This is a genomic window from Paenibacillus farraposensis (genome assembly GCF_020736845.1).
GTDB classification, from domain to species: domain Bacteria; phylum Bacillota; class Bacilli; order Paenibacillales; family Paenibacillaceae; genus Paenibacillus; species Paenibacillus farraposensis.
The window spans coordinates 34,159-91,829 of record NZ_JAFFQR010000011.1 but is presented as its reverse complement, the minus strand read 5'-3'; the positions used below and the strand labels follow the sequence as shown (position 1 = coordinate 91,829).

Genomic DNA, 57,671 nt, shown 5'->3' with positions numbered 1-57,671 from the left:
TGACCTGAGCCAGGCCGAGGGGGTCATTGACCTCATTCGCTCGAAGTCGGATAAAGCTTTTTCGGTAGCTTTAAAGCAGGTAGATGGGCAGCTGTCACAAAATATTCGCCGTCTGCGCAATGTTTTGGTCGAGACCCTCGCCCATATCGAAGTGAACATTGATTACCCCGAGCATGATGTCGAATCCTTTACGTCTGAGTTAATTAAGGATAAAAGCAGTCAGGTCATGGCGGAAATTGACCGGCTGCTGCATACGGCAGAGCAGGGGAAAATTCTGCGTGAGGGGTTGACCACGGCGATTGTCGGAAGACCGAATGTGGGTAAATCTTCACTAATGAATACACTGGCTCATGGCGAACGGGCGATTGTGACCGATATTCCGGGCACAACCCGTGATGTGATCGAGGAATATGTAACGATTAATAACATTCCGCTCAAGCTGCTGGACACGGCCGGCATTCGTGAAACGATGGATGTAGTGGAACGGATCGGAGTAGAGCGCTCAAAAACAGCGTTCAGCGAAGCCGATCTGCTGCTTGTTGTGATTAACGCCAACGAACCACTGCATGAGGATGAAATGGCATTACTGGAACAAATCCGCGGTAGACAAGCAATTGTCATTATGAATAAAATGGACTTACCGGCCCAGGTTGACCGGGATTTGCTGCTGCGCTATGTACCTGAGGAGCTTATCGTACCGATGTCTGTAAAGGAAAACGAGGGAGCAGACCGACTGGAGCAGGCGATATCGAATTTATTCTTCAGCGGTAAGCTGGAATCAGCTGATATGACATATGTCAGCAATGTACGTCATATTGCTTTGTTGAAGAAGGCCCGCCAATCGCTGGTAGATGCCTATGAAGCTGCCGATCAGTTTGTACCGATTGACATGATTCAGATTGATGTAAGGCTGGCATGGGAGCATCTGGGCGAGATTGTCGGCGATACGGCGCATGATGCGCTAATCGATCAGATATTTTCACAATTTTGTCTTGGCAAATAGGACATTCAGGCATGGCTGGTAAAAGCCCTGCTCGTTATAGATATAACAAGAGCATATTCGGCGTAAAGACCGGAGTGTATAAGGAGGTAAGAGAGGTATGGGATACCAAGGAGGCGACTATGACGTAATTGTCGTAGGCGCAGGCCATGCGGGTGTAGAATCCGCCTTGGCAGCAGCCCGGATGGGCTGTCGTACGTTGATGATTACGATTAATCTGGATATGATCGCGTTTATGCCCTGCAACCCATCGATTGGCGGTCCGGCCAAAGGCCATGTGGTGCGGGAAATTGACGCTCTGGGTGGCGAAATGGGTCGAAATATCGACAAGACATTTATCCAGATGCGCATGCTGAATACAGGCAAAGGACCAGCCGTTCACGCATTACGTGCACAGGCCGACAAGTTCTCTTATCAGCATACAATGAAGGAAACGATGGAGAAGGAACCCAATCTGACTCTACGCCAAGGTATGGTGGAGGAGCTGATTATAGAAGACGGTCATTGCGTAGGTGTGATTACGAAGACGGGCACAGCGTACCGAAGCAAAGCAGTTGTGCTGACTACAGGCACCTATTTGCGTGGAAAAATCATTATGGGTGAGCTGATGTATGAGAGTGGCCCCAACAATCAGCAGCCTTCGGTAAGATTGTCGGAACATTTGCGAGAGCTGGGCTTCGATCTCGTTCGATTCAAGACAGGCACGCCGCCACGAGTGCATAAGGATACGATTGATTTTAGTAAAACGGAAATTCAGCCGGGTGATGACAAACCCCAGTTTTTTTCCTATGAGACGAAGTCTTCGGATAATGAACAGCTTCCTTGCTGGCTGACGTATACTTCCGTGGAAACACATCAGATTATTAATGATAATTTGCATCGTGCGCCGATGTTCTCCGGTCTGATTGAAGGAACAGGGCCGCGTTATTGCCCATCTATTGAGGATAAAGTGGTGCGTTTCAGTGATAAGCCGAAGCACCAAATCTTTTTGGAGCCTGAGGGTAAAAATACATCTGAGTACTATGTACAGGGGTTGTCGACCAGCTTGCCAGAGGATGTGCAACTAGCAATGCTGCGTACCATTCCGGGCTTGGAAAAGGTAGAAATGATGCGTAACGGCTACGCTATTGAGTATGATGCGATGGTGCCTACGCAATTGTGGCCTACTTTGGAAACGAAAAAAATTCCTGGCTTGTTCACCGCAGGTCAGATTAACGGCACCTCAGGTTACGAGGAAGCTGCAGGCCAAGGCATTATGGCAGGAATCAATGCGGCCCGCAAGGTGCAGGGCATGGAGCCTGTTATACTCGATCGCTCCCAAGGTTATATCGGGGTTCTGATCGACGATCTGGTGACCAAGGGTACGAATGAGCCTTACCGTCTGTTGACGTCCCGTGCGGAATATCGCTTGTTGTTGCGCCATGATAATGCAGATCTGCGGCTGACGCCGATTGGACATGAGATTGGCTTGATAACGGATGAACGGTATGAGCGCTTTTTAGATAAAAAACAGAAGGTAGAGCAGGAGATTGAGCGTCTACGCTTGGCGAAGGTTCGTCCGGTTGATGTGAATGAAATGCTGGAGCAAAGCGGTTCCGCACCGGTACAAGATGGAACGACTTTGTTGACGGTGCTGCGTCGACCAGAAATCAGCTACGCACAGGTGGCACAAATCTCGCCTTCACCTGTAGCTCTGACTGAGGAAGAGCAGGAGCAGGTAGAAATCCAAATCAAGTATGCTGGCTACATTGAAAAGCAATTAATGCACGTAGAACGTCTGCAAAAGATGGAGAAAAAGAAGCTTCCAGAGGATATTACCTACAATGAGGTTCAAGGTCTGGCTATTGAAGCGAAGCAGAAGCTTGAAAAAATCCGTCCGATGTCGATTGGTCAGGCATCCCGTATATCCGGTGTGACCCCAGCGGATATTTCCATTTTGCTGGTGTATCTGGAGCATTATAACCGCGTAACGGCAGCAAGGGGGTCATAATGGACGCCATACAACAGCAATTTAAGCAGCGGCTGGCGGAGCATAGCATTGTGATTCAGGACAGCCAGTTAGAGCAGTTTGAAACGTATTACCGTCTGCTGGTAGAGTGGAATGAGAAAATGAATCTGACAGGCATTACAGAGCGTGATGCAGTGTATACGAAGCATTTTTACGATTCTCTTTCACTGGCCTTTTATGTACCGTTAAAGGATGTGGGAAGCTTGGCTGACATTGGATCAGGGGCAGGTTTCCCAGGCATTCCTTTAAAAATATGTTTTCCGCATATTCAATTAACCATTGTGGATTCGTTAAATAAACGAATACAGTTTTTGGCGCATGTGGTAGAGCAGTTAGGCTTGGAAAATGTGGAACTGATTCATAGCAGGGCTGAGGAATTAGGACGTAAAGCAGGATACCGTGATAACTATGATCTGGTTACAGCCAGAGCTGTTGCCCGTCTAGCGGTCCTGAATGAATTTTGTTTGCCTTTTGTCCGTGAAGGAGGCTATTTTGCCGCAATGAAGGGCAGTGATCCAACGGAGGAGATCAAGGAGGCTTCCTACAGCTTGAAGGAGTTAAAAGGGAGAATCAAACATGTTCAAGCCTTTCATCTACCTGTTGAAGATGCAGTTAGACATATGATTATTATTGAAAAAAGAGCAGCTACACCACGGAAATATCCGCGCAAGCCGGGTACTCCTTTGAAATCACCGTTGGTATAAAGGTTAAAAAAAGTGAGTGTTTCACGTGAAACATTCACTTTTTTTATGGATGAATACAATTTTTACATAGAAATTTTGTAGATACAGTAGCCAGTTTCTTGTAGTGAAAAGGAAAATGCGGATTAGCTAGCTGCTGACCGAGGGGACAATTTATTATCTGATCCTTCCGAAAAGCTGGTAGAGACGATAGGATTATGGCTGGAAAAGTGATAGAATAGAGATAATCGTTTGAATGTAAGTTGACTGCTTCCCGTACCCGATTATCCAGATATACATATAGGGAAGTGGGACAACAAGGTCAGAAGAATGGGTGGAGTGTATCCACTTGCGGCGTTGTCTCATATATAAAGAGTCCAAGATCCGCGTAAGGAACTGTTTTTCACGAAGCGCTGTTAGTGATGGTGCTATTATGAAATTAGGTGGTATTATACGGAATGAAAGAACAATTTTCCAAGCTATTTGGTTTGACGGAGCGATCCACTGGGGACGAATTAAAACAACTTCCTGTAGGGAACATTGTCAGCAGTCCTTATCAGCCCCGTACCATATTTGACGACGAGAAGATTGATGAGCTATGCCAGACCATTAAGACGCATGGTGTGATTCAGCCGATTGTCGTTCGTTCCCGTAATGGATATTATGAAATTATAGCAGGGGAACGCCGTTGGAGAGCTGTTACCAAGCTGGGGATGGACACGATTCCAGCCATTATTCGTGAATTTAATGATTCACAAGCTGCATCCATCGCGTTGATTGAGAACCTTCAGCGGGAAGGGCTGACTGCGATAGAAGAAGCAGTGGCTTACCAGAAGCTGATTGATCTGCATCAACTCACACAGGAGAGTCTTGCTCAGCGGCTAGGCAAAAGCCAATCCACCATTGCTAACAAGATACGACTGCTTCATTTGCCAGAGCGAGTGAAAGAGGCTCTAATGGAACGGAAGGTATCCGAACGCCATGCTCGTGCGTTATTGTCATTAGAGACCGAGGAGCTACAGATAAAGGTTCTAGATGAAGTCATTTCCAAGGAGCTCAATGTAAAGCAGACTGAGGCGAGAGTTGCTTTTTATAAACAAGTGTCAACGATTAAGAAATCCAAGCGGATTTCCTTTACCAAGGATGTCCGGCTTGCGCTGAATACGATTCGTCAATCCATTGATATGGTGTCTGGCTCAGGCCTGGATATCAAAACCAAGGAATCCGATCACGAGGATCACTATGAGATTGTCATCCAAATCCCCAAACGTAAGTAGGGAGATGCAGCGTATAGGCGGCAGCAATTGCCGCTTTTTCTGTCTAACGCCCAATACAACCGCAGCATTACTCGTATTCTATTGTATAAAATTGCCGTTATCCGTAAGTTAAGGATTAAGTAACGTCTCCGTAGAGCATTTTGCATCATGGAATGTAGCAGAACTCCGATTAAATTATGAGGTGAATGAAGTGTCAAAAATAATAGCCGTAGCCAATCAAAAGGGCGGAGTAGGTAAAACAACTACTTCCGTGAATTTGGGCGCCGGGCTTGCTTCCCTCGGCAAAAGGGTATTGCTCGTGGATATCGACCCGCAAGGCAATACAACCAGCGGTGTAGGTATCAATAAGGCGGATGTGGCAAATTGCGTTTATGATGTACTCATTAACGAGGTTGATCCTGGTGAGGTGATTGTTAGCACACAGATTGAGGGCCTGGATATTATTCCGGCAACGATTCAGCTGGCAGGTGCGGAGATCGAACTGGTGCCGACCATATCTCGAGAGCTAAGATTAAAAAGGTCACTTCAGCTCGTGAAGCATAATTACGATTATATATTAATTGATTGCCCTCCATCGTTGGGGATTTTGACGCTCAATTCGTTGACGGCTTCCGATTCGGTCATTATTCCGATTCAATGTGAATATTACGCATTAGAAGGATTAAGTCAGCTATTAAATACTGTACGATTAGTACAGAAGCACTTAAACACCTCATTACAAATTGAAGGTGTGTTGTTAACGATGTTTGATGCTCGCACGAATCTGGGGATTCAAGTAATTGAAGAAGTGAAGAAGTATTTTCAAAGCAAGGTGTATCAGACGATTATTCCACGCAATATAAGACTTAGCGAAGCCCCATCGCATGGCCAGTCCATTATTACGTATGATCCCCGCTCTCGTGGGGCAGAGGTATATATTGAGTTGGCAAAGGAAGTGGTATCTTATGAGTAAACGGTTGGGAAAAGGACTGGATGCACTCATTCCCTCCCTTACAGTCAATGAAGAGGATAAGGTTGTTGACGTTCCGCTTAGCCAGTTGCGTGCGAACCCGTACCAGCCTCGAAAGACATTTGATGATGAATCTATCAAAGAGTTAGCCGAATCCATTCGTCAGCACGGTGTGATCCAACCCATTATTGTACGCAGTGTATTGAGAGGATATGAGATTATAGCAGGGGAAAGGCGTTTTCGAGCGTCCCAGTTTTGCGGCAATCCAACGATACCTGTAGTTGTTCGCAATTTTACAGATCAGCAGGTAATGGAAATTGCCTTGATTGAAAACCTGCAACGTGAAAATTTAAATGCGATGGAAGTGGCAGTAGCTTATCAGGGGCTAATGGACCAGTTTTCCTTAACACAGGAAGAATTGTCCATGAAAGTGGGGAAATCACGCTCACATATTGCCAATTTTCTCCGCTTACTCGCTTTACCGGAGGAAGTTAAGGAGCATGTTTCACGTGGAACATTATCTATGGGACATGCCAGAGCCATTGTCGGACTCAAAGATCCAAGCATAGTGAAGCAGCTAGCACTGCAATGTATTGAGCAGCAGTGGAGTGTGCGCGAACTGGAGGAAGCCGTACAGCGATTGGACCACAGACCTGGGGATGCGAAGACCAAAACCAAGGTGCGAAAAAAGGACCCCTTTATTGATCACATGGAGGAGTTCCTGCGTGAGCGTTTTAAAACGACCGTGAAGATTAAGCACAATAAAGATAAAGGCAAAATCGAATTGAATTATTACAGCCAGCAGGATTTGGAAAGATTACTGGAGCTATTGCAGTAGTCTGTGACAATATGGACATGTCTCCTTGAGCAGAATAGAAAGTGAGATATGTCTTTGCTTTGTCTGGAGTTGTAGAAATCAGAATGCTATTGATGGATATACTAATAGCCTCCTGTTATTTGTTTCGCTGTTCTCAAACGTATAAAATATAAGATATGGCAGTAACATGATTTTTGAGGTAGAGGGGTAGAAACAAGCATATGGTTGAATTGAATGGACTAATTATGGAACAGCTTGCAGGAATCGTTGCAGGGATCATCATCATTTTGCTTTTCCTGTTGATTGTTATTATTGTGCAGGGTGCAAAGTTGAAGAAAATGCGGCGAAAGTATGAGACCATGATGGCAGGCAGCGGTGTTGAAAATTTGGAAACGCTGCTGATTGATTTGAAAGTACAGATGGATACGATTGAGGATGAGCAGGCAGCCCATCGTGCAAGCATGAAATCTCTACGCAGCAAATTGACTGGCCTAAAGGGACATGTAGGCATCAAGCGTTATAATGCTTTTGGCGAAAGGGGAAGCGATCTGAGCTTTTCTATGGCTATTGTAGATGACAATCAGGATGGCATCGTGTTAACCGGTATATACAACCGGGATGGTTCTTATGTGTATGCCAAGCCGCTGGAAGCGGCACAATCATCCTACTCCTTATCACCTGAAGAGAAAGAAGCTGTTACTCTTGCGCTGCAAGCAGGACGGAACGGTAATGCCACTCCTTAATCGCGGAGTATAAGCTGCTAGCAATGATATCTGATAATTTCATTACCAGATTTAGTCTTGTATTTTGCAACACGAAATATTCCATGAAGCCGCCGACGTTAACGATACCTGTCAAATGGATATCGCCGACCGGCGGTAATTCTTTATTTACGCCTGCTCCGGGCTTAAGGGGACCCTGCGCGACCTGGATGCACCCCACACTGGAGGTTTGTCCAAGACAAGCATCGATGCCGATCATGTAAGGCTGTTCATACCGGGCATATATGTCGTTGAGCGTCGTTTGCAGATTCATTGCGTGCACAGGCTCATCCAATGTTCCATAAAGGTTGAACAAGGGACTCTTATAACGTGATAAATTTGTACCCACAAGCGGTCCCAGGCAATCTCCAGTAGAACGGTCGGTGCCGATACAGATGATGACGATATTTTGCAAGCTCGGTGCCTGATGCAGATGGAACAGCAAACGATGGATGATGGCTGATTGGATCCCGGGATCGGTGTGTGATACTTTTAGGCTAAGGGGTTCTTGTCCTGGAATGAAGTCAGATGGATGAGTCATATTATCTTCCTTTCGCTCTGTAATGGAGTGTGTGGAGGTAGCTTTTATTCTTTAGATAGTAGTAGTAGCTAGTATATGGATAAGTTTGTGTTTTTATACTTGGGAAAGTAGATTATTCATAGTCGTATGAATAACAACAGCTGATGAGCTTATAGTAGGAAATAAATACGGGAAGCAGGAAGGGAAGTTTCCTGGTTGAAGGAGGAAACAGCATGACCTTTATGCAGTTGCTGGAGGGCGATGCAGGCACAGACGAGGTAGTAAAGGGTGCAATCCACATGAAGGATGTTGCATGGAAATTTATTGCAAACGGGGACATGTGGTCGACCTTTTTGTTTGTTATTTTGAAAATCGCTGTTATCTTCATCATTACACGTATCTTTATTCGGATTATTAATAAAATTATAGATAAGTCCATGCAGCAAAAGGGAGATAGCGGCAGGTTCCGATTAAATACAAGGCGATTAACGACTGTTGGGGAGCTTCTAAAGAATGTAACCAATATTGTTTTCAATTTCATTTTGATAATGCTGGTATTATCGCAAATGGGAATTAACCTCGGACCGCTGATTGCCGGAGCTGGAGTACTTGGCCTAGCTGTTGGTTTTGGGGCACAGAGCTTGGTCAAGGATGTAATTACCGGATTTTTCATTATTTTTGAAGATCAGTTTGCCGTAGGAGACGTCATTCAGACAGGAACCTTCAAAGGAACGGTAGAGATGATTGGGCTGCGTACAACCAGGCTGGTGAGTTGGAAAGGAGAGGTCTACATTTTGCCCAACGGCTCAATTACGACGGTTACGAACTTTTCCATGTCCAACGCATTGGCCGTTGTCGATGTACCGATGAAGGCGGAGCGCAGCCTGGAAGAAGCGGTTAGCCTGGTCAAACAAGCAATCCGGGGAATTGAGGAGTCTAATGCACAGGTGCTGAATATACCGGATGTACTGGGAGTTCAGTCCATGACAACATCGGAGTATATTGTTCGTGTTGTGGCGGAGTGTATGCCGAATACAGCGGCTGTAGTGGAACGTGATATTCAGAACAGTATCAAGAAGAGTTTGGAGGATGAGGAGCATCGTTCTCGTCAGGCTAAGTTAGAGACGGCAGTAACCTTTGAGAAAGAAGATAACCAGGAAGATAAAGGAGGAGAGAAGAGTGGAGCGTAAGTCGTTTGAACTGGGGGATATTGTGCAGATGAAAAAGCCGCATCCCTGCGGAACAAATGAAATGGAAATTATTCGTATGGGGATGGATATTCGAATCAAATGTGTCGGTTGTCAGCACAGTGTGCTGATTCCACGCGCCAAGTTCGAGAAGAATATGAAGAAGGTGCTGCGCTCAAAATCCAATGCTGACGATCAGAATTTGGAAACCATGTGAGTGGATACGGTGAATCATGATGGACAAGAATCAGCTTGCATTATGGTTGCAATGATGATATAATAATTATTGCTGCGGAAAGGTACCCAAGAGGTCCAAGGGGGCTGACTCGAAATCAGTTAGGCGTCGCGAGGCGTGCGTGGGTTCGAATCCCACTCTTTCCGCCACTAACTTCATTAGATAATTGAACTATCTCTTATGCTTGTGGGCATAAGAGATTTTTGTTTTTTTGGAATTGTATACACCAAAAAACTCCTGATAGCAGAAAAGATCAGTGCTGCCAGAAGTTTTTTTGATGGTTAAAGCTGGTTCGGAGGATAATGATAGCGTTTTGTTTTTTTCGAACCGGAGATCATTAGAAGGATCGCTGCAATTAAATGGAGAACCCAGCCGATGATGGGAATCCAGGCAAGCAATGAAGTGAGTATCCCCCATACAGAGCCATAGATCGCCTCCTGATTGCGTAAAGACAGGATGAGTGTCACTGCATGCAGGATTAACATGAAGCCCAGAGCTGAATAACCTGTCCCTATGACAATGGCCCCTCCCACAATCGGTACAGCAAACACCAATTCGAATATGCCTGATATCCATTTTAAAATTCGGGAATAACTCATTTTTAAACCTCCGTTATTGTAAGTCTCTGTACTTGGATATATTCTAGCAGAAGGAGCAGAATTAATATGAATTTTACCAGTATATGCAAAAAGTCTGATAATACAACAAAGGAGGACCTCAAAGGCCCTCCATCGTAGGCGGTACATTTTTAACAGGATACGATCTGTCCAATCACATCACGAAACTCGGTGTATTTACAAGCAATACCAGTGTTGAAAAGACAGTGTCCTTTTTACACAAACCTAACGCTTCTAATGCTTTGAATGGATCTCCTAACAGTTTGTCCGGCTACGTTGTCCAACGGAACCACACCTCTCTGTTGTACCGCCTAATCATAATATGGCCCAGATTCCGAAGAAATATACATTAATGAACGCGGGCTTTCGTTTTTTTCTTCCACTTGCGGTTATGGTTGGTGGTTTCCGGAAAAAAGTCGCCTCTTTCCAGCGTTACCTGCTGCGGGTTTTGAATTTCCGTATGAAAGCTTTTCTCGCCCACTTCCATATACACACCGTCGTTAGGTACTTTGTCGCCTGGCTCAAATTCGGTTTTTTCACCCATGAGAAATTCCCTCCTTATATATGTTGATCTGAATTGCAACCCTTAGTGTGCGCTGTTGCATGCAGAATCATGTGTCGTGTTTCTATCGGATGGTGGCGGTAAGGTGACAGCGGCTGCGCATCCCATTATGACAGTTATTATGCGCGAATGTGTGGCTCATTTCCTGCTCGGCTTGACCCACAAAGCCACGCCAAATAAGGAAACCTATTCAGATATAACAGTGTTTCCTAGGCGGACAAACGGTAATGGTGGTTTATCTCGAAAGGCAGATTGATACTGTAATATTGTTGTGAAAATAAAATTGCGGGTTGCATCCAGTCGCTCAATTTGGTAGACTTATTTAGTGCGAGTTTAGGCTCGTTCCTTGCTCTCAACTGGATTGAGGGCCTTATGTCCATAAGGAGGTGTAAAGAATGCGTAAATACGAAGTAATGTACATTATTCGTCCTGACATTGACCAGGAAGCTGTTCAAGCGACAGTCGAAAAATTCCAAGGTATCATCTCTAACGGCGGTGGCGAAATTACGAATCACGATGTTACTAAACGCCGTCTTGCGTATGAGATCAAGAAATTCCGTGATGGTTCTTTCGTTTTGGTAAACTTTACAGCAGAACCTGCTGTTGTTACTGAGCTTGAGCGTATCATGAAAATTTCTGACGAAGTAATTCGTTATCTCATTACGAACGACGTAGCTTAATTATTGTACGTGATTATGTAATGAACAACGCTCAAAGGAGGGGATTGGATTGTTGAACCGTGTCATTCTGATCGGTCGTTTGACCAAAGATCCGGAACTGCGTTATACACCGTCTGGTGTAGCGGTAACCCAGTTTACCCTGGCTGTAGACCGTCCGTTTACAAGTCAAGGCGGCGAACGGGAAGCGGATTTTTTACCGATCGTAACCTGGCGTCAGCTTGCTGAAACGTGCGCTAACTATCTTCGCAAAGGTCGTTTGACGGCTGTTGAAGGCCGTATCCAAGTACGCAACTATGAGAACAATGAAGGTAAACGTGTGTACGTAACTGAAATTGTGGCTGATAATGTTCGTTTCTTGGAATCTAGCCGCGATAGCGGCAATGGTGGCGGCAATAGCGGTGGAGGTATGCGTGAGGAGTCTCCTTTCGGAGGCGGTAGCAGCAATAATGGACGTGGGTCTAATAACTCGCGAAACAATCAGGATCCTTTTTCCGATGACGGAAAACCGATCGATATTTCAGATGATGATCTACCATTTTAATTAGGAAAGGACTGACAAAGAATGGGCTTCAGACAAAGAGAAGGCGGCGACGATAACAAAAGACCAGCTCGTCGTGGTGGTCGCAACAAACGTCGTAAAGTATGTTTCTTCACTGTGAACAAAATTACTCACATTGACTATAAAGATACTGATTTGCTTAAAAAATTCATCAGCGAGCGTGGAAAAATCCTTCCTCGTCGTGTAACTGGAACAAGCGCGAAATATCAACGTATGTTGACAATCGCGATTAAACGTTCCCGTCAAATCGCATTGCTTCCTTACACTACTGAATAGTAGCAGGAAGAGAAAGGACATTCCCGGAACCGGGAATGTCTTTTTTTGTGTCTTTTTATATTGACAACAAGTGCCATCTATTGTAACTTACTAATAATACAATCCATGTTTAACCATTAGTCATAATCATGATTGTATAATCAAATTCTTAATCATACGCTTCTTAACTCCCCAGAGTAAACATTCCTAGATTTTTCATGTTAAATTATATTACATATAATTTAAACTCACAGTCAATTTTTCATCATTATAATTTATGGAATTTGCAAAAATAGACGGTTTTCGTTTTTAGGTTACATAAAAAAGATATTGACGTGATGTTATTTTACACTTAAGATAAACCTTAATAAAAATGTAATGGTTATCAGTCCATAAAATTGACCAAAGGTCTAAAACTCGTATTTACTCTATTCATGGTAACAGTTAGAGGATGTGGACACTTCATTTTTAAGCCTTAGGCTTTAATAAATTACCGCGGGAATGGAGAAAAGATGTTAAATAAAGAAGCGACTAAGGGGGATTAACAGGATGGTAAAGACGAAGAAATGGGTTTCTTTGCTTATGGTGCTTACGATTGTTGGTGTTCTGTTTGCCGGATGCAGCGGAGGTGCTAATGAGGCACAGCAAGAGCCGGGTAGTGCGAAAAATAAAACAGAAGGTAATGAAGAGAAGGTACAAGTCACGGATGGTGTCATTAAAGCGCAAGATCTGTCGCAAAATCCATCAGGAGCAACCAATCGAAAAGATAATATTGTGGTAGGTATGACATCACCCAAAGGGGTATTTAATCCGCTTTTCTGGCAAACGACTTACGATCTGTATGTAGTCAGAACGGTATTTGATTCCTTTATACAGGTGAAAGCAGATGGTACATATGAAAATAGCCTGGCTGACAAAGTGGATGTATCGCCGGATGGACTAAAATATACGTTTCATTTGAAGCCAGGTGTGAAGTATAGCGACGGCACGCCGGTAACGGTGAAGGATTATGCCTTTGTTCTCAAGGTGCTGCATGATCCGAATTACGACGGTGAAACGGATGTTCTGTCTTTTAAGATTAAAGGTGGTAAGGAATATCACGATGGTAAAACAAATGATATCTCCGGTATCAAAGTCATTGATGATAACACGGTAGAAATAACAGTTACAGAAGCAACAGCCTATACTAAGGATTTTTTGGGTGAGTTATATTTCATGCCAGAGGCTTATTACGGAAAAGGCTACAGAAAGGGCAATCTGGACAGTATCAAGGCGCTTAATAACAAGCCAATCGGCTCCGGGCAATACGTGCTCAAGAGCTTTTCTCCGGGCCAGCAAGTGGTATTTGAAGCCAATCCGAACTACTTCAAGGGTGCACCGAAGGTGAAATCGGTTATTTTCAAAACAACCACGGAAGAGACTAACCTGTCCATGTTGCAAACGGGTGAAACCGATATGGACAACGTTACGGTTACTGAAGATAACGTAGAGGAATTGAAGGCTCTGGGCTTCCTGAATGTGCATATTATGCCGACGAACGGATATGGATATATCGCGTTTAACCACAAAGAAAAGAAATTTCAGGACCCTAAAGTACGTCAGGCTCTAACTATTGGCTTGAACCGCAAGGAGATCGTGCAGGGCGTATATGGCCCATATGCGAATGTGATTAACATTCCTCAGTCTACAGAATCCTGGTCTTACACGAATGAAGGCATCAATAAGTATGAATTTGATATGGGTAAAGCGAAGGCTTTACTGGATGAGGCAGGATGGAAGGCTGGCGCGGATGGGATTCGTGAGAAAGATGAAGAGAAGCTGACGATTAATTTCTCTGCGACCGCAGATAATCCCGTTGTAGAAGCATTGCTGCCGATTATGACGAACAACTACAAGGAGCTGGGCATTAAGCTGACATCTGAAACATTGGATTTTAACGCAATAATGGATAAAAAGGATACAGGCAAGTTCGATATGTTCTTTGCTGCTTGGGGCTTGACACCTGATCCGGATACAACGGTTTATATTACGAATGGTGCACAAAATGATATCGGCTACTCGAACAAAAAGGTCGACGAGTTGTCGTTTGCCGGCAAGCATGAATTGAACCAAGAGAAGCGCAAGGAGATCTACAAACAGCTTTATCAGGAAATGAACAAGGATTTGCCGGTTATCTTTATGTACCAACGCAGAGATATGTGGCCGATTAATGGACGTTTGACCGGCTTTGATATCTCGCCATACAAGGATTTTGAATTCACTTTGCATAACGCTCAGATCGCTCAATAAGGGTTGCCAATCATATGCTCAGCTCTCACGGGCTGGGCATGATCACTTTATTCGTTCTGGAGGAATGATTATGAAGCAGTACATTATTCGCCGACTGCTGCAGCTCATCCCCACACTTATTGGCATATCCATTATTGTATTTGCGATTTCAGCCATGGTGCCGGGTGATTATATTACAGCCAAGCAGAACCCGAATATGACCGCCGAAAAGGCGCAGCAGCTACGGCATATTTACGGGCTGGATAAGCCAGAGTACCAACGCTACTTTATATGGGCCGGCAATATGCTAAAAGGAAATATGGGAGATTCATTACAGCATAAGCAGCCCGTAACGAGGGTCATTGGCAATTATGTATGGAACTCATTTATCATTGCTTTTTTTAGTCTTATTTTTAGCTGGCTGATTGCTGTTTTTGCCGGGGTGTTTTCAGCCAAGTTTCAATATTCACTGTTCGATAAGTTTGTTACATTATTCATTTTCTTATGTATGTCGCTGCCTTCATTCTTTATAGGTCTTCTGGTTATCAAAATATTTGCACTCGAATGGGGGATTCTTCCGGTTGGAGGGATGACCACAGCAGGGATGGAGCCAGGCTCGTGGGCTTATGTAGTGGATATCCTCAAGCATATGTTTCTGCCGACACTCGTACTTACGATGTTAAGTACAGGCAGTCTAACACGGTATTTCCGTACAGGCATGCTGGAGGTTATCCGTCAGGACTACATTCGTACTGCACGTGCCAAAGGCTTGAAGGAACGGACGGTTATTTTCAAGCACGCTCTGCGCAACGCATTGATTCCGGCAATCACACTGCTTGGCTTCGAACTCCCGGCCTTGTTTGGAGGGGCGATGATTCTGGAGAAGGTATTCGTGTGGCCGGGTGTGGGGCAGGTTTATCTGGAGTCAATCAGCATGCGGGACTATCCGTTTATGTTGGGCTTCACTATTTTCCTGGCTGTTCTTACGCTCCTTGGAAATCTGCTTTCGGATGTCTTGTATGGCATGGCTGATCCAAGAATTCGCTTGAAATAGGAGGGATACTATTGTCCGCAAAAACAGTCATAATTGAAACGAAATCAAAGGCGGCGATCTGTCCTGAAGCGTCCCCATGGAGAATGGCCATTCACCGTTTTAACCGAAACCGTCTGGCCTTGGCCGGACTCGTTATATTAATTTTGATGGTGATTATCTGTGTATTAGGACCGATGATTTCACCTTATCATTTAGATGATTACAAGCTATCTGACAAAAATTTATCGCCTAATGCCCAGTATTGGCTCGGTACCGATAAGTTTGGCAGAGACATTTTACTACGGACGATGCTGGCTGGGCGTATTTCTTTGACGGTGGGACTGGTCGCTACGTTTATTTCGGTCGCCATCGGTGCGACGTTAGGGGCGCTGGCCGGGTTTTACCGTAAAAGCGTAGATACGATTATTATGCGGATTGCCGATATTTTTATGGCACTGCCTACACTGCCGCTGCTTATCATTTTAGGTGCGGTATTATCCGATTTGAAGGTTGATCCGTCGAACCGGATTTATTTCCTGATGCTCATTATTGGGGCTTTGAGCTGGACGAGCTTGTCCCGTCTGGTCAGAGGGCAAATTCTGTCACTGCGTGAACAGGAGTTCATGCAGGCAACAGAGGCGCTGGGCTTGAGAGATCGCAGCAAAATATTCCGTCATCTGCTTCCGAATACCATTCCTATCATTATTGTTACGGCTACGCTCGGGGTGGCTGGCTCCATTATTACTGAATCTGCGCTCAGTTATCTGGGAATTGGTGTGGTGCCGCCCACTCCTTCGTGGGGGAATATGATTTCGGCTGCGAATAATCTGATCGACTTCCGCAAACGGCCTTGGATATGGATTCCGCCGGGAATGTGTATTCTGATTACAGTTGTAGCCATTAACCTGATCGGTGACGGTTTGCGCGATGCACTGGACCCCAAAATGAAGAAGTAGGAGACGAACGTTTATGGAAAATGCTTTGATCGAATTTCGCAACCTGAAGACCCACTTTCATACCTCTAACGGAACTGTCAAAGCGGTCAATGACGTCAGCTTTAAAATTCGTGAGGGTGAAACGCTCTGTGTGGTAGGGGAATCGGGCTGCGGTAAAAGCGTAACAGCGATGACCATGATGCGGCTGATTGATTCTCCTCACACCTCTGACGGTGAAATCTGGTTTGAGGGCAAAAATCTCTTGACGCTGGGTAAAGGTCAAATGCAACGAATTCGCGGCAATGACATTTCGATTATTTTTCAGGAGCCGATGTCTTCTTTGAATCCGGTGCTTACGATTGGAGAACAGATTACGGAACCGCTGCTGATGCATACATTAATGAGTAAAAAGGAAGCACGTGCGCGAGCCATTGAACTGATTAGTTTGGTAGGCATTTCGCGGCCGGAGGAAATATTTCATTCCTATCCCCATGAGATGAGTGGCGGTATGCGCCAGCGGATCATGATTGCCATCGCCTTAAGCTGTAATCCGAAGCTGCTGATTGCGGATGAGCCGACAACGGCACTGGATGTTACGATCCAGGCGCAAATTCTGGAATTGATGCGGGATTTGAAGGATAAGCTTAAAACCTCCATTATGCTTATCACACATGATTTGGGTGTTGTGGCAGAGATGGCGGATTATGTAGTAATTATGTACGCAGGCAACGTTATTGAAGAGGCTCCTGTCATTGAGCTGTTCAAAAATCCGCAGCATCCGTATACCCAAGGACTTTTAAAAGCCAAGCCTGTCATTAATCAGAAAATGGAGCGGCTGTATTCCATCCCGGGCCAGGTTCCCAACCCCATTGAGCTTGGGGAAAATTGTCATTTTCATGACCGATGTGCGCATTGTATGCAAATTTGCAAGGATCAGGCTCCTCCCTTTAACGAAAAGGAGAATGGTCATAAGGTTGCCTGCTGGCTATATGAGAAAGAAGGGGGGCAACGGATATGAGCGAGCCTTTAATGCAGGTGGAAGGGCTGAAAAAGTATTTTCCGATCACAGGCGGAGTTTTTCAGCGTACGGTCGGACATGTAAAGGCGGTCGACGATGTATCATTTGATATTTATAAGGGTGAGTCCTTCGGGCTGGTTGGGGAATCGGGCTGTGGGAAAAGTACGATTGGGCGGACGATTCTCAGACTGATGGATAAGACGGATGGCTCGGTGCGCTACAGAGGAGAGGACCTGTACGCGTTAAGCAAAGAGCAAATCCGGGCACTTCGTCCAAAGCTGCAAATCGTGTTTCAGGACCCTTTTAGCTCCTTGAACCCGAGAATTAAGGTCGGCGAAGCTATCGGGGAGGCGCTGCTGGATCACGGGCTGATTGATCGCGCCGAATTGCGTAAGAAGGTTAACGAAACGCTGACCATTTGCGGCCTGTCCTCGTATCACTATGATCGGTATCCGCATGAGTTCTCTGGCGGTCAGCGTCAGCGGATCGGGATTGCCCGGGCCTTGATCTTAAATCCTGATTTTATCGTAGCGGACGAACCTGTATCTGCGCTGGATGTGTCGATTCAGGCCCAGATCATTAACTTGTTAAGTGATTTGCAGCAGGAACGTCAGTTAACGTATCTGTTCATCTCGCATGATCTGAGTGTGGTTGAGCATCTGTGCAGCCGCATTGGTGTGATGTATTTGGGCTCGATGGTAGAACTGACTTCCAAGGAAGAGCTGTTCCGCAATCCACTTCATCCGTACACGAAGGCGCTGCTATCGGCGGTCCCGATTCCCGATCCGACGGTCAAGAGACAGCGGATTGTGCTCAAAGGGGACATTCCTTCTCCGGCCAATCCGCCGTCCGGCTGCAAGTTCCATACACGCTGCCCTATGGCGGAAGCGCGCTGTAAAACAGAGGCACCGATATATCGGGATGCGGGTGACCAGCATTTTGTAGCCTGCCATTTTGTATAATGCAACAATAAAATAGGATATAAAGCAAAATATCCGCTATCCTGAAAGCAGATGAGGCGGATATTTTGCTGTGAATAAAAAAAGGTGAAAAAATTGTATCTTTTTTTCGAAAAATTGCAGACAAAATAGATTTTTCATCGTCTAATAAGTATGGGGGTTATGACGATGATGAAAAAAAACTGGTTACGCTGGGCTATAGTTATCCCGGTACTTATCATAATAATTTTTATTACACTTGGACCTCGCCTGTTGGTTGGGAAGCCGGAGGTGGATGCAGAGGCCGCTGTCCTGATGGACATGCATACTGGTGAATTGCTGATGGATGTAAATGGCGACACGCCCATGCCTTCCGCAAATATGTCTAAGCTCATGACCGAGCTGTTGGTGCTGGAAGATATCCGGACTGGAAAGCTGGGCTGGAATGATGAGGTGCGAATTAGCCGTTACGCGAGTACGGTAGGGGGTATAAATCTGTCCCTGCGGTATGGCGAAAGGATGACGGTATCCGAGCTGTTCCAAAGTATGGTTGTATATTCAGCGAATGACGCCGCGGTGGCACTGGCAGAGCGTTCAGCAGGCAGTGAGGCGACTTTTGTGAAGCGTATGAATGAGAAAGCTGCCCAAATTGGACTGTCTCCCGACAGCCGCTTCAGCAATGCATCAGGGGCAGGGCAGGATGAATTGGGACCAAATCATCCCGAGGATATTCGTGGAGAAACGAAAATGACCGCAAGTGATACGGCAAAGCTGGCTTCTTACCTGATTGCGTCACATCCGGAGATTTTAAAAACGTCCAGCCGTACGCAAATGGAGTTGAAGGATAAAGGGCTTTACATTAGTAATACGAACTGGATGCTGCCCTCCCTGGACGGACCCTACTCTTATGCGGGAACAGATGGCCTGAAAGCAGGCTATACAAGCGATGCCGGATATTGCTTCACGGGTACCGCTGAGCAGCATGGCAGACGGTTAATTGCTGTGGTCCTCGGTGCGGCCAGCAAGGAAGAGCGATTCAAGCAGACGCGGAAGTTGTTCGATTATGGTTTTTCGCTGTTTACATCTTTCCCGGTCCGGCTGCAAAATTTGGTGAAGCTGTCGCTGTATTAAACGAGGAGTGAAACTGAAAGCTACATAGGAACTGGATGGATATCAAATGAGGCTTTGCCCCTAAGGGCGAAGCCTTTTTTGGCATGAGTTTTGAGGGCGTCTGCGCGATGGCACTTTTGACAACAAGGCAGCAGACCTTTTATGCTTTGGGGGAGATGGTTTTCTCTTTATAAGGGATTCATTCGGTTTAAAGAAGAGATGCGATTTATGAAGGAAAGAAGGAAGGAACTTATTATGGAGAGAAGACATAGAAGGAGGGTTAGCGGGAAGTCTCTAAAGAAAAAACAGTTTACCGCCCTATATATTTCATGTATTGTCTTGTTGCTGATTGCTGCGGGAGGCTATCTGTTCCGCAAACCGTTGACGCTTGTGGCTTTTGACTTGTTTGTATCTCCGACGCTGGAAAAAAAAGCTGGAGAAGTCCTATCAGCCGCGCCAGTCTGGAAAGCAGGAACAGCAAGAAACGACGGTTAACCATAAGGAGCCGTTCTCGGTGCTGCTAGGGGATACAGGATGCCGTGAATGCAGTAGGTGGGGTTGCGCTTCCGATCGACAAGCCGATTGAGAATAAAAACCCGATGCATATTCAGTTTCGCATTGAGGCGGGCAAGCCGCTTTATAATGGTGAAGAAGCCATGTATTATGTTAGATATCGGGAAGATAGCGACTTTAATCGTACCAAGCGGCAGCAGATTTTTCTGAACGCTATGGCGGATAAGCTGTTGAATCTGGGCGGGATTTCCAAAATTCCGGAGTGTGTATTATGACCGTGCTGATGAACAGGAACTGGAATATGCCAGACTCATCATTGCGAATTGGCTGGATTCCCGTACAACCCCGCAGACGCTAAGACTTCCTGACAAGCAGGACATTCAGTAACTAATTCATGGATTTACATTTGAGTTTGAGGGAGGATTCGTTCTCATGAATATTGCTTTTTTCTTGCTTCCCAAACAAGAGGTCGCTTGTGTAACGGCGGATGCTACTTTACGGCAAACGTTGGAACGAATGGAATATCACCGATTTACGGCCGTTCCCATTTTAGATAAGGAAGGCAGATATATTGGTACGGTTACAGAAGGTGATCTGCTGTGGCATATGAAAGATTCCGAGGGGAAGATTACCTTTGAAAACGCTTCTAAGTTCATGCTCAAGGATGTTCCCCTGCGGGTTAAGATAAAGCCGGTGTCTATTGATGCGAATATGGAGGATTTAATTAATTTGGCTAAAATGCAGAACTTTGTGCCCGTTGTTGATGATATGGAACGCTTTATTGGTATCGTCCGCCGCAGCCAGATTATTGAGTATTGTGAAAAATTTGTGTCCAAAGAATCATTTAATACTTCATCTTAGAATTAGCGCATAGCTGCGCTGGCTCGCAGCGGCATACTTCGAATACAATGATCTGCAGGAGTAGAATTTGAAACAGCAGAACTGCTTTGAAAATAACGATTTGCCCTATGGGGTTATTTTCAAAATAGGATATGCTATAATGGAGAATAAAGCTTTTTCAGAGGGGTGTGACTCTTCATCATATGCCTAAAGATATGGACGTTGTGAAAAGGGCCAAAGTGATTGAATGGCTCAAAACAGAGGTTTTAGACCAAGTTTCCCGTCTGTTCAAAGCGATGTGGGAAGGCAGTACAGCCCGTATTGGTGATTGTCTGGCGAGCTTAATGATGAGCAGTTATATTTTAGGGAGACGTCTTGGTGTGTCTTACCGTGAATTGGATGATCTGCTCATCGACAAGCTAAGAAGACACAGAAAAGAAGGACACCAACTGGAGGATTGGTATCAGGATATTTCTGCACTGGAAGAACATATGCGTAAGAGGTGAAAATGTTGAAATTCCGCTTGGCAACTGTAGCATGGAGCGTAATATATTTGCTTCTGCTGCTGACTTTATTAACACCGCTGAAAATGATTACTGTATTTTTCCTGATTGTGCCTGGCGCTGTATTGTTTTCATCGCTGCATTTCAAAGGATTTCTGATACACGTCATACCGGTGCTGCTGATTATAGCGTTTTTGGATGTGTATTCGTTGCTCCTTGCGATTTACTTTCTGATCCCTTCCGTATTGATGGGATGGATATATAAAAAAGGAGGACCTGCTTTTCAGGCCTTAATGACCGGAATGGGCGTTATTCTAGCCGAGCTGCTGGTAGTACTGCTCGTCGCTACGTATTCATTTGGGTTCGATCTTTCGCAGTACCTTCGTGATCAGGCTGCAATGACAGCAAATATTGTACAGCAGATTTTTAGTGCCAATCCGATGTTCTCCGGTGCCCTTTGGACCGCAGAGGATACCCAGAAGCTTGGTACAATGCTTATTGGTAAGGTTCCATATGTGCTGATCGTAACCTCCTTCTTACTGGCAGTGCTTACACACGCATTGGTACGTCCGGCCTTAAGCAGCCTTGATATGCCGGTACACAAAATGAAGCCTGCCCGAGAGTGGAGGCTGCCGCGCGCGCTGATCTGGTATTATCTGCTGGCTATTGTGATTGAATGGATAGCAAATTCCTCCGATGGCAGCTGGATTCAAATGGTTTCCATCAGCATGCTGCCGCTGATTCATGCATGTTTTACCATTCAGACGATTGGTTTTGTTTACTTCTGGACGCATAGCCGTCAAATGAGTTCAGTGATTGCACTGCTGCTGTCGCTCGTCGTCCTGATTGTCCAACCGCTCTACATTATAGGTATTATTGATTTGGCCTTTCCGCTGCGTGAAGCTATTACAAGATCAAAGAAATAAGGTGAACAGTCATGCCTAAATTTCTACAAAAACGCTGGCACGGCTACCAGACGGTGTGGGCGTTTTTACTGCTGCTGGTGCTTGTCATATGTATTTCCATGTACAATTGGGAACTGGGTGTGATAGGGCTGCTGCTGTCATTCTTGCTTGGCGGGCTGATGCTGAAGACGGAACTGGAGTTTCGCCGGGAACTGAACCACTATATCAGCGGCCTTTCTTTTCGGATCAAGCGGGTAGAAGGGGAGGCCATCAGCACCCTGCCGTTCGGTATCATTTTATATAGTGAAAATCGAACGGTGGAATGGCACAATCGGTTTGCCGGAGAAATGTTCGAGGACCAGTCTCTGATAGGCGAGCCTCTGCAGGACCTGTTTCCTCAGCTGGCAGGAGCTTTAAGCGCCAAAAAGGAAACAAAAGAGCTGACTCGCGAGCTGAAGGTAGAGCTGCAGCATGACGAGCGCTACTATCAGTTTCTGATCGTGCTGGATGAGCGTCTGATATACCTGTATGAAGTAACGGAGCTGGCGGTGCTGCGCAAGCAGTATGAGAACGAGCGGCTGGCGCTCGGTATTGTCATGCTCGACAATATGGATGAAGCTGCTCAGGGCATGGATGACCAGCAGCGTACTGCGCTTATCGCGAAGGTGACGAGCGAGATCACCTCCTGGGCGAATCATTACAATCTTTATTTGCGCCGATTGTCATCCGAGCGCTATCTCATTATGCTGAATCATAAAGCGCTCCAGGAGCTGGAGCAAAGCCGATTCGTCATTCTGGATACGGTGCGGGAAATGACGGCGAATTTGAAAGTGCCCATGACATTGAGCATTGGCTTATCCTTCGGTGCAGAGAGCATTAAGGAACTGGGTGAGCTGGCCCAATCCAGTCTGGATATGGCGCTCGGGCGCGGGGGCGATCAGGCGGCCGTAAAGGCCGGACAGCGCCTGTCCTTTTACGGGGGCAAGTCCAATGCTGTCGAGAAGCGTACAAGGGTGCGGGCTCGAGTCATTGCCCACGCGCTGCGCGATCTGATTCAGGAGAGCGACCGCGTGCTGATCATGGGACACAAAATACCGGATATGGATGCATTGGGGGCGGCCATCGGCGTGTGGAAGGCTGCAGCGCTGTACAATGTAGAAGCGCATATCGTGCTGGATAGATCCAATCCGTCTATTGACCGGATGATGGAGCAGGTCCATAAGGACGAGAACCTGTCGCAGGCGCTGCTGACGCCGGAGCAGGCGCTCCAGATCATGACCGAGCACAGCCTGCTGGTCGTGGTGGATACGCACAAGGCATCGATGACGATTGAGCCGCGGCTTGTGCAGACGGCGAGCCGGGTGGTCGTTGTAGACCACCACCGTCGGGGCGAGGAGTTCATTAACGATGCGGTCCTGATCTATTTGGAGCCATATGCATCGTCCGCCTGTGAGCTGGTGACCGAGCTGCTGCAATATATCCATGAAAAGGTCCAGCTGACGCCGCTGGAGGCGACATCGCTGCTGGCCGGGATTACGGTGGATACCAAGCATTTTTCCCTGCATACAGGCTCACGGACGTTTGAGGCAGCCGGCTTTTTGCGGCGCAGCGGGGCAGATACAGTTCTTATCCAGCGCATGTTAAAAGAGGACCTGGATGAATATATTGCTAAGGCGGAAATTATCAAGCATGCTAAAATGATATACGGGCATATTGCGCTTGCGGTGACCGAGCCTGGACAGAAAATACCGCAGCTTCTGATTGCCCAAGTTGCAGATTCATTAATGAATATGACGGATGTACTGGCCTCCTTTGTGGTCAGTGAACGTCCTGACGGCCTGGTGGGGATCAGCGCCCGTTCACTCGGGCGCATGAATGTACAGGTCGTCATGGAACGGCTAGGCGGCGGCGGACATCTGACGAATGCGGCGGTCCAGCTGGATTGCTCGCTGGAGGAAGCGAGCCGCAGAGTGGTCGACGTACTGGCCGAAATTGATGGGGAAGAGGGGTTATTTGAATGAAAGTAATATTCATTAAAGATATGAAGGGCCAAGGCAAGAAAGGGCAAGTAAAAGAAGTATCGGACGGTTATGCAGCGAATTTCCTGCTGCCGCGTGGTATTGCACGTCCGGCCACAGAAGGAAATATGAAGACGCTGGAGAACCAAAACGCTGCTGAGGAAAAGCGCAAGCAAGAAGAGAAAAAAGAGGCCGAAGTACTTGGCAAAAAGCTGGAAGAGACAACGATTCAGCTCAAAGCGAAAGCTGGAGAAGGCGGAAGACTGTTCGGCGCGATTACTAGCAAGCAAATCGCAGAAGCTGTTGCCAAGACCGGAATCAAGCTGGATAAACGCAAAATCGAGCTGGAAGAACCGATTCGTACGCTCGGCGTGACGCAAATGATCGTTAAGCTTCATCCTGAGGTCAAAGCTACGCTGAAGGTACAGGTGACTGAAGAATAATTATGGGCGGCGAATTTTTTGATCGGATTCCTCCGCAAAATCTGGAGGCTGAACAGGCGGTTCTCGGGTCTATTTTGCTACAGTCCGAAGCACTGATTACCGCGATGGAGCGGGTGCAGACCGAGGATTTTTACGATAAGGCTCATCAGATGATTTACGAAGCGATGATTGAGCTGGGTGAATCCGGGCAGCCGATTGACTTGGTGACGCTGACCTCGAAAATTCAAGACAAGGGACAGTTGGAGGATATCGGCGGTGTCAGTTATCTGGCTAAGCTGGCTCACGGAGTGCCAACAGCGGCTAACGTGGATTACTATGCCCAGATTATTGAAGAAAAAGCGATGCTTCGCCGCTTGATTCGTACGGCTACGCAAATTGTAAGTGAAGGCTACAGCAACGGCGAGGATGTCGCTGGCATGCTGAGCGATGCCGAGCGCAAGATTATGGAAATATCCAACGGGCGCTCCGGCAGCGGCTTTATCGCTATTCGCGATGTCGTGATGGAAGTATTCGACCGCGTCGAAATGCTGCATCAGAACAGGGGGAATACGACCGGGATTCCATCCGGATTTGTGGACCTGGACAAGATGACAGCGGGTTTCCAGCGCAATGACTTGATCATTGTGGCGGCCCGTCCATCCGTAGGTAAAACGGCGTTCGCCCTGAATATTGCGCAGAACGTTGCTGTGCGGGCGAAAGAGACGGTAGCCATCTTTAGTCTGGAGATGTCGGCGGCTCAGCTTGTACAGCGTATGATCTGCGCCGAGGCCAATCTGGACGCGAACGTTATGCGGACGGGCGAGTTTAAAGGCGACGACGATTGGGCGAAGCTGACGATGGGGATTGCAGCCTTGTCAGAGGCGGAAATCTATATCGATGATACGCCCGGGGTCACGGTCGCCGATATCCGTGCCAAGTGCCGCCGCCTCAAGGCGGAAAAGGGACTGGGCATGATTGTAATCGACTACTTGCAGCTTATTCACGGCCGCGGTAAAGCAGGCGAGAACCGGCAGCAGGAGGTATCGGAGATTTCACGGACATTAAAGCAAATTGCCCGTGAGCTTGAGGTGCCTGTTATTGCCCTTTCCCAGCTGAGCCGGGGTGTGGAGCAGCGCCAGGACAAGCGGCCGATGATGAGTGACTTGCGGGAATCGGGTTCCATCGAGCAGGATGCTGATATCGTCGCGTTTCTGTATCGGGACGATTACTATAATCAGGAAACGGAAAAGAAAAATATTATTGAGATTATCATTGCCAAGCAACGTAACGGCCCGGTCGGCACGGTAGAGCTGGTGTTTCTCAAAAACTATAATAAATTCGCCAATTACGAGCGTGCCTATTCGGATGCGTTCGCTGGCTAACGTGTTCATATATTCGAAAAAGGCTCTTTCGGCGCGTGTCCCATCATGCCGAAGGAGTTTTTTTGGGTAGGTTGTTTACATTTTTTATATAAGGATTGAAACTCCCAATTACGAACAATACTATTTTTATGTGATATATTGTTCGTTTTTTATTTGACTTTGAAAAATGGTACTGGTACACTTATAGTGCTGCTTCAAGCGCAGTGTGGAGATCATTACGCCCGGGATTTTCCGAACTTAGGGAATTCTGCGCCGGACGTTTTTTCCTGCTGTCCGAGAACGCTCCATATCTGCCTGCTTCGATAACTGAAGTCAGGTATGCGTAGTGTGTCAGCTTAAAATCAGAGTGTCTGTGGGCACTTCACGGAGGAATGAAACATGTCAACTGTAGTCGTTGTGGGAACACAATGGGGAGACGAGGGCAAAGGTAAAATCACGGACTATTTGGCAGAAAGCGCTGAAGTGGTGGCCCGTTACCAAGGCGGAAACAATGCTGGTCATACGATTCTCATTGACGGTAAAAAGTATAAGCTGAGCCTGATTCCATCCGGCATTTTTTATGAAGATAAGAAGTGTGTTATTGGCAACGGCATGGTAGTGAATCCGGCCGCTCTTATTGAAGAAATTAATTATATTCATGATAATGGCTTTTCCACGAAAAATCTGGTCATCAGCGACCGTGCACATGTGATTATGCCTTACCATATGACGCTGGACGTGCTGGAAGAAGACCGCAAAGGTCCTAACAAAATCGGTACGACGCGTAAAGGAATTGGCCCTGCTTACATGGATAAAGCTGCACGCAGCGGTATCCGTATTGCGGATTTGATGGATGCGGAGGAATTCGAAACAAAGCTGCGCCATTTAACCAAGGAAAAAAATCAAGTAATCCAGCAGGTATACGGCGGCGAGCCGCTGGATGTAGAGGAAATATTGAAACAGTATCTGGAGTATGCTGAAGTGATTCGCCCATATGTAGTGGATACGTCGGTTGTATTGAATGATGCCATTGACGCTGACCGCAAAGTACTGTTTGAGGGCGCGCAAGGCGTGATGCTCGATATCGACCAAGGTACGTACCCGTTTGTTACGTCCTCCAACCCATCGGCTGGCGGCGTATGTATCGGCTCCGGTGTGGGCCCGTCCAAAATTAAACAAGTGATCGGTGTGGCTAAATCGTACACCACTCGTGTAGGGGACGGACCATTCCCGACTGAGCTGAACGATGAGATCGGTGATTTCATCCGTGAAACAGGCCATGAGTACGGCACAGTTACAGGCCGTCCTCGCCGTGTAGGCTGGTTTGACAGCGTTGTTGTGCGCCATGCTCGCCGTGTCAGCGGACTTACGGGTCTGTCGCTGAACTCGCTGGACGTATTGACCGGTCTGAAAACGGTCAAAATCTGCACAGGCTACAAATACCGCGGCGAAGTGATTACGCATTATCCGGCAAGCCTGAAAATGCTGGCAGAGTGCGAAGCGGTATACGAAGAAATGCCGGGCTGGAGCGAAGACATTACTGGCGTGAAGACACTGGAGGAACTGCCTGAGGCAACCCGTAATTATGTACAACGCGTATCCGAACTGACAGGCATCCCAATTGCCATCTTTTCTGTTGGCCGTAACCGCGACCAAACAAACCAGGTGCTTCCGATTTATTTGTAAGACAGAACGGATGGGGATTGGTTAAGGCGATTACCTCGTTCCATGTTTGTAATTGTTCATATATGTTTAAGGAGAGAAGGGCTATTAACCGCCCCTCTCTTTTTTTTGTGTGAGTGTTAAACCCGCTATTTCCCCCCAAGTGATGATTGCTTTTACCAATCCGATTTATATCGCTTGAATTCAGGTCATTATGATAGAAAGGCTGAGCTTTCCCAATCATTCCGGGTCTCGCGTACGACGCTGCGAGGGGCCATCCGCCAATTGGAATCGGAAGGAAAGCTGCTGGTGAAGCATGGGAGTCCGCACGTTTGCCACTTGTCCGCTTCCCAGCATTCCCAGCTCACTGGATCGCTTGTACAGCATCGGCGATATGATCCGTTCCGCAGGGCTGCGGGAAGACGAGCAACTCAAATCCATCCAGAGGGTTTCGGCGTGTCCGCTCCAGCAACCACAGGCTACCGTATTGCTGCTTAAGCAGCTTCATTACGATGAGCTGAATCGACAGGTGCTGTATTCACTGGATTATGTCCGCAATGACATTTTCCGTTTCTGGGTACGCCGTACCCGCTGATCCATTATTCGATCACATCTACTATTCAAGCGTGCTAGTTTTACATATTCCAAGGGTTAAAACTCGTCATATCTCGTCAATACTGATTGATATGCACTTCATGATGATGTACACATGGCAAGCTGCGTATGAAGGAGGTAACGGGATATGAGGCTGCTTGGATGGCTGCTCAAAAAAGGAATGACAGTGCTGCTGGTCAGCGCTCTAACGCTGGCTGTGACAGGTGTGGTTGTGAATGCCTATGTTCAAGCACTGCTGCGGCAATTTAATATTCAGCTCGATCATCAGCCGATATGGGGATTGGGCTGGCTGAACGGGAACACAGGCACAGGAAAAAGCGCGGATACAGGGAAAAACTTAAACACTGGTAAAAGCAAGGCCACAGGCGGAAGTTCAGAAAGTGTAACCCCGCCGGAGGACGCTCTGCCCGTCATGGGACAGGGATTGGACGAGGGGGGAGGCCGCACGGGAACCGCCACTCCTGAAACAGGTCAGTCGACCAGTATTGAAGGCCATGACTTGGTTGTTACGCCTGATCTTTTAAAGGAGAAGAAAAACAATTTGCCTGCGGCGCAGAAACAGGAGATTTTTACCATTCTGATGAACAAGCTGCCGCCGAAGGAAATGCAAAAAATATCAGCCGCCATGGAAGGCGGCCTGACCGAGCAGGAGCTTCAGGATATTCAGCAGGTGCTAGCAAAGTATTTGACCAAAGAGGAATATAATAAGCTGATGAATATGCTTAAATGAGGAATTTGCAAAATCCTGAAATAAAAATGATGATATAGGCAATGCTTATGCTCAACATAACACTAAGGAATCCGCGCCAGGCGCGGATTTTTTTTGCGTGACCGGAAGAAATTGGAGCGCAGTTGAATTCTTTGTAAAAGCTATGTTAAAGTAAACTGTGTTGCGAAAAGGTTAAAATTTTGAAACCTTTTACGCAACTACGTACTGACTTATAGCGACTAATTTCATAGATAGATTTGCAAAATGACTACTTTTATGGTGGAAAAGAACAATAACAGATGCATTTTATATAGAGAGAGGATATGCCGAAAAGGAGAGGAACATGGAGGTTTCTAAGGGAAAGCATTCATCAGATCACAGCAATGAGGTTTCGAGCGTTGAAAACAATGCTGCTGGCCAAGCAGGGAAAATGGCAACATGGTGGAACAGACGGAAAAAATGGTTGAGTTGGACGGCAGGCGGTGCAGTGATTGCAGGCAGTCTTATTTTTGCTGGCAATCAGTATGTTGGAGCTAACACGGTTCCTTATTATAAAGTGTATGTAAAAGGCGCCGAGGTGGGCAATATCTTGAATGAGCAGCAGCTACAGCAGCTGTATGCTACCAAGACCAAGCAGTACCGGGACAAGTATCCCGGCGTGGACATGGTGCTCAATACGAGCGCGGTAACGACAAGCATGGATAAGGCGTATAAAGCTGACATCGATAGTGCAACCACGCTGAAAAAGCTGGACGGCATGCTGACAGCATACGCCAAAGGGGTCGAAGTGAAGGTCAACGGACAGACCGTTGGCATTGTCAAGGATAAAGCGACGGCACAGGCAGCCTTGAAGCAAGTACAGAAGAAATATATACCTGCAGGTGAGAGCTCGGCTGCAGGGGTTAAGGGACTGGGTCGGAAGACATCAGTGGGCAGTAGCCATGCTGGTGCCAGCACCAAAACCCCTAAAGTATGGCTGGAGTCTGCCCGGGTCCGTGAGAAAATCTCGTATGAGCCTGTAAAGGCAGACCCGAACAAAGTGCTGACGGAGGCGGAAGTGGTTAAGGTACTGACCGAGGGACGCGAGGAGCCTGTAACCTACACGGTGCAGGAGGGTGATTCGTTATCATCCATTGCTACTAAATTCGATATGACTGCTTGGGAAATTAAGCAAAACAATCCCGGTGTGCGCGAGCTGTATCTACAAATTGGGGATGAGTTGAAGCTTACTGCACCAAAGGCTCCGGTCACGGTGCGAACGGTGGAGAAGGTCGTCGAGCAGATTGCTATTGAGCCTGAGGTGGAGATTCGCCAGAGCGATGAATTAAAGGCAGGGGTGACGAAAGTCGTTAGACCAGGACAAGCAGGTCTTAAAGAGATGGACTATCGTTTGACCAAGGAGAACGGTGAGGTTGTGCAAGAGGAATGGCTCGGTCAGAAAGTGCTGCAATCGTCTGTTACCGAGGTCGTTCTGAGAGGCACGAAGGTCATGGGAGAAGGCTCGGGCCAATTTGCTTGGCCGACTGCGGGTGCAGTCATGACGAGCAGCTTCGGAGGACGCTGGGGACGTATGCATGAAGGTGTTGATCTGGTCGGCAATCATACGATTCGGGCCTCGGATGATGGTGTAGTCACATTTGCAGGCCAACAGAGTGGATACGGTAATGTCATTATCATTGACCATCGCAACGGCTACCAAACCGTATACGGGCATTTGAGCAGCATTGGTGTTCATGTAGGACAGGTCGTTCAACAGGGTGAAGCGATTGGCATCATGGGAAGCACCGGACGTTCAACAGGCACACATGTTCACTTTGAGATTCGCAAAAATAATACCGCACAAAATCCAATGACGTATTTAAGATAGGTTTATCGTTTATATCAAGATGTACATGAGTCATGAGCATCAAGAGGAAAGACCATGTTTTTCTGCATGCTGAACAGCAGGTGCAGGCATGGTTTTTTTTGCATAAAGAAAAGGGTCTGAAGAAGTAATGGAATGGCGTGCGGGTATGATAGAATAGAATCAGCATTTGATGGACACTGACAAACGAAAGTTCGATATTATAGAGATGATGATCCGTGAGAAGAGGTGAACGCTGTATGCAGGGAACGATTCTGGTCGTGGACGATGAACAGCCGATCGCTGATATTTTGAAGTTTAATTTGGAAAAAGAGGGCTATCATGTCATTTGCGCGTTCGATGGAATCAGCGCGGTGGATATTGCGGTGAAACAGCAGCCTGACCTGATTTTGCTGGACTTGATGCTGCCGGGCATGGATGGTATGGACGTATGTCGCGAGGTGCGCGGGCATCAGCTCCAGACACCGATTATCATGCTGACGGCCAAGGATGGCGAAATTGATAAGGTGCTGGGGCTGGAACTGGGTGCGGATGATTATGTGACAAAGCCATTCAGTACACGGGAATTGCTGGCACGCGTCAAGGCACAGATGCGGAGACAGCAGCGCGGCGGCGGAACAAGCACGCCGGAAATCCGTCCGCAGGAGGACAAGCAAGGGCTGCGTGTGGGTGACCTCTTTTTTGATACGGATATGTATACAGCTTACAAAAACGGGACGCCGCTTGATCTGACGCACCGGGAGTATGAGCTTCTGCACTATATGGCGAAGAATGCCGGCAAAGTCATGACCCGTGAGCATTTGCTTCAGGCGGTGTGGGGATTCGAATACTACGGGGATGTGCGGACAGTCGATGTGACGATTCGGCGGCTGCGCGAGAAGATCGAGGAAAATCCGAGCAAGCCGGAGACGATTCTGACACGCCGTGGACTCGGATATATTGTTAGCGGGGGCAAAGGCGGCCTGCGGGCATGAAATGGCTGTCTTTCTTTCGTACGATTCATGCCAAGCTGATTATTATTTATGTGCTGCTCATTTTGGTAGCGATGCAGCTGATCGGGGTTTATTTTGTCAGCTCCATGAAAAATTCGCTGACGAGCAACTTCACCCAGGATTTGCAGGCACGGGCGGAAATGTTGTCGGTGCTGGCCGAGCAGGATCTGAGCGGCAGTGACGGTAAAATGGAGGAAGACAGCGTGGAAAGTCTGCGCGCGCGGGTGAACAATCTGTTCGATTTCAGCGGCGCGGAAATTCAGGTGCTGGATGCCAGCGGCAAGGTGCTGATCACCTCCCAAGGCTCGCACGCTGATTATGTCGGACGTAAAAATACGCAGACCGTCGTCAGCCGCGCACTCCAAGGGATTCGTGATAACGAAGAGTACATGGTGGACGAGGATAACGTCCGCAAAAAGGTCGTCGCCAAGCCTGTCATCAGCCAGGGCAAAATTGTCGGAGCGGTGTACATCGCCGCTTCGATGACCGAGCTGTACGATACGATGCAACGTATTAACAATGTGTTTCTCTCCGGCATGCTGATTGCGCTGGCGTTGACGGCTGTGCTGGGCGTGGTGCTGGCGCATACTATTACGCACCCGATCAAGGTGATGACACGCCATGCGACAGAGGTCGCAGAGGGAAAATTTGACCAGCAGATGCCGGTGTTTGGCGAGGATGAGATTGGCAGGCTCAGCGTGGCCTTTAACTATATGACAGGCCGCTTGCGCGAGGCGCTGTCCCAAAATGAAGAGGAGAAGGAGAAGCTCTCCTCCATCTTGACCAATATGAGCGACGGTGTGGTCGCTACAGATGATCATGGCCGGGTCATTCTCGTGAACCGCCGGGCCAGTGCTATGCTGGGCGTGAACGAAAACGAAATGACCGGCAGGCATATCGCGGTCCTGCTGGGGATTGACCCCGAGGAAACCGAGGCCTTGTACAACGGCCCTTCGGCCTCCACACTGCTGCAGCTTGAGCCAGCAGGCCAGGATGAGCCTATCGTGATCCGCGTGACGTTTACGCCGATTCATCGGCGGGAATTTGGCAATACGGGAACGATTGCCGTGCTCCAGGATGTGACGGAGCAGGAGGAGATGGAGACGACTCGACGGGAGTTCGTAGCGAATGTATCACATGAGCTGCGTACTCCATTGACGACGATTCGCAGCTATGCCGAAGCGCTGGATGACGGCGCGATGAGTGAGCCGCAGCTGGCGGAGCGCTTTGTGGGTGTCATTCGCAACGAGACGGAGCGTATGATTCGGCTGGTCACGGATTTGCTGCATCTGTCGCGGCTTGATTCCAATGAAGCACCACTGCGAATGCAGCCTGCGGATGTAATGGAGATGCTGGACGAAGTCGCGGATCGGTTTTCTTTTCAAATGAAGCAAAAGCACATACGCTCAGGAATGTTCGTAGAGCAAGGGATCGGCAAGGTCGTGATCGACCGGGATCAGATCGATCAGGTGCTGGACAACCTGATGTCCAATGCGTTGAAATATACGCCGGAGGGCGGAAGCATTCGCATTGAAGCCCGCCGCAACAGCGAGGGGCTGCTGTCCATTTCGGTACAGGATACCGGAATTGGTATTCCGAAAAAAGACCTCGACCGGATTTTTGAGCGGTTTTATCGTGTAGACAAGGCAAGATCGCGTAATATGGGCGGCACGGGGCTAGGACTGTCGATTGCCCGGGAAATTGTAAAGGCGCATGGGGGCCAGATTTTTCTGGAATCGGAATACGGTCAAGGAACCTGCACGACCTTTACGCTGCCGATGTCAGGCGAAGGGAGGGAAGCACCGTGAAGGAACGTTTGAAGTCGTGGACGCTTAGTTTGCTGGTGGCTTCCAGTCTGGTACAGACCTATTTTTTGATCTACCGCCTTCCGGGCAGTGATTCTGTACTCACTTCAGAAACGAACTATGTAAAAACCGAAAGCATGGGACAGGAGAAAAAAATTGAAAATCTCGTATTTCCCGACAAAATGCTCATTCACCAAGGGGGCAAAAAACATACCGTTTTTTATCCGGGTGTGGCTTTTTACGATCTGATTTATACACGGCTGGAGAGCCGGAGCTTTAACAATTTTCGACGTCGGAGCATCCAGTCAGCGGACTGGGCGAAGATTCGCAATGATAATGAGGGGATCGAATTATCCTTCTCAGGCGGCGTTCCCGTTTCATTGCTGGAGCGGGTCATGCGTCTTACACCGGATTCGGTGTTTCAGGGAGAGACGATTAACCGGATCTGGATCTACATTGATGAAAAAAATGCGAAGCCGCATGCGCTCTTCTTCAGTACCAGAGGCGATGTCGTGTATGAAGCGAATCAGTTCGATATGACGGTGGAAGATATAAGGCAGCATATGAACTTTGGCAAAAATGCGCCGTTGTACGAGCTGGTGAACGATCAGTACTATATTCCTGTAGATGATCTGGAAACGGTGCAGCCCCTCGTGTATGCCGGGTTGTTTACTGCAGAGCAAATGCAGCGCAATTTGTTTTTTGATCCAGGCATTACGCGCAATATTCAGGAGAAGGACGGCTCTCAAATTTATACCGACAGCAAGCGCAGCCTGCAAATCAAGCAAGAGCAGCGGTGGATGAGCTATACCGATCCCAGCGCCCCGGGCGCGAGCGGAAGCAATCCGGTTAGAGATGTGCTGGCTGCTGTTGATTTTGTGAATCAGCACGGCGGTTGGGATGCTTCTTATCAGATGAACATGAGAAGCAGTGATGAAAATCGAACGAATGTACTGTTCCAGCAGTATTACGGAGCATATCCGGTACTCGATACACCATCATTCCGTTTTGGCACGATTTCGCTGCAAATCCAGCAGGAAACCGTCTCTGTCTATGATCGCTCACTGTTGTATCTCAAGGGTGGAGAGCGGTCCTCGAAAAAGGTTATGCTTCCGGGTGGCAATACTTTGAAGAAGCAATTAGAGGCGGTCGGCCAAGGGAAGACCATCAGGGATGTAACTCCAGTATATAAGCCGGAGCTGACCAACGACGGGTTGAAGCTTGTTCCCGAGTGGCGCGTTACGTTCGGTGACGGTTCTACCACAGAAATACATGCTGTTCCGGTAACGGCAGCATCCGGTACACCACAAACGAAGTGATCTCAGGAGACAAAGAGTTGACAGGAAGGGGGAGCGGGAATGGATTGGAGCCGCGCCAAAAACGTACTGATCTGTACATTTTTGCTGCTTAATGCAGTGCTGGGTTACCAATTGTGGCATGATGCACAGGAAACGGTAGGGCCGAATCTGGATTTTACTTCATTGGATGAAAATACGCAGCGTTTAATGGAAGAAAAGAGCATTCAGGTGCTGGCTCCGATTCCCGGGGATACCCCGCAGCTGCCCAAGCTTTCTTACACGTATGTGCATAGCGGGGAAAAGGATGATCGTGTGCAGCTGGTGAAGCCGGTAGACAGCAAGCTTGTATTCACCCATGATGCGCTGGTTGAGGCATTGCAGCCGCAAATCAAGGATATCGACAACTACCAGTATGATCCGCTGGATGTTCAGGAGGAGCCGCCAGCCGAGCAGGCTGATGCCTTTGTGCTGCATCCGCTGGTACAGGACAAATGGCCGCTGTTTAATGTGAAGCTGGCTCTCTATTACAGCAATCAGAAGATTACGGGGTATCGCAAAATTCAGGTGGTACTTCAGCCCTCGGACGAGGCGAAGAAAATGCTGCCTGCGTCCAAGGCGCTGGCACGCTTGATCGACGGCTATTTGCCGCGTGATTCGATTGTGAAAGATATCCGGCTCGGTTATTACGGACAGACCTTTAACTCGGATAGCCAGGTGGCCGCCCCCGTGTGGCGGTTTATGCTGGATAACGGAAAAGGCGTGTATTATGTGCAGATGAACGGAGATGTCATCAGTCCAAAGACAGAACATACAGAAGGGTCTTGAACAGATATGGGGATTTCATTTACCGTGCTGTCGAGCGGTTCGACCGGCAACGCTACCGTTGTGCGGAACGAAGACACGACATTGCTCATCGACGCAGGTCTGAGTGCGAAGCGTATTGATGAATTGCTGAAAGAACGCGATCTGAGCGGAGAGGATCTGAATGGTATTTTGGTCACGCATGAGCATTCAGATCATATTAAAGGACTAGGCGCCATGGCGCGCAAATATAATTTACCTGTGTATGCCAATGAGAAGACGTGGTTTGCCATCAGCAATGCTGTCGGACAAATTGCGGACGACAATCGCAGAATATTGGAGACAGGTGCCACGCGGGAATTTGATTCACTGCGCGTGGAGTCTTTTGGCATATCCCATGATGCGGCAGAGCCCGTAGGCTATAGCTTTTACGATGGGGCGGAGAAGCTCAGTGTAGCGACCGATCTCGGCTATGTCAGTGACAAGGTGAAACAGGCGATATCAGACGCGGACGTATTGGTGCTGGAGGCTAATCATGATGTGGAGATGCTGCGTATGGGGCGTTATCCATGGAACATCAAGCGCCGTATTCTCAGTGATATCGGCCACTTGTCCAATGAGATGGCGGGTGCGATCCTTAGTGAGCTGCTGTCGACAGGACGAACAAAGCGGACATATTTGGCACATTTGAGCCGTGACCATAATATGATGGACCTCGCGAAGATGACGGTGCGCGGGGCGATGGAGGACCGCGGCTGCTTTTACAAGGACAATGAGTTCCGCTTGTGCGATACGTACTATGATCGTCCTACACCTTGGGATAAGGTAAGTGAGCCATAAAGCTGTCCAGTTCGGCGGCTTTGCGTTCTACCTCTTCACGTGTCACGACGCCTTTGTCCACCAGCAGTTCAATCAATGTACTTAGCGCCAATGTGTTGCGGTAATGCTCGTCTTTTAAATCCGCAAGCTTGGCAGCCATGCGAACTTCATCCATAGCTGAACGATGTGAATTCATCCTATATTCCTCCTGTAAAAATATTTTAAAAAAGGCGTGCCATAAGCTTGGTTCTGCCTGTGGTTTTGCTGGGCGCTGTGATACAATAAAGCTGATAACAGAAAGCTTTCTGAAAGAAGGTTCTTTAAAAGTATAGGCTGCTTTAAGCGGACGGGAACAGGCCAGAACGTCTCTATGAGACGATCATTTTCTAATAGAATAGAAGACTTGTTACTATTGTAGTCCATTGGTTTGGAAATCATTCCTCTTTTTTCCTCTATTCGGAGTCAGATTCGGCGTGTATGCTAATTTATGAGATCCGGTTGCTTAGATGGACGCTATTTATGGTAATCAATAAGCAGGCTGGAAAGATGGTTGCCGGATTCCGATGATGGGCGATATTCCATCCATTTGGATGTTCAACAGGGCAGGTTCTCTGTAGCATAGGTTGGCGCAAGCCCGAATAGCCCTAATTTTTTAGTAAGTGTCGATGCATGACAACGAAGGGGAGAGGATTAGCATGGGCTTGTTTGAAGATGATTTTTATTCAACGAAGGTATCTACACGTGCGGCCAAAAGAACGGTATTCAAGGCACGCCGTGGAGGACGAGGGCGTTGGCCGCACAAAAATCGCAGAGTAAGTCCAATGCAAGCTGCTGCCATTAGTGGCGTGGTCAGCGCAGTGGTTGCTGTGCTGCTGTTCAGCTTTATTACCGGTCTGCCTTCCACTACAGCGGTAACCGGAGCCAGTCATTATTCTTTGCGGCAAGCAGCAGGTGATCCGTATGACCGGATTGTGCAGGCGGCAGCCAAGGTGCGTCCGGCCGTCGTCAGCATCGTAAACCTGAAAGGGGGAAACGGCACCAGCACAGAGCCATCGGCGCTTGGATCGGGTGTTATTTTCCGCGTGAGTTCCGGCAAAGCCTTCATTATGACCAACAACCATGTCATCGAAGGCTCGGATGATCTGGATATTGTCATGGTGGATGGTGTCCGCAAAGAAGCAAAGCTGGTTGGAAAGGATCGCATCAGCGACATTGCCGTGCTGGCAGTTGACGATGCAGGCATCAGCACGGTAGCCGATATCGGAGATTCCAGCAAGCTTCGTCTGGGCGAGACTGTGATTGCCATTGGCAATCCGCTCGGTTTGGGTGACACGCTTACCTCTGGTATTGTGAGCTATACGAATCGGATCATTCCTATCTCCATTAATCAGGATGGGGTTTATGACTGGGAACAGCATGTCATCCAGACCGATGCGGCGATTAATGAAGGCAATAGCGGCGGCGCGCTGGTCGATCTGGACGGCCGTGTGATTGGTATCAATACGATGAAGATCGCTGATACCGGTGTTGAAGGACTCGGGTTCGCCATTCCGGCCAATGAAGTGATGAAGACAGTGGATGAGCTGGTGGAGGACGGCAAGATCGCCCGCCCTTATCTGGGGGTCTACACAGTTGACCTCAACAATGAGTATGCACCGCTGGATGAAACACAGCGCAAGGAGCTTAAACTGCCTGATAGCGTGAAGGACGGGGCCGTTGTACTGGAAGCCCACGGTCCTGCAAAAGAGGCCGGCTTGAAGCTGAACGATGTCATCACCGCCTTTGATGGTGAACCGGTCAACTCCACGCTTGATCTGCGCCGCTACTTGTATGACAGCAAGAAGATCGGCGATGAGCTGAAGGTTATCTTTTACCGGGCAGGCAAGGAAAAAACGGTGACGTTGAAATTAACGGATAAGCCGGAAAACTGAGGTTTAACCAGGGGTTGAATTTATAAAAAAGGCGTTCACCGGCTTATTGTCCGGGAACGCCTTTTTGGTTTGTGGGCTGTGTTTAGGTTAAGATGCCGTTCCCGTTACACGGGTTCCGCTTTTGGTGATCTTGTAAGTCACCACATCGCCGCTCCAGAAATGGAACTTCAGCGTGACCTCACCATCCTTCACACTGTTGAAAAATTCAGGCAACAGCTTGATTCCATTGGCATTATAGGCAGGGGCAAAGGTGTGGCCAAACTCCTTATAAGGTGTCCAATCTTGCGGACCGGCATTGCCACCATTGGTGTAAACAGCCTCCATTGTGGCAAGCTGGCTGCCATTGAAGTTCGTTGGAATGGTAAAGGCTTGCGTAGTCCCCTCAGTAACGGTTAATTTTGGTGTATCATACACGACTACTTTAAAGTTCCAGTCTGCCCCCTTGTTAAATTTGGCGTTGATGACTGCATTTTCGCCATATTTGCCAGAGGTGATCAGGCTGGTAAGCAAGCTAGCCTTGAAAGTTAATGTGTCACCGATCAGCGTGTAGTCGGTGCCTTTCTTCAGTTGTTTGCTGTTGACACTGAGGGAGCTCAGTTGGTTGCCATTCAGGTTTAAAATGACCTTGGCATCCTGAATGACAGTGCCTTTCTTCAAGTGAATGAGATCACTGGCAGCGTTGGAGGAACGTCCTTTCAAACCGGCCCGGATGACATTAAAGAGTTCAGGATCGGACCACTTGTATGCTGTACGGTTGAAATGCTGGCCGTTATCCCAGAGTATGCCTGTTATTTTTTTCTCTTTCAAATAATAGGTTAAGAACTCAAAAAACTTCAGCTTTTCCCCTTGTTCAATAACGCCTGTATTTTTATCAAAGCCGAGCAGACCAAATTCACCGACAATGACCGGAATACCTTTGGCTACAAAGGTGTTATAGACGTTATCAAAGGTTTGGATAATATCGTTTTTGGTCTCTTTATCAAAAGTAGTATGGCCCGCAATATTTACACTGAAAGGCCAGTATCCATAATAATGAACGGTAGCAATCAGGTTGCGATCGTTCAGCTTGGTCATCGTGTTGTACAGCTCGCCTATTTTGTTTTGGGCAGGCGAAGTATCCAAGCCCGGCAGAACAAGTGGGCGAGTGGCATTGTTTCCGCCAGAGGCACGGACAATTTTGTGGAAAGACACATTCAGCTCCTGGAGCATCTGGTTCGCTTTTGCTTCATTGGTTGTTCCGCCCTCGGTGAAACGGGGTTCGTTAATGCTTTCGAACATCAGCTTGTCCGGCTTATCTTTAAAGTGCCGGGCAATTTGTGTCCATAAAGAGTTATAGCGAGCCAGCACTTCATCATGCTTGGGCTCCATACTGCTTACCCACATCCATGAATCATGATGGACATTGATCATGACGTACAGATTGGCATCCAGTGCCCAGCGGACGACCTCATCCACACGGTTCATGTAAGCGGGCTCAACGGTATAATTGGGCGCTGCTCCAATATGTTTATCCCAGGTGACGGGAATACGAATGCTTTTGTACCCTTGGGCGGCAATTTGTTGGATCAACGCCTGGGTAATGCGCGGATTGCCCCAGGATGTCTCGTCTGCTCCGGTAGCATCCAGAGAATTTCCTAAATTCCATCCCGGCTGCATGGCTTCTACATATGATTGCATATTTCTTGTGGCAGCAGCTGGCTGTGCTTGTCCGTCAGATTCCGCAGCGGCGGCAACGGACGCGAACATAGATAATACTAGAGTAATGGCAAGCGTCAACGACAATAATGAAACGGGTCTTCGTTTTAACATAATAAACTCCTTTACATTTTTATTGGAAGCGCTTTCCAATATGATTCTACCATACTGTTACATTATATGATACATATATAATTAATGGGAGAATTATGTTATAATTAGATATTTTAAGATTGTGAACGTTATCATTGAAAAAAGACAGGAATGCCTGTAGCATCTATGGCCCTACGTTGGAAATTAGAGTAGCGTGGATTAGCCATGACAGGAGAATGAAGGAGATGAATATGAATAAGTGGGATACCGAAGAGGCCATCCGACGCTGGGATATGCATGCAGAGAACTTTACCTCCAAGTACACTGAAGAAGGGGATCGCTCTCGCGAAGTGCTGCTTAACCCTGCATTGCAACAATGTATGGGAACTCTTGCGGACAAAAAAGTACTGGATGCCGGCTGTGGTGAAGGTTATCTGAGCCGCAAGATGGCCAAGGCGGGTGCGTTGGTGGAAGCTGTTGATTATTCGACAGAGATGCTGAGACTTGCAAGAGAGCGGACACCGCCAGCATTGGGAATTACATATCACCATGGCAATCTGGAAAGGCTGGACCTGTTCAAGGATCAGAGCTTTGATCTGATCGTTTCGAATATGGTCATCCAGGACTTGGCCCATTATGAGCAGGCGATTGCTGAAATGCAGCGGCTGCTGGTGCCGGAAGGCCGCTTTATTTTTTCGATTCTCCATCCGTGCTTTCTGACACCGCAGAGTGGATGGGTGAAGGATGAGACAGGGAAGAAGCTGTATTGGAAAGTGGATCAATATTTCAATGAAGGCCCATTGGAGCAAGCGATCCCTTATGATCAGGCGGAAAAGTTTTTGTACTTTCACCGCACGCTGGGCAGCTATGTACAGACCGTTATTGAGGCGGGTTTGCTGTTGGAAGGGATGATCGAACCTAAGCCGTCTGCTGAAATGCTGAAGAAATATCCCCATTTTCGCGAGGACCTGAATGTTAGTCATTTTCTCATTTTCAATACCAAACGTCAGAGTTAGAAAGCAGGCCCTTTCCTTTCCGCGTCAAGTATGGTAGAACAAGAGAAGGTGGTCGTGAGACACCTGCAATCGGAAGAGCTTCAAACGGAAAGGGATGCAACTGGAATGTACGTGGTATGTAAAGAGCATGTGGAACTGGCAATTGATATGTTCGTCGATGAATACGAGGATGCACCGGATATCGTCGATCTCAAGGAAACGAAATTTTCGGATTGGGACCCTCCGGTGAAGTGCAAGGAATGTGAGAACAAAGCAGAATTTTTGGTCGTATAAAAGAACAAGCACGGGCGTTTCGGGCAGAAACGTCCTTTTTGTATACCGGGGATTTCTCCAATATCCTCATACATAGAGCTATATTTAATCTCAGCACGAGCTAAGACAGGAGTGAACGATGGATGGACCCTTGGCTGCATTCACTGTTTCGTCCGCTTCAGGTCAATGGAAGTGACTCTTCCACATATTATATCGAACAAAAGCCGTCTGCCGCGCTTAGAGCTTATGTAGCTTGTTATTGGGAGTCCGGTCCGGCTGCCAGAGTAGCCGGGGGAAATCTAACAGCTTCTTGTGAAGACGCTGCTTCATTAAGTCTGCTGGCGGAAGAAACTGTGGAGCGGGTATTACCTGATGGCTGTACGGATATTCTGTTAGAATACGAACCGGTGAGTAAGCGCCAGGCAATTTCGTACTGCGGGACGTTTACGCATCCATTCGTGTCTGCCAGACAGGCAGGTGCCGGGACACGTATTTTTGCTGTGCGTTTTTTTCCGGGCGGGGCCCACTTTTTTCACGGCATGCCGATTCATTTGTTTACAGGTGGTCATTTTGGCCTCGAAGATATCTGGCCCGAAAGTATCGCTATGATGGGTGAGCGTATTTTGGAGGCGTCAAATTTTAATGAACGGGCGCGCCTGATGGATGAGTATCTCAGCCAGCTTCTGCTGCAGCAAAGGACAAGCGATTGTGACCTGATGAAAAACTTGCTGCATCGCATTTTTGTGAGCGGGGGAAGCGTGGGGGTGAAGGAGCTTGCAGAGCGCGAAGCGATCAGTGAAAGACAGCTCAACCGCAAGTTTGGGCAATGGATCGGAATCAGCCCCAAAAAGTTCAGTGAGGTCGTCCGCTTCCAGAGCGTTCTACGCACGATTCAAAGCGGCAGCCCCCTGGACTGGACGGAGCTAGCGTTGAAGCACAGCTTTTTCGATCAGGCGCACCTGATCCGTGATTTTCGCAGATTCTATGGCGATTCTCCGCTTACTGCGGCCAAGGATTTTCGCAGGTTGTCCGATTTTTACAATACATGCACTAAGCCTCCCATTATACTCAAAACATGAAGAAGTATGACAAAGGAGAGATGAGAACATGAGTGGAACACTGCAAGTTCGTGATCATCTGCTGAATGAGCTGGAGACTGGAGTACGGACAGGGGAAGCCCTGATCCGCAAAATACGTCCGGAGGATTGGAGCTTTCGGCCACAGGACAATTTCCGCTCGCTGCTGGAACTAGTACATCATTTTGTGCTTATTCCTGCTTCCGATCTTGCGATTATGCAGGAGAAATCCGAGGCAGAAGTGGGAAGCATTGAAAACAGCCTGTCCGGGGTGGAAGATCCCGAGCGCTTGGCTGCGGCTTTCAGAGAGAACTTTGAGGCCTATAAAGCTTATATTCTTTCGCTTAGCGAAGACGATTATCTGAACCGCTCGACGAAGGCCTTTTATATGGAGCATGGGCATTTACAGGTCCAATGGCAGATTGAGACGGTGACCCATGTGTTCCATCACCGTTCGCAGCTTTATAATTATTTGAAGCAGTTGGGACATGAAGTGAGCTTTTTTATGTTGTATGCTTGAGTATGAGATAGCTGTGAAAAATGGAAATATACAAACTGGAGCACCTGAGGGGTGCTCTTTTTTTGTTGTATTCAAGGGTTTTTAGGGTGGAATGACTTACTCGAACGCACGTGAAACTTCTTTACTAACTCGTCTGAGAATCCCGATTTGCTTTTCATTCAATCCGCTGGTCAACGCAACAAACTCATCTATTGCCTCTTGCCGAATAGTTTCGTCTTTAGTCACATGCTCTTTTGAAAACATCAATTCACTGATAGACACGTTTAAGGCGGTTAGCACTTTCTCCAAGGTATCAATGGAAAAGTTTCTTTCGCCACGCTCTACCGACCCGATATATGCATCATCCAATCCAGAAAGTTCCGCAAGTTGTTGCTGCGTTAATCCCTTAGCTTTCCGGATCGTTCTAATTCTTTCTCCAACCGAATTCCGTAATTTTGTCATATTAACCACCTCTCCTAAAGGTTAGGAGAGTATCGATGTAATTAGCAGAGACATAAAGGCGGTAAAATATATTGAAAAAGTTGCGATTAAGTACCGTATTTAATTTATTGTACTACTTATTTGGAGTTTCACAAAGGAATATATTAAGAGCGAGTGCTTTTTATCCTAGTCATTTTAAAGGAGGAACCCTCTTTGCGAACTTCTATCCTAAAATCACTCAAACCGGACATCATTGTTGAAATGTTGGAGATGGCTGTGGTTTTTGAAAATTGGAAAAAGGTGATGGAGACGGCGGATATTTTGTACCAATGTGTACTCATATCTATGAACATCGGCAGTATCATAAAGCGATGAAATTACCCATCCCGCATGTGCAATTAGAGCGTCCGCTGGTGTATTATTTTGGACTCAGTCATCTAATGTGTGGAATGGCTCACCAGAACCAGGGTTCGTATGAGCAGGCAAGGGAGTGCATCTATAAGTATGCTGAGCTGGGTTGGATGGAGGATTTAGAGGAAGAAGGCATGCTGGTTGTCGAGGAATTCAGGTTTTTAGCGAAAACTAATTTATATGCAGTAGATATTTTGTCTGAAAATATAGAGCTGATCGAGGAGTACGTAGCCTTTTTACAGGATAATCTAGAGGAAATATTACCGGGGCTGAATACCATATTACAGGCAGCGCTTATGTATCATTTGGATGTAGGAGATATTTTACATACGTTTGAAGAGCAGATTGATGAATTCGGGAGTTATGAAGACGCAGAGAACATATCTTATTACTATAGCTACTGCTATCATTTGGCTTTGTATTATCAAAAGTACGATAGATTACAGGATGCAGTGGGGCTTAGTTTGCAGGCGATGCAACTGGCTGATCAGTCGGGTAACGATCGTAATTTCAAGAAATGTACAGCATTGTTCGAATCACTACGAGAGTCAGCGACAGCGGAACAAATCAGCCAATATCGACAGATGCTAATGCAGTGTCTTGATGAATACGAAACTGGTAGGGAGAGCATCATGAAGAAAGTAAATAAATGATTGGATATGACCTGAATAGAGAATATGCTTATAACGGAGAGGAAATAGATAGGTAAGAGACGAAACTGGTGCTACAATAGCCATGTTAAAGATATCTTTCCATGCGAGGAACGGTAAATACAATTTCACATTATCATTCGACATAGATAGGGGTATGAAATTTGTTTGTTCAACTTATAGGTGTAGGGAAGTTAAAAGAAAAGTATTTGGTTATGGGGATTCAAGAATACGCTAAACGGCTTGGCCCGTACATTAAGTTCCAAGTGATCGAGGTAGCGGATGAAAAGGCTCCTGATACACTGAGCGAGGCGGAGGTCCGACAGGTCAAGGAGCGAGAGGGCGAGCGTATCCTGGCCCATGTGAAAAGTGAAGCACATGTCATTGTGCTTGCCATCGACGGCAAACTCTGGAGCTCGGAAGAGCTTGCAGAGGAATTGGATAAGCTCGGCACCTACGGTACAAGCCATGTTGTTTTCGTCATTGGCGGCAGCCACGGCCTCTCTGACGAAGTCCTCCGCCGCGCCCAGCAGAAGCTGAGCTTCGGAAGGATGACCTTGCCACATCAGCTGATGCGACTAGTGCTGGTGGAACAGATTTACCGGGCGGTGAAGATTAATCGGGGTGAACCGTATCATAAGTAACGGCAACGTGATGTGAAGGTTATAGTTTTGTTTACTGATCTAAAGACGTATAATTACTTTAAATACCTAGTCTGGTGTGACAAGAAGAGAAAGCAGTATGATAAAATTTTTGCTAGAGTAGTTATATCAATTTAAACAGGGGGCACATATGAATCTCACTACATATAATCATCATTTTGGGAGTCAAGCAATAAAAGGAGAGATACTTCAGCCCTTATTTGATGCATTAAAGACTGCTAGGTTTGAAATAAAAAAGGGATGTGCTACTCCTTTACGTAAAGTCATAGAGCGTTTTATTCAAATGCAAGGCTGGTCTGGAAACATTAAAATTGATAAAGCTAAAAAAATCACACTTACTTCTATGAAAGAAAATGTAGGGTTTTGTTTACAAACTGGTAATGTAGGAAGGTTTTACGCTGATATGCTAAAACTCCAAACATTATACCTAAACGGAAAAATAGAGGCTGGAATTTGCATTCTTCCAACAAAGCAGGCAGCCAACGTAATGGGTGACAACTTGGCGAATTTCGATCGATTTGTTGAAGAATTATATCTCTATAGAAAAATTATTACTATACCGATTTTTGTAATCGGAATTGACATTTAGAGGGGAAGAAGAAAGATGGAATTAGGCTGGGCTTATCCTAAAAGAAGAGAGTTAATCGACCTATTAGTGAGCAGTAGAAATCTCGATCAAAATAAGCATCCGATTAATTTCCAAAACAAAAGAGAATTTTTTCCTATTTTTAATGTCGAAATTGGGATGCCAAAATATCGACTATCTAATGGACGTACACAAGATTCACAAGAACAATACTACACGAAACATAAACTTCCAGAAGACTATTTTGAAAAAGATATTGAGTTGGAAGAAGTACACAAAGCTCAACACAACATTTTAAAATCTCAATTAAAATCAGGAGATACAGATTTATTGATTTACTTCTCGAAAAAAGAGCAAGAAGAACCTTTAATTTTGGATAGTAACGGCTTTGTAGTCAATGGAAATCGACGTTTGTGTGCTATGAGAGAACTGAATAAAAAAGATTTGGAAGCTAGGAATTATCCTCCAAAATTTTCACATATTGAGGTTATTATATTACCTCCGTGTTCAGAAGACGATATTCTTACTCTTGAAGGAAAGCTTCAAATAGTAGAAGATATACAAGCTGATTATGTATGGACAGCAGAGGGGTGCATGTATCGATCTCTCCGGGATAAAAAAGGATATAGTACAGAAAGAATTGCTACTATCTATGATAAGAAACAAGAGAATATAGAAGATATTATTCTTTTGTTGACTTATGTGGATCAATATTTGGAATCTCGCAATACACCAAAACAATATGAGCTCGTTTTAAAGGAAAAGTTTGCTTTCGAAGCGATTATAAAGGGTAGAAAAAAATTAAGTGATAACGATGATAAAAAGGATATATTCCAAAGCATTTCTTTTTCACTTATTGAGGAGGGACCGTTACCAGGTATGGGGAGGTTACATAGTTTTATACCTAAAGTGGTCGATAATATTGATGCAATAATTGAAAGAGCCTTGCAAGAGTTTCCACTTAGTGAAGAGCAAGTTTCGATGAAAAATGAAAGTATTGAGGGTGGAGATCTGCTAGGTGAAGATGATTTTGAGATTGATTTGGTGAATCTTGCTCGAAGCCTAGATAAAGAAGAAAATAGAACAAATATTGTCCATATTGTAAAAGACGTCATTGAAGCAGAAGAAGATCGCCAACAAAGATTTACAGTTATCCAAAAAATTCAACGTGCAAATGCTCTACTACAAGATGCAGTTAATATGTTTGAAGATAATACTGAAAGTGATGGGATACAGTCTCAACTTGAAACGATCGAGTTTCATGTTGAAGCACTTAAGGAGAAATTAAAAAATGTTACACATCAATTATTTAATAGATAAGCACGCGGCTCAGTTAGTAACAGACGATGAGTCCCATATTGGATGGTATGAAATATGTAGAGTATGCAAGGAAGCTGGTCAAGATGTATCTTTAAACACTACTAATACAGTTACATTGCCTTGGTGGTCATTCTTATCAATTCGTAGTTCTATTAAGCGGATTTTGAAGAAAAATCAATTAAAGCTGACAGCTGATGAAGAGGCTACAAGGCTGTTAAAGTTGTCTATCTCAAGAGAGGGGGCATACAAGCGAGCAACGGAAGAAGATGAACAATATACTCAGGATGATGTAAAACGTTTACTTGCTGCGAAGGGCTTTCAAAGAAGTTTGACTCACCATCAACTGCGGAATGTTACAAAGCTTGCGGGGCTTCCTTCGGGGGCAACTTTTTCAGTCCCAGGTGCTGGTAAAACAACAGAAGCACTTGCACTTTATTGCTTGAAAAAAAACGAAAGTACAAGGTTGTTTATTGTCTCTCCAAAAAATGCATTTGCTTCGTGGGAAGAAACATTAGATGTTTGTATGCCGGAGAGTCCTAAAATCGTAAGGTTACGAGGCGGCTCGAAAACTGTTGAGAAATTGCTAGAAAGCAGTCCTCTTATTATGATAATTACATATCAGCAGCTTTCTACTGCATTAAATGAAGTAGCCGATTATTTAAGTAAAGGCCCATTCTTTATGTTTTTGGATGAAAGTCATCGCATTAAACGAGGAAATGAGGGAGTGTATGGCCGGTCTGTATTACGCTTATCCCATCTTCCAGAACAGAAACTAATTATGTCTGGAACACCTCTTCCTAATTCAATTACTGATCTATTACCACAGTTTAATTTCTTGTATCCAGAAGTCAAAGTAGACAACGATTCAGTTATAGGATATATTCGCCCTGTTTACGTTAGAACAACTAAAAATGAATTAGGATTACCGATGCCCATTTATACAGTTACTTCTGTTCAGATGAGTTCTGCCCAACGTCATCTTTATAACTTGATGAGGGATGAGGAACTGCGACAGTTAGAGCTCATTCCGGCAAAAGATCGTAACAAGTTAAGAGCTATGGGCAGAAGTGTATTACGACTTCTACAAGTAGCCTCAAATCCATCACTATTAGCAGGTAGTGATTTTCAATACCATGAATTATTGAAAAATGTAATCATGGAAGGAGATAGTCCAAAAATCAATTACGTTTGTGCTCGTGCAAGACAGCTTGCCAATCAAGGGAAAAAGGTTATCATCTGGTCAACATTTGTTGAGAGCATAGAACAAATATCAAATCGGCTTAGTGATTTAGGTGCAGATTTTATTCATGGAGGTGTAGATTCTGGTAGCGAGGATGATAGTGACACAAGAGAAGCTAAAATAAAACGGTTCCATGATGATTCTCATTGTTACGTTTTAGTAGCAAATCCAGCAGCAGCAGGCGAAGGGATTAGTCTACACAAGGTGTGTCATGACGCGATTTATTTAGATCGCAGTTATAATGCAGCACATTTTCTGCAATCGGTAGATCGCATACACCGCTTAGGTTTATCTCAGGATATTAGTACAAATGTTGAATTAGTGATTACTCCCGATAGTATTGATCAATCAGTTGAACGAAGATTAAAAGATAAAATAACTAGAATGTCTCAAGTATTAAACGATCCATCAATTATAATAGAGCCAGAGTATGCAGATGAAGAAATTGATGGAGAGTTTAGTGAGCAGGATATCCTCGACTTTATTAATCACTTAAGAGGAAAATAAAAGATGCCATTCTCAGTTGGAATACTCTATTCTGCCCAAACATTTTTAAAATTTATATGTGGTACCTTTATGAATACAAGCGAATTTACTTCAGTATTTCAGAGATTTCAGGCTACAACTTCGACTCAAGTACTAGAGTTATCCAAGAATTGCAGTTGGATTAATATTAATTCTATGGGTAATATTGAAGTTTCTGAGCATGGGAATGAAATACTAATGCAGGCTAATATGCAGGATGCTCTGCGTATTCAATTAAAACATCTAATTCGGAAGTATAGACCATCATGGTCTTATCTTTTGCACAAGGGAAGAAAAGAAGCTTTTCAATACTTTCCACCTAATGTGAAACAGTGCTTTAAAGAAGCTGAATTAATTAATTCTTATGAACCTGCAGTTATTGAATGGTGGGATCAACTTGCTTTTATTGCTAGGAAGAATCAAGAGGACAATAAATTAAGAATAGGTAGAGCGGGTGAAGAGCTCTCCTTACAATATGAGAAAAATAGAACAGGAAAGAATGCAGTTTGGCAGTCTATTGAATCAAATTTATCAGGATTTGATATCCTTTCTTGTGTTAGTTCCTCAGATGCCTCTCCACTTTGTATAGAAGTGAAAGCTACTACATATACAGACTTATTTCCCTTTTACTTAACAAGAAATGAGTGGTCTGTAGCTGAAACGTCACAACAGTTCTATTTTCACTTGTGGATTTTAGGGGAATGCCCTGAATTATATATAGTTGATAAAAATAACATAGAGTCTCATATCCCATTTAATAAAGGCAATGGAACGTGGGAAAGTGTAAAAATAACTTTTGATATAGAAACATTAAAGGAAATAAGTATAAAGGGGCAATAGCCCCTTATATTAAGAAATTATTTTATTGATAGTTCTTTTTTTTATACTTCTTAGCTGGTATTTCTTCATAATCAGATGTTTTTATTTCAACATTACTAAATATAGGTGTAATGTTCTTTTCATCAGTCTTAAGTTCGTCTTCTACATTTTGAATTAAATTTATCATTTTCTCGAAAGAAACTACTCCATAAGAATCATTTACTATTCCATTACTATACATATTAAAATTAAAATTGTTTTCTTGAGTTGCTAATAAATCTATTGCTTCTTCAACTGTGATTAAATTTATTTTGGTAATTAGTCCGTATTTAGAGAACGGGGCGTTCTCGCTCAATTCTTTAAGAATAAGAAGAATTCCGTTGACATGCTGTAGACTATTTCTTAATACAAAATAGTAATTAGCTTTACCAATTTTATGTTTGGTGTTTTTTTCCTCGCAATTCATTTTTTCCTCAATAACTATTGTTGCTATTATTGGGGGCGAATTATTTTTACTATTTTGTATAAATATTTTATTGAATATTTTTATCATAGCTTTTGAGAATTTTAATATACGTAATTTATATATTGTTTTAGATAAAAGCAATTTCATTTTTTCTTGTTTCTCATAGTAATTATTTATCTCTTGTATCTTTTCTTCAATAAGAGGTTTTGTGACTTGCTCAAATATCTGCTTGTAGTCTGGGTTTGTGTCAAGTCCTAGGAATCTTCTATTCAAATTTTGTGCAGTGGCTAAAAGAACGCCTGTCCCTGCATATGGGTCAAAAACTACATCTCCTTCATCTGAAGACAATTTAATTATCCTCGCCATCATATCAGGAGGAAAAGGACAAGCATGTTTAAATTCTTTGTCACCAAAATCTTTTTTGGTTCCCCAACTACCTTGTGTAGGAATGAAATGTTCCCAAATATTATCCGGGACTTTTCCTTCTGGGTTATATCTTTCAGGATAATCAATCCACCACTCTTTTAGTTCATCTACAGTTTTTATTCGTTCAATATAATATTTATAGTGCTTTGATTTGGTGAATACATATATATACTCAAATATATTCCTCATTTGACCTTTTCTAGACCAAGGTAGGGTTTTCCCTTTATCCCAAATTATGATATCCTGATGAATCCACCCTACATTCTCAAGTCTTCTTGCAATATCATCTGGCAACCTTATTATTTTTCCATCCCGCTTTAATGTATCACTATTTACATATAGAGTAGCTGTTTCTTTAGATAACTTATATAACGAGTTAAAGGTTTGTTCGATATCATCTAAATACTCTTCATATGTTTGCTGAAAACCTGTTTGTTTAACGTTTCCATATTGCTTCATATCCCAATAAGGAGGGGAAGTAACGATGAGATCGATAAAAGGTTCAACATTATTAGGGATATATTCTGTAAACTTTTTAGAATTACATATTATATATTGGTTTAGTTGATTAAAATCAACTGCTTGCTCATTTATTTGAATCATATTTTTGTCCTTCCTATCTCTCTAATCCGCAGTTTTTATTATAGCAATAGATTAAGGAAAGATCTATATTTTAAATTAATTTTAACTCAATCTTATTGATTTTTCTATCATCGTTAACCGTTATGTGACTAATCAACGCATGCACCAACTGTTTTTTTCGCTCATTACTCATCTGATCAAACAACAGTGTAAACTCCCCAAGTATCTCCCGAATACGGGCCAAATCCATGGATTTATCATCATCCTCACTATTAAGCATGTTCTCAATATCCGATTTACGCTTCAACAGTGCCGTTTCCTGCTCTGCCAATTCCCCCACTCGTTCCTTAAGTAAATGAACTTCCAGCATATCCTCCTCATACAGTTTGAAGTATTTAGATTTCTTACGTGCAAGGTCGCTTATTTCCTTGTCAATCTGCTTTAACTCATCAATCAAAGCCCCCTTGTCCACTTTCTGTTTCCCATTTAACCTATTCATCACATCTTCGATCAACTGCGGTTGATTCACAAATTCCTGTATCCGTCTCAGTATTTCCGGTTCAACATAATCGGCACGTATACTATTGGCCCTACACACCGCACTTCCTTTGTTGGCAAACTGTCCGCATTGATAATACAAAGTGTAATATCGCTCTCCATTGGCACGTTTGCGTGTAGCTCTTTGAGCTACCATGCCATGCCCACATTGAGGGCAGCGCAGGACACCCGTAAAAGGAAAACTGCCAAAGAACACACGGTTATGATACTTATTAGCTGTGCCATATCTACTTTGTACTTGCTCCCACAGCTCATCTGTGATGATGGCCTCATGTTCACCCTCAGCAATGATAGGATTATTATTGCTTCCCTTACGTCTTTTTATATTCCAGTCTTCTTGTTTGTTAAACCGTATCTTTCCTATGTATAAGGGATTGGACAGTATAGTTTTAATCGTGTTTACACTAAACGGTTTGCCATGCTTGCTTTTATATCCCAAATGGTTCAATTCATTGGTGATGGCCTTCAATCCTTTGCCACTGGCATAATACTCAAAGATACGGCGAACCAAAGAGGCTTCTTTGTCATTCACAGCTAGTTTTGTCTCTTTGCGCTTACGTTGAGTACTACCCTTTACTTCCACAACGTCATAACCAAGCACAACACCGCCATTCCATTTCCCCTGTCTTGCTCGCTGCTTCATGCCCATTTTGACATTATCTACGATCTGATTTCGTTCCAGTTCAGCGACAGCACCCATCATTTGAAGAGCAAACTGGCCCATTGGTGTTTCCGTTTCAAATTGTTCTGTATAGCTGCGGAAAGCAACTCCGTGTTTTTTTAGCTCATCTACAATCATTAACAGGTCCAGTTGTTTGCGGGATATCCGGTTTATCTTCCATACAGTAACCTGTTGGAATAAGCCTTTTTTGGCGTCTTCGCGCATTTGTTTTAGGTCGGGACGGTTCTCTACCGATTTACCGGAAATGCCTTCGTCTTTGTATTCTTTATATATGTGGTAGCCCTCCTTTTTCGCATACTGTCGCAACGGTGCAGGTTTATCCCTCGAATTTCTTCAATTTCAAAGCCTTTGGCAATCCACTTGAACAAAAACTTTTGGGTACATTCAATTCTGGCTCCATTGGAGTGGTTAATCATAATATAAGTTTTATGGTCCAATTCTTCTCCATTCGGTTGGCTCATACTTTTCATCCCCCTAGATTAGTTGGTTTACCTAATCATATTATCGTTAAATGTTTTTATTAGGTCAAGTAACATTTATAGTGTGTTAAGTAAAGTGATTGCCTCCTATAAGCTTGTGTTGAGGTGGTTTCATTATATGTCAGAGCTTATTATAAGACTTGGAGATCGTATCCGTCAGATTCGAAAAGAAAAGCAGTTAAGCCAAGAAGAGCTTGGGGAACTGTCAGGCCTACATACCAATTACATTGGTCAGGTGGAACGTGGCGAAAAGAATGTGACCATTGAAAGTCTGGAAAAAATCGTAGTTGGCTTGGGCATATCTATGGAGCATTTGTTCCGTTACATTGACCCGGCAGAGCAACAGGATGAACTGGGACAGATCAATGAACTGTTATCTTCCCGTTCCGATCAGGATAAGGCAATGGTTTTACACGTTATAAAGAACATATTCAATTGGGAACTGTCCAAATACAACTAGCCTCAATCCAGCCGATTGAGGCTTTGTTGTCGTTTGCGGCTCTTAATCCTTCTTCTTGGATTTGAACTCTTTTTTGTTGCGTGTAGCTACTATGGTCTTTTCGATTCTAAGATGCAGCAATTCCGTCTCCAAGTCCTGCTGTATATTGTGGATGGAACTCAGTATATCCTCGACCGTCTTGGCATCCAACGTTTGGTCCTTCTCGTAAAACAGGTACAATACCATAGCTGATGTTTCGGTGCATGTAAAAATACGCTTAATCAGTTCATCTTCTTCCAGAACAAATTGCTCATTAATCTCCACACTATCGGACATTTCTCTCACCTCCCTGTGGGCAAACCGTATTTCTGCTTTTATTTTTTGGGGAGGAGGAGGGGAAGTAAAGAGTTTGAAAAACTTATCTATTAATATATTTATATACAAAAAAATAACATCATCTGGTACAATAGTCTTACTTATAATGGGTGAAATAAAAAAAATCAAGCGTAAGGGGTAGGTCTTTTTGTACATTGGCAATAATAATAAATATAGAAGCCCAATGCCCGAGGAGAACTGTCCACCAGCTTCTTCGCAAAATAAAGATATTGAAACAGTATATAGACTGGCCCTTAATAATCCTCCAACAGCTGAAGACTTTTTAAGTCACATTGAATCAGGTAAACAATATCCACCGGGACTTGATTGCGTGGCTGCTTCAATATCAGTTTTTAAAAATAAAGACGATGTACTAAAGCAAAAGAAGAAAATACCGGTCTATAAAAAAAATGGATACATTGCTGAAGGATCGATTAAATATAATACAGGTGTTATAAATGAGTCGAAAACCACCTCTCATGTGGATTGGTGGGTATATAGAGGGCAATCAGTTCATCAATATTTTAAGTAATGGGGAATGAATATGGACTTTAAATTGCCATTACCAATTGGTGCTTTAAATATAATCGACGTATACGAGTATGTAGATGGTCCAAAGGTTTTTTCATGTATTAGCGACCTTGGACAAAAGTATATAGTCAATTGGATAGATACCTCACCTACTACAGATACATGGTTCTATGTGGCTGTTTCTGATAAAAGGTTACAGGCAGTAAACAGTGGGGAAATATCATTGAGAGAGGTTATTCTTAATTCTGAGAGAAAAAGCATTTACCAAGTTGTAACTCCCGCTAGAGGACTAGGGGAAGTGATTATTAGTAAACGGAAAGTCACAACCATTATTGAAGATGAATTACCTGATGTAGACTCCTTTGTAGATGTGTTTGTTGAAAACACTGAAATTATGCCTTCAAAAGGGGAAACTCCATGTTTCTCTAGTACAACAGAAGGAAAGCAGGCTGCTAAGAGAGAGCCAGTAACTAATGAAGTCCCTGTTGAGGTAGTACCTGAAGTAATCAAGAAAAACAAACAAGTAAGTAAATTGCCTCCTAAGGAAGATACGCGAAAGGTTGCTCTTTTTAGTAGAAGAGATGTATTAGATCTATCTTTTAATGTTAAAGGAACACATCAGTATGAACTGGATGCCTTGGTTTTGGGATATGCTTTGGTTCATACTCAAGAACTCGTAAACTATATACCATTAGAAAAGAAACAATCAGGGAGATATAAGCTCGGTAAGGATCAAAGCAGAAAAGGAAAACTGAAGGCTGTAGGGCTTTATGCGGCTTCTTTTGGCATAAGACTTGAATCTGAAGTTGAATCTGATTTACTTGGGGACACTGAATTATCTCATACCTTAGAGGCGCTAATGAAACTAATCGAATCTACAGATAATATAGAGAAGTTTAAAATTTATATAGGTAATCTTAATATAAAAGCTACGAAGATTTATTATGATTTTCTAAAATTGCTTAATGAAGAAGATATAGAGTTAACTGCTGAGTGGGCATCTCCAAACTCAAAGCATCGTATATCACGGTTAGACCATGTCACTATATCCAACGCCATTAGAGCTATTAATGAAGAAACAAAACAAGAACAAACTATTATAAAAATAGTTGGTGATTTAGTAGGTATTAACGTGAAGCGCAATAAGTTTAATTTAATAACAGATAATGAAGAACATGTTCATGGTACAATATCCAAAGCGCTTAGAGATAAACAATTCACCGTTCCATTGAGAGTAGAGGCGACTGTTAAAGAAACGACCGAGGTTAATTTACTGTCCGGTAAAGAGGTAACATCCAATACGCTATTAGATATCAAAGCACTTTAAATTTTCAAGTGCTTTTTCTCGTTGCCGAAGCAACCAATGAGGTGAACCGTATCATAAGTAACGGCAAGTTTTTTAGGTAGGGGACGGACAAACTCCATGCCTAGCATCAATCATGATGAGTCGCCTCAAAAAATTCCGTTACTCGTTCGGCTAGACCTACCAGGGTACGTTCGAAAATGGTTTCATCGTTGAGCGCTCTACTGAGGATCAGTCCCCCCTGAATCCTGCCAATCGCCTCTTCTGAAATTTTGGCAGCGACTTCAATGGACGCCCCTGCTCGAACAATTGCAGCACTTAAGGAATCGATCCACCTTTTAAAATACTGTCGAATCATCGAAGCGAACCGGTCCCGCGTCTCGTCAAGGGCAAAAGCACCGATAAGACATATACGTTGACCCGATCGAAAATACGCATCGATCTCACGCCACATGTTTTGAATAGCCGCATGGGGTTCGTCCCGTTCGAGCGGCTCAAACACGTTGCTTATGAACCATTTATCTATGTGTGCGAGAATCTCGGCTGCCATTTCCTCTTTCCCTCCAGGGAAGAAATAGTAAAGGCTTCCTTTGGAAAGTCTTGTGCGGGCCGTGATCTTGCTCATGGATGCACCCTCGTAACCGAGCTCGCGAAAAACCTCAGCAACCATCGGAATGACATCGGCCTTTTCGAATACGGTACGGGTCATAGGCCTAAATCGGTTAAACCAGGATGGTCATCGGGGCGCCGACCGAGTGGCCAATGAAATTTTCGTTCGGATTGACTAATTGGCATATCATTGATCGATGCAAACCTGCGCTTCATCAAGCCATTGGCAGCAAACTCCCAATTCTCGTTCCCGTATGATCGGAACCAATTTCCGCTATCGTCATGCCACTCGTATGCAAAGCGCACTGCGATCCGGTCATCGGTGAATGACCAAAGCTCCTTTATGAGCCGATAGTCTAGCTCCTTAGCCCATTTCTTTGTAAGTAACAAGACAATTTCCGTTCGACCGACTGGAAATTCGGTGCGGTTGCGCCAACGGCTGTCCTCTGTATAGACAAGCGAGACCCGATGCGGGTCACGACTGTTCCAGCTATCTTCTGCCATCCGGACTTTTTTAATTGCGGATTCGCGAGTGAATGGGGGAATGAGTATATTCATTAAAATTTCCTCACCTTCATTCTGTTTGGTACAGTATATACCGATCGGTTTATAAATGCAAGCACACAGGATTGCAAGAAGATGGGGGGGCTAAGGTGTACAAATCCATGCGCTAAACAAAAACTTGTCGTTATAGACAGCGCTGGGAACCGTACCATAAGTAACGGCAACGGGAAAATCATTTTATTTCGGGAGTGAAACAAGAAGTGTGAAGGCGTTACTTATGGGAAAGATCTTTTCCTATGCTAGAACAGAAAGGAGTTCGCTATGATTTGGATTGATCCACCTTATTGAAGTAGACAAGGTATCTATTATTTTTGTAGAAGAACGGGTCGAAAAACAAGCTAGATACATTAGACAGGGTGCTGGGGCAGAACATTACGCCATCATTAATTTCGTAATTGAGCCTTGTCAAGGTCACATCGGCTTTAAAAATGAGGCGCTAATTCAGATGATTTAAGAGGAAACAAAGAGTGGGGACAACTGTTTCTTGTATTATTATGTTACATTTATGATGGACGGATTGTAAAATGAAGTGCGACACCCACTGGAAATAAATAAACAAAGGGCCCATGGTCGGATTCGTGTAGAATGAAAGTTCTCACACCCCATTCACAAAAGGAGAATCCACCATGAGCTACACTCATCTTAGCATAACCGAGCGAAGCAAGCTAGAAATCCTCCACCAGCAAGGAAAAAGTGCCAGAGATATTGCCAAGAAACTGGGCAGACACCATGCGACCATTTGCCGAGAACTCCGTCGAAATGCAGCACAAGAGCATTACCATGCTGAACGCTCTCAGGAGAGCAATATCCAGCGTCGAAAGTCTTCCATTCCCACAGGAAAAGTGGACACCGGAGTTGTCCAAGGTCATCGAAGAGAAGCTTCAGGCGACCTGGTCTCCCGAGCA

At 45.3% G+C, this 57,671-nt stretch carries 57 protein-coding genes, 1 tRNA gene and 4 pseudogenes (1 of these 62 running past the window's edge); 51 read left to right on the top strand and 11 right to left on the bottom strand.

Annotation, left to right across the window (positions count from 1 at the left end):
- The 7 genes from mnmE to JO375_RS02610 all read left to right on the top strand — a co-directional run.
- On the top strand, positions 1 to 1,003 hold the 3' portion of the coding sequence (mnmE, locus tag JO375_RS02640) for a tRNA uridine-5-carboxymethylaminomethyl(34) synthesis GTPase MnmE (protein WP_229523012.1). Its footprint begins 374 nt before the window's first position; the window shows 1,003 of its 1,377 coding nt (coding positions 375–1,377); its start codon lies beyond the left edge, outside the window; it ends in the stop codon at positions 1,001 to 1,003.
- 97 nt (positions 1,004 to 1,100) lie between these two features.
- The gene (mnmG, locus tag JO375_RS02635; RefSeq protein ID WP_229523011.1) at positions 1,101 to 2,990 is read left to right on the top strand and encodes a tRNA uridine-5-carboxymethylaminomethyl(34) synthesis enzyme MnmG; all 1,890 of its coding nucleotides are present in this window, start codon (positions 1,101 to 1,103) and stop codon (positions 2,988 to 2,990) included.
- The gene (gene rsmG / locus JO375_RS02630) at positions 2,990 to 3,712 is read left to right on the top strand and encodes a 16S rRNA (guanine(527)-N(7))-methyltransferase RsmG (protein WP_229523010.1); all 723 of its coding nucleotides are present in this window, start codon (positions 2,990 to 2,992) and stop codon (positions 3,710 to 3,712) included. Before mnmG ends, rsmG begins: the two co-directional genes overlap by 1 nt.
- Before the next feature lie 434 nt (positions 3,713 to 4,146).
- A complete protein-coding gene (gene noc, locus JO375_RS02625; RefSeq protein WP_229523009.1) occupies positions 4,147 to 4,965 on the top strand; it encodes a nucleoid occlusion protein in 819 nt (272 codons plus the stop codon).
- Positions 4,966 to 5,155: 190 nt separating this feature from the next.
- Positions 5,156 to 5,917, top strand: a complete 762-nt coding sequence (locus JO375_RS02620; protein WP_229523008.1) for a ParA family protein — start codon at positions 5,156 to 5,158, stop codon at positions 5,915 to 5,917.
- Positions 5,910 to 6,752, top strand: a complete 843-nt coding sequence (locus JO375_RS02615; RefSeq protein WP_229523007.1) for a ParB/RepB/Spo0J family partition protein — start codon at positions 5,910 to 5,912, stop codon at positions 6,750 to 6,752. Before JO375_RS02620 ends, JO375_RS02615 begins: the two co-directional genes overlap by 8 nt.
- Positions 6,753 to 6,952: 200 nt before the next feature.
- Positions 6,953 to 7,474 carry a DUF4446 family protein gene (locus JO375_RS02610; RefSeq protein WP_229523006.1) on the top strand — a complete coding sequence of 174 codons (522 nt, stop codon included), beginning with the start codon at positions 6,953 to 6,955 and terminating at the stop codon, positions 7,472 to 7,474.
- Here the strand turns inward: JO375_RS02610 and yyaC are convergent.
- Positions 7,428 to 8,033, bottom strand: coding sequence for a spore protease YyaC (gene yyaC / locus JO375_RS02605; RefSeq protein ID WP_229523005.1), 606 nt, complete (start codon positions 8,031 to 8,033; stop codon positions 7,428 to 7,430). The genes JO375_RS02610 and yyaC overlap by 47 nt on opposite strands.
- 212 nt (positions 8,034 to 8,245) lie before the next feature.
- On the opposite strand from yyaC, the gene JO375_RS02600 reads away from it, so the two are divergent.
- From JO375_RS02600 to JO375_RS02590, 3 genes are all read left to right on the top strand, one after another.
- Positions 8,246 to 9,202 (top strand): mechanosensitive ion channel family protein, encoded by a 957-nt coding sequence (locus JO375_RS02600; protein WP_229523004.1) that lies wholly within the window; start codon positions 8,246 to 8,248, stop codon positions 9,200 to 9,202.
- The gene (locus JO375_RS02595; RefSeq protein WP_229523003.1) at positions 9,192 to 9,416 is read left to right on the top strand and encodes a DUF951 domain-containing protein; all 225 of its coding nucleotides are present in this window, start codon (positions 9,192 to 9,194) and stop codon (positions 9,414 to 9,416) included. Before JO375_RS02600 ends, JO375_RS02595 begins: the two co-directional genes overlap by 11 nt.
- Positions 9,417 to 9,492: 76 nt before the next feature.
- A tRNA-Ser gene (locus JO375_RS02590) sits at positions 9,493 to 9,583 on the top strand.
- A gap of 132 nt (positions 9,584 to 9,715) precedes the next feature.
- Here JO375_RS02590 and JO375_RS02585 read toward each other — a convergent pair.
- Both JO375_RS02585 and JO375_RS02580 read right to left on the bottom strand, forming a co-directional pair.
- Positions 9,716 to 10,033: a hypothetical protein gene (locus tag JO375_RS02585; protein ID WP_229523002.1), complete on the bottom strand. Its 318-nt coding sequence runs from the start codon at positions 10,031 to 10,033 to the stop codon at positions 9,716 to 9,718.
- A 367-nt stretch (positions 10,034 to 10,400) separates the two neighbouring features.
- Entirely contained in the window at positions 10,401 to 10,595 is a 195-nt protein-coding gene (locus JO375_RS02580; protein ID WP_068505254.1) for a YjzC family protein, read from the bottom strand.
- Between the two features lie 413 nt (positions 10,596 to 11,008).
- On the opposite strand from JO375_RS02580, the gene rpsF reads away from it, so the two are divergent.
- The 26 genes and pseudogenes from rpsF to JO375_RS02450 all read left to right on the top strand — a co-directional run bounded on the left by rpsF (position 11,009) and on the right by JO375_RS02450 (position 36,557).
- Positions 11,009 to 11,293, top strand: a complete 285-nt coding sequence (gene rpsF, locus JO375_RS02575; RefSeq protein ID WP_229523001.1) for a 30S ribosomal protein S6 — start codon at positions 11,009 to 11,011, stop codon at positions 11,291 to 11,293.
- Positions 11,294 to 11,342: 49 nt separating this feature from the next.
- The gene (ssb, locus tag JO375_RS02570) at positions 11,343 to 11,834 is read left to right on the top strand and encodes a single-stranded DNA-binding protein (protein ID WP_229523000.1); all 492 of its coding nucleotides are present in this window, start codon (positions 11,343 to 11,345) and stop codon (positions 11,832 to 11,834) included.
- Positions 11,835 to 11,855: 21 nt separating this feature from the next.
- On the top strand, positions 11,856 to 12,128 hold the full coding sequence (gene rpsR / locus JO375_RS02565) for a 30S ribosomal protein S18 (RefSeq protein WP_007433228.1): 273 nt from the start codon (positions 11,856 to 11,858) through the stop codon (positions 12,126 to 12,128).
- 528 nt (positions 12,129 to 12,656) lie between these two features.
- On the top strand, positions 12,657 to 14,396 hold the full coding sequence (locus JO375_RS02560; RefSeq protein ID WP_229522999.1) for an ABC transporter substrate-binding protein: 1,740 nt from the start codon (positions 12,657 to 12,659) through the stop codon (positions 14,394 to 14,396).
- A 70-nt stretch (positions 14,397 to 14,466) separates the two neighbouring features.
- Entirely contained in the window at positions 14,467 to 15,429 is a 963-nt protein-coding gene (locus tag JO375_RS02555; protein WP_229522998.1) for an ABC transporter permease, read from the top strand.
- Between the two features lie 11 nt (positions 15,430 to 15,440).
- A complete protein-coding gene (opp4C, locus tag JO375_RS02550; RefSeq protein ID WP_229522997.1) occupies positions 15,441 to 16,364 on the top strand; it encodes an oligopeptide ABC transporter permease in 924 nt (307 codons plus the stop codon).
- Between the two features lie 13 nt (positions 16,365 to 16,377).
- Positions 16,378 to 17,361 (top strand): ABC transporter ATP-binding protein, encoded by a 984-nt coding sequence (locus JO375_RS02545; protein WP_229522996.1) that lies wholly within the window; start codon positions 16,378 to 16,380, stop codon positions 17,359 to 17,361.
- Positions 17,358 to 18,323, top strand: a complete 966-nt coding sequence (locus tag JO375_RS02540) for an ABC transporter ATP-binding protein (protein WP_229522995.1) — start codon at positions 17,358 to 17,360, stop codon at positions 18,321 to 18,323. Before JO375_RS02545 ends, JO375_RS02540 begins: the two co-directional genes overlap by 4 nt.
- A 165-nt stretch (positions 18,324 to 18,488) precedes the next feature.
- Positions 18,489 to 19,430 (top strand): D-alanyl-D-alanine carboxypeptidase family protein, encoded by a 942-nt coding sequence (locus JO375_RS02535; protein ID WP_229522994.1) that lies wholly within the window; start codon positions 18,489 to 18,491, stop codon positions 19,428 to 19,430.
- A 234-nt stretch (positions 19,431 to 19,664) separates the two neighbouring features.
- Positions 19,665 to 20,309, top strand: a pseudogene (locus JO375_RS24690) (LCP family glycopolymer transferase).
- 45 nt (positions 20,310 to 20,354) lie between these two features.
- Positions 20,355 to 20,783, top strand: coding sequence for a CBS domain-containing protein (locus JO375_RS02520; RefSeq protein ID WP_229522991.1), 429 nt, complete (start codon positions 20,355 to 20,357; stop codon positions 20,781 to 20,783).
- Between the two features lie 182 nt (positions 20,784 to 20,965).
- On the top strand, positions 20,966 to 21,268 hold the full coding sequence (locus tag JO375_RS02515) for a MazG-like family protein (protein WP_229523030.1): 303 nt from the start codon (positions 20,966 to 20,968) through the stop codon (positions 21,266 to 21,268).
- Positions 21,269 to 21,270: 2 nt separating this feature from the next.
- A complete protein-coding gene (locus tag JO375_RS02510) occupies positions 21,271 to 22,191 on the top strand; it encodes a DUF2232 domain-containing protein (protein WP_322098688.1) in 921 nt (306 codons plus the stop codon).
- Between the two features lie 11 nt (positions 22,192 to 22,202).
- Positions 22,203 to 24,191 carry a DHH family phosphoesterase gene (locus JO375_RS02505; protein WP_229522990.1) on the top strand — a complete coding sequence of 663 codons (1,989 nt, stop codon included), beginning with the start codon at positions 22,203 to 22,205 and terminating at the stop codon, positions 24,189 to 24,191.
- The gene (gene rplI, locus JO375_RS02500; protein ID WP_229522989.1) at positions 24,188 to 24,631 is read left to right on the top strand and encodes a 50S ribosomal protein L9; all 444 of its coding nucleotides are present in this window, start codon (positions 24,188 to 24,190) and stop codon (positions 24,629 to 24,631) included. Before JO375_RS02505 ends, rplI begins: the two co-directional genes overlap by 4 nt.
- Before the next feature lie 2 nt (positions 24,632 to 24,633).
- The gene (gene dnaB, locus JO375_RS02495) at positions 24,634 to 25,992 is read left to right on the top strand and encodes a replicative DNA helicase (protein ID WP_229522988.1); all 1,359 of its coding nucleotides are present in this window, start codon (positions 24,634 to 24,636) and stop codon (positions 25,990 to 25,992) included.
- Positions 25,993 to 26,370: 378 nt separating this feature from the next.
- Positions 26,371 to 27,657 carry an adenylosuccinate synthase gene (locus JO375_RS02490; protein WP_229522987.1) on the top strand — a complete coding sequence of 429 codons (1,287 nt, stop codon included), beginning with the start codon at positions 26,371 to 26,373 and terminating at the stop codon, positions 27,655 to 27,657.
- A 174-nt stretch (positions 27,658 to 27,831) separates the two neighbouring features.
- Positions 27,832 to 27,912, top strand: a pseudogene (locus JO375_RS24940) (hypothetical protein); the annotation flags it as partial.
- Positions 27,913 to 27,949: 37 nt separating this feature from the next.
- Positions 27,950 to 28,228, top strand: coding sequence for a GntR family transcriptional regulator (locus tag JO375_RS02485; protein WP_229522986.1), 279 nt, complete (start codon positions 27,950 to 27,952; stop codon positions 28,226 to 28,228).
- A 147-nt stretch (positions 28,229 to 28,375) separates the two neighbouring features.
- Positions 28,376 to 28,978 carry a hypothetical protein gene (locus tag JO375_RS02480; RefSeq protein ID WP_229522985.1) on the top strand — a complete coding sequence of 201 codons (603 nt, stop codon included), beginning with the start codon at positions 28,376 to 28,378 and terminating at the stop codon, positions 28,976 to 28,978.
- A 322-nt stretch (positions 28,979 to 29,300) separates the two neighbouring features.
- On the top strand, positions 29,301 to 30,824 hold the full coding sequence (locus JO375_RS02475; protein WP_229522984.1) for a M23 family metallopeptidase: 1,524 nt from the start codon (positions 29,301 to 29,303) through the stop codon (positions 30,822 to 30,824).
- Positions 30,825 to 31,060: 236 nt separating this feature from the next.
- Positions 31,061 to 31,795: a response regulator YycF gene (yycF, locus tag JO375_RS02470; protein WP_229523028.1), complete on the top strand. Its 735-nt coding sequence runs from the start codon at positions 31,061 to 31,063 to the stop codon at positions 31,793 to 31,795.
- Complete coding sequence (gene walK, locus JO375_RS02465) at positions 31,792 to 33,621, top strand: cell wall metabolism sensor histidine kinase WalK (protein ID WP_229522983.1); 1,830 nt, start codon at positions 31,792 to 31,794, stop codon at positions 33,619 to 33,621. The genes yycF and walK overlap by 4 nt, the downstream gene beginning before the upstream one ends.
- Positions 33,618 to 34,937: a YycH family regulatory protein gene (locus JO375_RS02460; protein WP_229522982.1), complete on the top strand. Its 1,320-nt coding sequence runs from the start codon at positions 33,618 to 33,620 to the stop codon at positions 34,935 to 34,937. Before walK ends, JO375_RS02460 begins: the two co-directional genes overlap by 4 nt.
- Positions 34,938 to 34,976: 39 nt before the next feature.
- The gene (gene yycI, locus JO375_RS02455) at positions 34,977 to 35,741 is read left to right on the top strand and encodes a two-component system regulatory protein YycI (RefSeq protein WP_229522981.1); all 765 of its coding nucleotides are present in this window, start codon (positions 34,977 to 34,979) and stop codon (positions 35,739 to 35,741) included.
- 6 nt (positions 35,742 to 35,747) lie between these two features.
- Complete coding sequence (locus JO375_RS02450) at positions 35,748 to 36,557, top strand: MBL fold metallo-hydrolase (protein ID WP_229522980.1); 810 nt, start codon at positions 35,748 to 35,750, stop codon at positions 36,555 to 36,557.
- Here JO375_RS02450 and JO375_RS02445 read toward each other — a convergent pair.
- Positions 36,526 to 36,732: a hypothetical protein gene (locus JO375_RS02445; RefSeq protein WP_025723164.1), complete on the bottom strand. Its 207-nt coding sequence runs from the start codon at positions 36,730 to 36,732 to the stop codon at positions 36,526 to 36,528. The genes JO375_RS02450 and JO375_RS02445 overlap by 32 nt on opposite strands.
- A 499-nt stretch (positions 36,733 to 37,231) precedes the next feature.
- Here JO375_RS02445 and JO375_RS02440 point away from each other — a divergent pair, with 499 nt between their 5' ends.
- Entirely contained in the window at positions 37,232 to 38,467 is a 1,236-nt protein-coding gene (locus JO375_RS02440) for a S1C family serine protease (protein WP_229522979.1), read from the top strand.
- A gap of 87 nt (positions 38,468 to 38,554) precedes the next feature.
- Here JO375_RS02440 and JO375_RS02435 read toward each other — a convergent pair whose 3' ends face one another.
- Complete coding sequence (locus JO375_RS02435; protein WP_229522978.1) at positions 38,555 to 40,276, bottom strand: cellulase family glycosylhydrolase; 1,722 nt, start codon at positions 40,274 to 40,276, stop codon at positions 38,555 to 38,557.
- A gap of 230 nt (positions 40,277 to 40,506) precedes the next feature.
- Here JO375_RS02435 and JO375_RS02430 point away from each other — a divergent pair, with 230 nt between their 5' ends.
- The 4 genes from JO375_RS02430 (at position 40,507) to JO375_RS02415 (ending at position 43,119) form a co-directional block, all read left to right on the top strand.
- Positions 40,507 to 41,271, top strand: a complete 765-nt coding sequence (locus JO375_RS02430) for a class I SAM-dependent methyltransferase (RefSeq protein ID WP_229523027.1) — start codon at positions 40,507 to 40,509, stop codon at positions 41,269 to 41,271.
- Positions 41,272 to 41,376: 105 nt separating this feature from the next.
- The gene (locus JO375_RS02425) at positions 41,377 to 41,544 is read left to right on the top strand and encodes a CxxH/CxxC protein (RefSeq protein ID WP_229523026.1); all 168 of its coding nucleotides are present in this window, start codon (positions 41,377 to 41,379) and stop codon (positions 41,542 to 41,544) included.
- Positions 41,545 to 41,666: 122 nt separating this feature from the next.
- Complete coding sequence (locus tag JO375_RS02420) at positions 41,667 to 42,602, top strand: helix-turn-helix domain-containing protein (RefSeq protein WP_229522977.1); 936 nt, start codon at positions 41,667 to 41,669, stop codon at positions 42,600 to 42,602.
- A gap of 28 nt (positions 42,603 to 42,630) precedes the next feature.
- Complete coding sequence (locus JO375_RS02415) at positions 42,631 to 43,119, top strand: DinB family protein (RefSeq protein ID WP_229522976.1); 489 nt, start codon at positions 42,631 to 42,633, stop codon at positions 43,117 to 43,119.
- Between the two features lie 96 nt (positions 43,120 to 43,215).
- Here the strand turns inward: JO375_RS02415 and JO375_RS02410 are convergent, their stop codons facing one another.
- The gene (locus JO375_RS02410) at positions 43,216 to 43,560 is read right to left on the bottom strand and encodes a helix-turn-helix domain-containing protein (RefSeq protein WP_229522975.1); all 345 of its coding nucleotides are present in this window, start codon (positions 43,558 to 43,560) and stop codon (positions 43,216 to 43,218) included.
- A 192-nt stretch (positions 43,561 to 43,752) separates the two neighbouring features.
- On the opposite strand from JO375_RS02410, the pseudogene JO375_RS02405 reads away from it, so the two are divergent.
- The 6 genes and pseudogenes from JO375_RS02405 to JO375_RS02380 all read left to right on the top strand — a co-directional run bounded on the left by JO375_RS02405 (position 43,753) and on the right by JO375_RS02380 (position 49,773).
- Positions 43,753 to 44,603: pseudogene (locus JO375_RS02405) on the top strand (DNA-binding protein).
- 161 nt (positions 44,604 to 44,764) lie between these two features.
- Positions 44,765 to 45,244, top strand: a complete 480-nt coding sequence (gene rlmH / locus JO375_RS02400) for a 23S rRNA (pseudouridine(1915)-N(3))-methyltransferase RlmH (RefSeq protein WP_229522974.1) — start codon at positions 44,765 to 44,767, stop codon at positions 45,242 to 45,244.
- A 148-nt stretch (positions 45,245 to 45,392) separates the two neighbouring features.
- Positions 45,393 to 45,851, top strand: coding sequence for a BglII/BstYI family type II restriction endonuclease (locus JO375_RS02395; RefSeq protein ID WP_229522973.1), 459 nt, complete (start codon positions 45,393 to 45,395; stop codon positions 45,849 to 45,851).
- Positions 45,852 to 45,866: 15 nt separating this feature from the next.
- On the top strand, positions 45,867 to 47,168 hold the full coding sequence (locus tag JO375_RS02390; RefSeq protein WP_229522972.1) for a hypothetical protein: 1,302 nt from the start codon (positions 45,867 to 45,869) through the stop codon (positions 47,166 to 47,168).
- The gene (locus tag JO375_RS02385) at positions 47,140 to 48,915 is read left to right on the top strand and encodes a DEAD/DEAH box helicase (protein ID WP_229522971.1); all 1,776 of its coding nucleotides are present in this window, start codon (positions 47,140 to 47,142) and stop codon (positions 48,913 to 48,915) included. The genes JO375_RS02390 and JO375_RS02385 overlap by 29 nt, the downstream gene beginning before the upstream one ends.
- A 174-nt stretch (positions 48,916 to 49,089) precedes the next feature.
- Positions 49,090 to 49,773, top strand: coding sequence for a DUF3883 domain-containing protein (locus JO375_RS02380; protein WP_229522970.1), 684 nt, complete (start codon positions 49,090 to 49,092; stop codon positions 49,771 to 49,773).
- A gap of 22 nt (positions 49,774 to 49,795) precedes the next feature.
- On the opposite strand, the gene JO375_RS02375 is transcribed toward JO375_RS02380, so the two are convergent.
- Together JO375_RS02375 and JO375_RS02370 are read right to left on the bottom strand one after the other, a co-directional pair.
- A complete protein-coding gene (locus JO375_RS02375) occupies positions 49,796 to 51,247 on the bottom strand; it encodes a DNA-methyltransferase (RefSeq protein ID WP_229522969.1) in 1,452 nt (483 codons plus the stop codon).
- A 70-nt stretch (positions 51,248 to 51,317) separates the two neighbouring features.
- Entirely contained in the window at positions 51,318 to 52,772 is a 1,455-nt protein-coding gene (locus tag JO375_RS02370) for a recombinase family protein (RefSeq protein ID WP_229522968.1), read from the bottom strand.
- Between the two features lie 291 nt (positions 52,773 to 53,063).
- Here JO375_RS02370 and JO375_RS02365 point away from each other — a divergent pair, with 291 nt between their 5' ends.
- A complete protein-coding gene (locus JO375_RS02365; protein ID WP_229522967.1) occupies positions 53,064 to 53,405 on the top strand; it encodes a helix-turn-helix domain-containing protein in 342 nt (113 codons plus the stop codon).
- Positions 53,406 to 53,447: 42 nt separating this feature from the next.
- Here JO375_RS02365 and JO375_RS02360 read toward each other — a convergent pair whose 3' ends face one another.
- A complete protein-coding gene (locus tag JO375_RS02360; protein ID WP_229522966.1) occupies positions 53,448 to 53,720 on the bottom strand; it encodes a hypothetical protein in 273 nt (90 codons plus the stop codon).
- A gap of 187 nt (positions 53,721 to 53,907) precedes the next feature.
- Between JO375_RS02360 and JO375_RS02355 the strand changes: the two genes are divergently transcribed.
- A complete protein-coding gene (locus JO375_RS02355; protein ID WP_229522965.1) occupies positions 53,908 to 54,291 on the top strand; it encodes a hypothetical protein in 384 nt (127 codons plus the stop codon).
- Positions 54,292 to 54,303: 12 nt separating this feature from the next.
- The gene (locus tag JO375_RS02350) at positions 54,304 to 55,617 is read left to right on the top strand and encodes a DUF6575 domain-containing protein (RefSeq protein WP_229522964.1); all 1,314 of its coding nucleotides are present in this window, start codon (positions 54,304 to 54,306) and stop codon (positions 55,615 to 55,617) included.
- A 106-nt stretch (positions 55,618 to 55,723) separates the two neighbouring features.
- On the opposite strand, the gene JO375_RS02345 is transcribed toward JO375_RS02350, so the two are convergent.
- Both JO375_RS02345 and JO375_RS02340 read right to left on the bottom strand, forming a co-directional pair.
- Positions 55,724 to 56,302 carry a TetR/AcrR family transcriptional regulator gene (locus tag JO375_RS02345; protein WP_229522963.1) on the bottom strand — a complete coding sequence of 193 codons (579 nt, stop codon included), beginning with the start codon at positions 56,300 to 56,302 and terminating at the stop codon, positions 55,724 to 55,726.
- Positions 56,299 to 56,760 (bottom strand): nuclear transport factor 2 family protein, encoded by a 462-nt coding sequence (locus JO375_RS02340; RefSeq protein ID WP_229522962.1) that lies wholly within the window; start codon positions 56,758 to 56,760, stop codon positions 56,299 to 56,301. The genes JO375_RS02345 and JO375_RS02340 overlap by 4 nt, the downstream gene beginning before the upstream one ends.
- A gap of 632 nt (positions 56,761 to 57,392) precedes the next feature.
- Between JO375_RS02340 and JO375_RS02335 the strand changes: the two are divergent.
- Positions 57,393 to 57,671: pseudogene (locus JO375_RS02335) on the top strand (transposase); the annotation flags it as partial.

Excerpts from the sequence above, each read along its gene's own strand:
- mnmG (WP_229523011.1), top strand. The coding sequence starts at position 1,101 with ATGGGATACCAAGGAGGCGACTATGACGTAATTGTCGTAGGCGCAGGC.
- JO375_RS02450 (WP_229522980.1), top strand. The coding sequence starts at position 35,748 with ATGGGGATTTCATTTACCGTGCTGTCGAGCGGTTCGACCGGCAACGCT.
- JO375_RS02540 (WP_229522995.1), top strand. The coding sequence starts at position 17,358 with ATGAGCGAGCCTTTAATGCAGGTGGAAGGGCTGAAAAAGTATTTTCCG.
- JO375_RS02600 (WP_229523004.1), top strand. The coding sequence starts at position 8,246 with ATGACCTTTATGCAGTTGCTGGAGGGCGATGCAGGCACAGACGAGGTA.
- JO375_RS02515 (WP_229523030.1), top strand. The coding sequence starts at position 20,966 with ATGCCTAAAGATATGGACGTTGTGAAAAGGGCCAAAGTGATTGAATGG.
- JO375_RS02385 (WP_229522971.1), top strand. The coding sequence starts at position 47,140 with ATGTTACACATCAATTATTTAATAGATAAGCACGCGGCTCAGTTAGTA.
- JO375_RS02350 (WP_229522964.1), top strand. The coding sequence starts at position 54,304 with ATGGACTTTAAATTGCCATTACCAATTGGTGCTTTAAATATAATCGAC.
- JO375_RS02615 (WP_229523007.1), top strand. The coding sequence starts at position 5,910 with ATGAGTAAACGGTTGGGAAAAGGACTGGATGCACTCATTCCCTCCCTT.
- JO375_RS02610 (WP_229523006.1), top strand. The coding sequence starts at position 6,953 with ATGGTTGAATTGAATGGACTAATTATGGAACAGCTTGCAGGAATCGTT.
- JO375_RS02585 (WP_229523002.1), bottom strand. The coding sequence starts at position 10,033 with ATGAGTTATTCCCGAATTTTAAAATGGATATCAGGCATATTCGAATTG.
- JO375_RS02510 (WP_322098688.1), top strand. The coding sequence starts at position 21,271 with ATGTTGAAATTCCGCTTGGCAACTGTAGCATGGAGCGTAATATATTTG.
- JO375_RS02545 (WP_229522996.1), top strand. The coding sequence starts at position 16,378 with ATGGAAAATGCTTTGATCGAATTTCGCAACCTGAAGACCCACTTTCAT.
- rpsR (WP_007433228.1), top strand. The coding sequence starts at position 11,856 with ATGGGCTTCAGACAAAGAGAAGGCGGCGACGATAACAAAAGACCAGCT.
- walK (WP_229522983.1), top strand. The coding sequence starts at position 31,792 with ATGAAATGGCTGTCTTTCTTTCGTACGATTCATGCCAAGCTGATTATT.
- noc (WP_229523009.1), top strand. The coding sequence starts at position 4,147 with ATGAAAGAACAATTTTCCAAGCTATTTGGTTTGACGGAGCGATCCACT.
- dnaB (WP_229522988.1), top strand. The coding sequence starts at position 24,634 with ATGGGCGGCGAATTTTTTGATCGGATTCCTCCGCAAAATCTGGAGGCT.
- JO375_RS02440 (WP_229522979.1), top strand. The coding sequence starts at position 37,232 with ATGGGCTTGTTTGAAGATGATTTTTATTCAACGAAGGTATCTACACGT.
- JO375_RS02560 (WP_229522999.1), top strand. The coding sequence starts at position 12,657 with ATGGTAAAGACGAAGAAATGGGTTTCTTTGCTTATGGTGCTTACGATT.
- JO375_RS02360 (WP_229522966.1), bottom strand. The coding sequence starts at position 53,720 with ATGTCCGATAGTGTGGAGATTAATGAGCAATTTGTTCTGGAAGAAGAT.
- JO375_RS02435 (WP_229522978.1), bottom strand. The coding sequence starts at position 40,276 with ATGTTAAAACGAAGACCCGTTTCATTATTGTCGTTGACGCTTGCCATT.
- JO375_RS02340 (WP_229522962.1), bottom strand. The coding sequence starts at position 56,760 with ATGAATATACTCATTCCCCCATTCACTCGCGAATCCGCAATTAAAAAA.
- JO375_RS02580 (WP_068505254.1), bottom strand. The coding sequence starts at position 10,595 with ATGGGTGAAAAAACCGAATTTGAGCCAGGCGACAAAGTACCTAACGAC.
- JO375_RS02505 (WP_229522990.1), top strand. The coding sequence starts at position 22,203 with ATGCCTAAATTTCTACAAAAACGCTGGCACGGCTACCAGACGGTGTGG.
- JO375_RS02555 (WP_229522998.1), top strand. The coding sequence starts at position 14,467 with ATGAAGCAGTACATTATTCGCCGACTGCTGCAGCTCATCCCCACACTT.
- rsmG (WP_229523010.1), top strand. The coding sequence starts at position 2,990 with ATGGACGCCATACAACAGCAATTTAAGCAGCGGCTGGCGGAGCATAGC.
- JO375_RS02390 (WP_229522972.1), top strand. The coding sequence starts at position 45,867 with ATGGAATTAGGCTGGGCTTATCCTAAAAGAAGAGAGTTAATCGACCTA.
- JO375_RS02485 (WP_229522986.1), top strand. The coding sequence starts at position 27,950 with ATGGGAGTCCGCACGTTTGCCACTTGTCCGCTTCCCAGCATTCCCAGC.
- JO375_RS02420 (WP_229522977.1), top strand. The coding sequence starts at position 41,667 with ATGGACCCTTGGCTGCATTCACTGTTTCGTCCGCTTCAGGTCAATGGA.
- JO375_RS02410 (WP_229522975.1), bottom strand. The coding sequence starts at position 43,560 with ATGACAAAATTACGGAATTCGGTTGGAGAAAGAATTAGAACGATCCGG.
- JO375_RS02365 (WP_229522967.1), top strand. The coding sequence starts at position 53,064 with ATGTCAGAGCTTATTATAAGACTTGGAGATCGTATCCGTCAGATTCGA.
- yycI (WP_229522981.1), top strand. The coding sequence starts at position 34,977 with ATGGATTGGAGCCGCGCCAAAAACGTACTGATCTGTACATTTTTGCTG.
- rplI (WP_229522989.1), top strand. The coding sequence starts at position 24,188 with ATGAAAGTAATATTCATTAAAGATATGAAGGGCCAAGGCAAGAAAGGG.
- JO375_RS02430 (WP_229523027.1), top strand. The coding sequence starts at position 40,507 with ATGAATAAGTGGGATACCGAAGAGGCCATCCGACGCTGGGATATGCAT.
- JO375_RS02345 (WP_229522963.1), bottom strand. The coding sequence starts at position 56,302 with ATGACCCGTACCGTATTCGAAAAGGCCGATGTCATTCCGATGGTTGCT.
- JO375_RS02425 (WP_229523026.1), top strand. The coding sequence starts at position 41,377 with ATGTACGTGGTATGTAAAGAGCATGTGGAACTGGCAATTGATATGTTC.
- JO375_RS02380 (WP_229522970.1), top strand. The coding sequence starts at position 49,090 with ATGGGTAATATTGAAGTTTCTGAGCATGGGAATGAAATACTAATGCAG.
- JO375_RS02480 (WP_229522985.1), top strand. The coding sequence starts at position 28,376 with ATGAGGCTGCTTGGATGGCTGCTCAAAAAAGGAATGACAGTGCTGCTG.
- yycF (WP_229523028.1), top strand. The coding sequence starts at position 31,061 with ATGCAGGGAACGATTCTGGTCGTGGACGATGAACAGCCGATCGCTGAT.
- rpsF (WP_229523001.1), top strand. The coding sequence starts at position 11,009 with ATGCGTAAATACGAAGTAATGTACATTATTCGTCCTGACATTGACCAG.
- JO375_RS02520 (WP_229522991.1), top strand. The coding sequence starts at position 20,355 with ATGAATATTGCTTTTTTCTTGCTTCCCAAACAAGAGGTCGCTTGTGTA.
- JO375_RS02490 (WP_229522987.1), top strand. The coding sequence starts at position 26,371 with ATGTCAACTGTAGTCGTTGTGGGAACACAATGGGGAGACGAGGGCAAA.
- JO375_RS02395 (WP_229522973.1), top strand. The coding sequence starts at position 45,393 with ATGAATCTCACTACATATAATCATCATTTTGGGAGTCAAGCAATAAAA.
- JO375_RS02445 (WP_025723164.1), bottom strand. The coding sequence starts at position 36,732 with ATGAATTCACATCGTTCAGCTATGGATGAAGTTCGCATGGCTGCCAAG.
- JO375_RS02535 (WP_229522994.1), top strand. The coding sequence starts at position 18,489 with ATGATGAAAAAAAACTGGTTACGCTGGGCTATAGTTATCCCGGTACTT.
- JO375_RS02475 (WP_229522984.1), top strand. The coding sequence starts at position 29,301 with ATGGAGGTTTCTAAGGGAAAGCATTCATCAGATCACAGCAATGAGGTT.
- JO375_RS02415 (WP_229522976.1), top strand. The coding sequence starts at position 42,631 with ATGAGTGGAACACTGCAAGTTCGTGATCATCTGCTGAATGAGCTGGAG.
- JO375_RS02375 (WP_229522969.1), bottom strand. The coding sequence starts at position 51,247 with ATGATTCAAATAAATGAGCAAGCAGTTGATTTTAATCAACTAAACCAA.
- yyaC (WP_229523005.1), bottom strand. The coding sequence starts at position 8,033 with ATGACTCATCCATCTGACTTCATTCCAGGACAAGAACCCCTTAGCCTA.